This window comes from Pseudomonas sp. NY15181, assembly GCF_048068055.1.
Lineage (GTDB): Bacteria > Pseudomonadota > Gammaproteobacteria > Pseudomonadales > Pseudomonadaceae > Pseudomonas.
In genome coordinates this window covers 1,123,400-1,179,631 of the sequence record NZ_JBLUPT010000001.1, presented here as the reverse complement: position 1 = coordinate 1,179,631, position 56,232 = coordinate 1,123,400, and the positions used below count along the sequence as shown (strand labels likewise).

Sequence of the window (56,232 nt, the reverse complement as noted above, 5' to 3'; positions counted from 1 at the left end):
CGTGGGCGATATCGACTGCCGCGCCTATCCGCTGGCCGGCAGCCTGGTGCGCCTGCCCTGGCGGCAGATTCCCACGGCGGCGGTGCAAGTCAGCATGCACCCCGTGGAAGGCAAGCCGGCGGACATCGCCGACCCGCGCCATGTGCTGATCCGCGTGATCGACGGTCTCAAGGCCGCCGGCTACCACCCGGTGATGGCCTGCGAGCTGGAGTTCTACCTGCTGGACGCCAAGCGCGACGCCAATGGCCGTCCACAACCGGCCCTGGACGCCGACGGTGGCCGCCCGCGTGCCACGCAGGTCTATGGCCTGCGCGAGCTGGAGCAGATCGAGCCGTTCCTCGCCGACCTCTATGCCGCCTGCAAGGCCCAGGGCATTCCGGCGCGCACGGCGATTTCCGAGTACGCGCCGGGCCAGGTGGAGATCACCCTGGAACACGGCGACGCGCTCACCGCGATGGACCAGGCGGTGCGCTACAAGCGCCTGGTGAAAGGCGTGGCGCACAAGCACGGCATGCAGGCCTGCTTCATGGCCAAGCCGTTCGACGACCTGGCCGGCACCGGCATGCACATGCACGTGTCCCTGGCCGACGCCGAAGGCAACAACCTGTTCGCCAGTGAAGATCCGGCGGGCACGCCGCTGCTGCGCCAGTCCGTGGGCGGCATGCTGAAAAGCCTGCTCGACTCGCTGCTGCTGTTCTGCCCCAACGCCAACTCCTACCGCCGCTTCCAGGCCAACAGCTACGCGCCGCTGGCGCCGACCTGGGGCTGCGACAACCGTACCGTGAGCCTGCGCGTACCGGGCGGCCCGGCACATACCCGGCATGTGGAGCACCGCATCTGCGGCGCCGACGCCAACCCTTATCTGGCTGCCGCCGCCATCCTCGCCGGCATCCATCGCGGCATCCGCGAGCAGATCGACCCGGGGGCGCCGGTGGAAGGCAACGGCTACGCCCAGGCCAAGGAACTGCTGCCCACCGACTGGCTCACCTCGCTGCGCGCGCTGGAGCGCTCCAGCTGGGCGCGGGATGCGCTGGGGCATGAATTCCTCGGCGTGTACCTCAAGGTGAAACAGGCCGAGTACCGCCAGTTCATGGGCGAGGTCGGCGAGCAGGATTGGCGGTGGTATCTGACGCAGGCTTGAGGAATTGGGCGCGCTGAAGAGCCCCTCACCCCAGTCCTCTCCCAGGGGGAGAGGGAGCCGAGTGTGCCGAGATGAGCACTGCGCTCACTGAAGCATCCGGCGAAAACCGAATTTACAGCCCGCTCCGATCAGTCCCCTCTCCCTCTGGGAGAGGGCTAGGGTGAGGGAGAAGGGCCAAACGAACGAACAAGAAAGGAACACCGCAATGAACGCCGCAGTTACCCCCGCCCCGGAGCGCGCGAAGTCCTACTACTCCGCGAGCCTCAATGAGGAAACCCACTACCCCACCCTGCAGGGCGAGGTGAACGTCGACATCGCCATCATCGGCGGCGGCTTCACCGGCGTCGCCACCGCCGTGGAGCTGGCCGAGCGCGGCTACAAGGTGGCCATCGTCGAGACCAACAAGGTCGGCTGGGGCGCCAGCGGGCGCAACGGCGGGCAGGTTACCGGCAGCCTCTCGGGCGACGCCGCCATGAGCAAGCAGATGCGCCAGTGGCTGGGCGACGACGTCGACGACTTCATCTGGCACCTGCGCTGGCGCGGCCATGAGATCATCAAGAGCCGCGTGGAGAAGTACGGCATCCAGTGCGACCTGAAATTCGGCCACCTGCACGCGGCGATGAAGCAGTCGCACATGGACGAACTGAAGGCCACCTTTGATGACGCCAAGCGCCGCGGCATGGGTGACGAGATCAGCCTGCTGGACGGCGCCGGAGTACGCGCGCACCTGGAAAGCGACCTCTACTGCGGCGCCATCAAGAACACCCGCAACATGCACCTGCACCCGCTCAACCTGTGCATCGGCGAAGCCAAGGCCGCCGCCAGCCTGGGCGCTCTGATCTTCGAGCACTCCGAGGTGCTGGACATCATTCACGGCCCGCGCCCGGCGGTGGTCACTTCCGGCGGTCGGATCAACGCCGCGCAGGTGATGCTGGCCGGCGACGTCTACCACAAGCTGGAGCGCAAGCAGCTCAAGGGCATGATCTTCCCGGCCATGGGCGGCATCGTCACCACCAAGCCACTGGGCGAGCTGGCCAAGCGCATCAACCCGCAGGACCTGGCCGTCTACGACTGCCGCTTCGTGCTCGACTACTACCGCATGACCGGTGACGGCCGCCTGCTGTTCGGCGGCGGCGCCAACTACTCCGGCCGCGACTCGCGCGACATCGCCGGCGAACTGCGTCCGTGCATCGAGCGCACCTTCCCGGCGCTCAAGGGCGTGGACATCGAGTTCCAGTGGAGCTGTGCCATGGGCATCGTGATGAACCGCATCCCGCAGCTGGGCAAGCTGTCAGAGAACGTCTGGTATTGCCAGGGCTACTCCGGCCACGGTGTGGCGACCACCCACATCATGGGCGAGATCATGGCCACCGCGATGACCGGCGACCTGGAGAAGTTCGACACCTTCGCCCAGTGCAAGCACATCCGCGTGCCCATGGGCGACGTGTTCGGCAACCCGATGCTGGCGGCGGGCATGTGGTACTACCAGATGATGGAGAAGTTGCGCTAATCAGCACCGGAATACCCCTGTAGGAGCGGGCCATGCCCGCGATCGCGCCCATGGGGCGCTCCTACAAAGGATCGCCGGCGCTCTTGGCTTTCCGCTCTGTGAGACTTCCAGAGAAGCATCCGCACACTCCGAACTGCCCCGTTCAGGAGGCCTCGTTGAATCGGAGTTTCAGGGGTTGAGTGACATGGATGTCGCGAGAGCCGCGATGGGCCAGGGATGGCCCTTCGCGGCGTGCCCCTGAAACTTAGGTTCAACGAGGGTATTTTTCGCCCCAAGCGAAAAACCGGATGATTGGGGCAAGACCTTTGCCTCCTTTGGGGCGTTTGCCAAAGGAGGTCGCCCGAGGGGGCGAAACAAAAAGTCCGCGCGCGCGCCGAAGCGACGCGGGAAACCCTGGCGCGAGGCAGATACATCGCGGACGGAGTCCGCCCCTACGCTGGTTAGCAGCGCCGGTGATTCGGTGCCGCACCGAGGTTTCCATCCCCGCTCTGACAAAAGGGCGCGCCCATAACGAAACGCTCCGAAACAACCACCCTCTCCCCTCCCACTCGACACCACCGCCCCGCTCAGGGATAAAGGCTCCACTTCGCCGTTAGGAGTGAGCCATGCGTTTCCCCTCGATGACCGCCCTGCGCGTGCTCGACGCCGTCGCCCGCCTGGGCAGCCTGTCCGGTGCGGCCAGCGAGCTGAGCCTGACCCGCAGCGCCGTCAGCCACCAGTTGCACAGCCTGGAAGACTGCCTGGGCATTGCCCTCACCGAGCGGGTCGGCCGTGGCATCGCCCTCACCTACCACGGCGAATGCTTCGCCCGGGAAACCCAGCGCGCCCTGGCGATCCTCAACGAGGCGCGACGCTTCGCCAATGCCGAGGAAATCTCCGGCCGGCTGTGCGTGAGTTGCACGCCGGGCTTCGCCACCTACTGGCTATGCCACCAGATCGGCAAGTTCCAGCGCGCCCACCCACAGGTGGAGCTGAACCTGGTCTCGCCACGGATTCCCGATGACGTCAGCAACCGCGACGTCGACCTGTTCGTCGCCTACGGCGTAGGCGACTGGACAGACCTGCACGTCGACCTGATCGCCACCCTCGACACCTTCCCGGTGTGCAGCCCCTCGCTACTCAACTCCATCGGCGGCCTGGATTCGCCGGAAGACCTCGCCAGCCTGCCCTTCCTGCACATGGTCGACCACTCCGACTGGCTGCTCTGGACGGCGGCGGCCGGAGTGAAGAACCTCAACGTGCGCAACGGCATCGTCTTCTCCGACGCGCACCTGGTGCAATCGGCGGCCATCGCCGGGCAAGGCGTGGCCATGGGCGATGCGCTGGTCAGCGGCGACGCCATGGCCAAGGGACAGTTGGTGCGTCTGTTCAACGTCGCCATCGAGCCGCCTAACCGCTACTACTTCGTCACCGACCCGGCCAAGTCCGAACGCCCCGACGTGCGGGCCTTCAAGACCTGGATGAAGGCCGAACTGCGCATGTCCGAGCAGTTCCGCCGGGGCGGCCGCAATGCGCTGATTGGTGAATGATTTCGAACAATGAGGGCAAAAAAACGCGATTGAAGCGGAGAGAGATTTAACAATACTGCATTAAAAAAAGGCCGCTGATTTTTACCCCTCACCCGGCGGCCACTCGAACAAGAACAAGAAACTCGAGGTAAGTGCAGTGGAGCGACAGCCCCAACTTCGTGCCATCGGCATTGGCAAGAGCTACGGCAGTTTCAACGCGCTGGACGCAGTGTCCATCGATATCCAGCAAGGTGAGTTCCTCACCCTCCTCGGCCCGTCCGGCTCGGGCAAGACCACCTTCCTGATGATCCTCGCCGGCTTCCAGGACCCGTCCCGCGGCAAGCTGGAAGAAGGCGGCATCGACATCACCCGGCGCCCCGCCGAAAAGCGCAACTTCGGCATGGTGTTCCAGGGCTACGCCCTGTTCCCGCACATGACCATCGAGGACAACGTCGCCTTCCCGCTGAAGATTCGCGGCGTGAAGCCCGAGGAGCGCAACCGCCGCGTGCGCCGCATGCTCGAAGTGGTCGGCCTGGGCGAGCACCTGGGCAAGCGCCCCGGCGAGCTCTCCGGTGGCCAGCAGCAGCGCGTGGCCATCGCCCGCGCCCTGGTCTTCGAACCGGACATGCTGCTCCTCGACGAACCCCTCTCGGCGCTGGACAAGAACCTGCGCGAGCAGCTGCAGGCGGAACTGCAGCGCATCCACCGCCAGGTCGGCACCACCTTCGTCTTCGTCACCCACGACCAGAACGAAGCCCTCGCCCTGTCCACCCGCATCGCCATCTTCAACCGTGGCCAACTGGCCCAGGTCGACGCGCCGGAAACCATCTACAACCAGCCGAACAACCGCTTCGTCGCCGAGTTCCTCGGCAAGATGAACCTGTTCCCGCTGACCCAGGTGGGCCGTGCCGGCGAACTGGCCTGCGGGCGCTTCGGCGAAGCCGAACTGCGCGCCGGGTACTCGTCCGCCATGCAGGCCGCCGCCCCACTGCTGGCGGTACGTCCGGAACACATGCAACTGCATAGCGCGCCGCCAACCACCGCCGGCCACAACGTGGTGCAGGCCGTACTCACCGCCAAGACCTACCAGGGCGCCAGCACCGAGCTGGGCCTGGCCACCGCCGCAGAGGGCGCACTGCCCATGAGCCTGGCGGTGCATGCCGACCACCAGGCCTCACGCCTGGAACACGGCTCGAAGGTCTGGCTGAGCTGGCCCATCGAAAAAAGTTTGCTGCTGGCCTGAGCCACCGTTCGCGTTCGTCTCCATTCGCCATCCCTTCTGACCGGGAGCTGCACTCATGTTCAATCCGCACCAGCAAGACTGCATCGAAGTCCTCATCGAAAAAGCCCGTCGCGGGCAAATCGACCGCCGCACCTTCCTCAAGGGCATGGGCCTGATGGCCGCCCTGCCGCTGGCCCTGCGCAGCGGCGTCAGCTTCGCCGCCGGCGACAAGCCGCTGGTGGTAGTGAACTGGGGCGGCGACGCGATCAAGGCGTTCGGCAAGGCCTGGACCGAGGGCTTCTCCAAGGCCACCGGCATCCCGACCAAGATCGACGGCAGCGGCCCCACCGAAGGCGCCATCCGCACCCAGCTGTCCAGCGGCCGGGTGAGCTGGGACGTGGTCGACGCGGAAAGCTCGGTCCTGCAGATCCTCGGCAAGGAAGGCCTGGTGCAGCCCATCGACTACAACGTGGTCTCCAAGGACAAGGTGCTGCCGGGCTTCGCCTACGAGTACGGCATCGCCGACTACATGCTCAGCTACGTGATCGCCTACGACAGCGAGCGCTTCGGCGACAAGGCGCCCAAGACCTGGGCGGACTTCTGGGACGTGAAGACCTTCCCCGGCAAGCGAACCCTCTACAAGTGGATGAACGGCATGCTGGAGGCCGCGCTGCTGGCCGACGGCGTCGCACCGGACAAGCTCTACCCGCTGGATGTGCCGCGCGCGCTGAAGAAGATCGAGGAGCTCAAGCCCCACGTGCTGTCCTTCTGGGGCTCGGGTGCGGAAACCCAGCAATTGCTGATGGAAGGTGAAGTATCCATGGGCGCCATCTGGAACACCCGTGCCCAGGTGATCAGCGAGGACAGCGAAAACCGCATCAAGTGGACCTTCGACAACGCCCTGCTCGGCTGCAGCAACTGGGGCGTGCTCAAGGGCAACCCGGCGGGCACCGAGGCGGCCATGAAGTTCATCGCCTACGCCCAGGACCCGCAGTCCCAGGTCGAGCTGTTCAAGATGTTCGGCAACGGCCCGGCCAACCCCGCCGCCGCCTCGCTGATCCCCGAAGACCGCCGGCACCTGAACTGCACCGATCCGTCGAACCTGCCCAAGCAGATCATGCTCAGCCACGAGTGGTACACCGACCACTACGGGGCGACCCTGGAGCAGTACCTGACGCATATCTCCAAGTAACCCGGAGTGCAGGACCATGGCCGATAACGCCCCCTCGCGGCTGAAGCTGGGCGCGCTGCTGCTACCACTGCCGGTCGTACTGATCGTGTTCTACGTACTGCCCTTCCTCGGCGTGCTCGGCTGGAGCGTCACCCTGCCGGAGCCGGGGATCGAGCAGTACCAGCGGATCTTGACCGACCCGGCGATCCACGATGTGCTCTGGCGGACCTTCCGCCTGTGCGCCACGGTCAGCGTGGTCTCGCTGGTGATCGCCTACCTGATGGCCTACTGCTGGGTCTACAGCCCGCCGTTCTGGCAGCGCGTGGTGGAAATCTGCGTGTTCATCCCGTTCTGGCTGTCGGTGCTGGTACGCGCCTTCGGCTGGCTGATCGCCCTGCGCAGCAACGGTCTGCTCAACGGTTGGCTGCAGAACCTGGGAATCATCAGCGAGCCCTTGCAGCTCACGCGCAACGAGCTGGGGGTGGTGATCGGCATGGTCCACTTCATGGTGCCCTTCGCCCTGTTCCCGCTGGTGTCCACCATGCGCCGCCTCGACCCGCGCGTGCTGCTGGCCGCCCGCGGCCTGGGCGCGGGGCAGCTGCGAACCTTCTGGAGCATCTTCGTGCCGCAGACCATCCCCGGCATCCTCGGCGCCTTCATCATCGTCTTCGTGTTCTGCCTGGGCTTCTTCATCACCCCGGCGATCCTCGGCGGCGGGCAGACGGTGATGGTGGCCGAGTACGTCTACCTGCAGATGTTCCAGACCAGCAACTGGGGCCTGGGCGCGGCGCTCTCGGTGGTGTTGCTGATGCTGGTGAGCGGGATGATCTGGGCGCTGCTGCGCATGACCCGCGTCGACAAGCTGGTGGGATAAGGAGCCGCTGAAATGAACTCGCACGAAACCAAGGCTCCCAGTCGCCTGCTGGCGACCATGGCGATGATCTTCATGGTCTTCCCGCTGCTGGCGGTGATCCCGGTGTCCTTCACCAGCAAGCGCTTCCTGTCGATGCCCAACGGCAACTGGTCGCTGCGGCATTACCAGGCGCTGCTGGACAGCCCCGAATGGCTCTCGGCGATCAGCCAGAGCCTGATAGTCGCCACCGCCACCTGCGTCATTGCGACCGCGCTGGCGGTGAGCTTCAGCCTCGGCATCTGGTACCTGCGCTCGCGCCTGGCGACCCTGCTGATCGGCCTGGTGCTGCTGCCCATGGCGATCCCGCCGATGATCTCGGCGATGGTCCTGTACTTCATGGAAACCAAGGTCAGCCAGTTCGCTCCGGGCCTGGGCTACGACACCCTGTTCGGCCTGACCATCGCGCACATCGTGATGGTGGTGCCCTACGGCGTGGTGACCATGCTGGTGGCGCTCAGCCAGCTGGACCGGCGCATCGAACTGGCCGCGCGCAACCTCGGCGCGAGCCTGGGCCAGACCACCTTCATGGTGGTGCTGCCGAACCTCAAGCTGGGCGTGGCCAGTACCGCGCTGCTGTGCTTCGCGCTCTCCTGGGAGGAGATCGCGGTGACCCTGTTCGTCACCAGCACCGAGGTCAACACCCTTCCCCGGCAGATCTGGTCCGGCCTGCGCGACAACATCGACCCGGCGGTGGCGGCCATCTCGGTGGTGCTGATTGCCCTGACCTTCGTCGCGCTGATCGGGCGGATGGTGGCCCAGAGGCTTGCGGCGCGCCCGGCAGGAAGCTGAGGTACATCCCTGTAGGAGCGAGCTTGCTCGCGAACCAGCTTCCCGGCAGCGCTTACGCTGGGCGGTTCGCGAGCAAGCTCGCTCCTACGAAAAGCCTCTCGTCAGGCGGAATCACTCCGCCTTCTTGCGAATCCAGTACAGGTAGGTCCCCGCCTCTTCCTGCTGCTCCACCAGCTCGTGCCCGAGGAACACGCAGAACTTGGGAATGTCGCGGCGAGTGGAAGGATCGGTGGCGATCACCTTGAGCAGGCCGCCAGCCGGCAGGTCGCGCACCTTGTTATGCAGCATCATGACCGGCTCGGGGCAGTTCAGGCCGGTGGCGTCGAGAATCGCGTCGACAGGTTGAGACATCGGGTAACTCCAGAAAAGCCAATGGCGCATTGTCACCCAAAGGACACCGCGCGGTCACCCCGCGTCCGTCCGGGTCACCGAACCTTGGTTGGGGGTGGGCGGTGCGGGCGCCGGGCATGCTGGCGCATCCGTCCGCCCCGCCCCGCCCTTCACAAGGAGCCCCGATGCGCGCCCTCCTCTGCCTGTGCCTCGTGCTGCTCGCCGGCTGCGCCGCCCGCGACCAGGTTCCCGACTTCAGCGCCAGTGCAGGCAAGGACCTGCCAGCCACCTGGTTCGAAGCCGTCATCACCGCCCGCGACGGCACGAAGCTCTCCGCCACGGTCTTCCAGCCGGCGCTGAAGACCGGCGAAACCGCACCGCTCATCGTCCACACCCACGGCTGGGGCGGCTGGCGGGTGACCGGACCGGATGGGTTCTACGGCAAGACCATGATGTCCGGGCGCGCCGCGCTCAAGGCGTGGAAGGCCGGCTACTGGGTGGTCAGCTACGACCAGCGCGGCTGGGGCGGCAGCGACGGGCGCATCGAGATGATGAACCCGCAGTTCGAGGTACAGGACGCCAGCGCGGTGATCGACTGGGCTGCCGCACACCTGCCGCGCTTGCTGATGGACGGGCCGAACGACCCGCGCGTCGGCATGCTCGGCGAAAGCTATGGCGGCGCCGTGCAGCTTCTGGCCTCGGCCGAGGACCGGCGGATCGACGCCATCGTGCCCATCGCCACCTGGTATGACCTCGCCGACGCCCTGGCGCCGGACGGCCAGCTGAAGATCGGCTGGGGCGGCGTGCTGGTCAGCCTGGGGCTGGCCACCGGCTACGACCTGGGCAAGTTCGTCCAGGCCGACTACCTGCACACCGCCGGCGGGCGCATGGCCGAACCGGTGCAGGCCGAACTGCATGACCATAGCCTGGCGCGCTACTGCGCCGAGGGTCGCCGCCCCCATGCAGACGCACTGCTGATCCAGGGCATGCGCGACACCCTCTTCCCCCTCGACCAGGGGTTGCAGATCCGCCAGTGCCTCAAGCAGGGCCCGGCCGACGTGCGTCTGCTCGGCATGCAGGGCGGGCATATCCTGCCGCCTCCGCTGCAGGCCTGGAGCGGGCTGCCGCCGTTCAACAACGAACCGGTGATCCATTGCGGCCCGCGCGCCATCAACCTCTACCAGGGCATCGTCGCCTGGTACGAAGAGAAGCTGCGCGGCCGCGCCGGTGCCGCCGCCAGCGTGCCGGACCTGTGCATCAGCCTGAATCTGGACCAGGGCGTGGCATTGAACGAACTGCCGCCACCCGGGCCGACCGTGGCACTGCCCGCCACGGCGATCCGCCCCGCCAGCAGCGGGTTGCTGCAACCTTCGCGTTTCATTGCGTTGCAGCGCGTAAGCGAGAACAGCGCCCTGCTCGGCAGCGCGGAAATCCGTCTGGCGCAGCCGCTGGCCGAGCGGCCCGATACACAGGTGTTCGTCTCGATGGCGATTCGCGGCGCCGACGGCGACACCCGGCGGCTGGATGAGCAGATCAAGCCCCTGGCCAACCACGGCAGCACACGATTGAACGCCGTCAGCGCCAGCCTGAAGCCAGGAGATGAGATTGGTCTGCTGGTGAGCGGCTTCAGCGGCCAGTACCTGTTCAACAGTTCCTGGCGCCTGTCGCCGGTGGAGTTGCAGGGCGAGGTGCAGTTGCCGGGCCTGCTGCCATTACAGCCGCGGGTGGCCGAACGTCGCTGACTTGCCGCCGGCGGCTCCTCTGCCATGCGCTTCGCGAGCAAGCTCGCTCCTACGAAGAGCCTGCGCTGCCAACCTGTAGGACCGAGGGGGACGCCCAGTCCTTGCTCGCGAACAGAGCCCGCCCCATACGCTGCGATCAGCGCAACGGCCCGTCCGGCGCCTCATCCAACTGGGCCAGCAGCATCGGCTCGCCATCCCCCTCGGCTGGCAGCAGCGCCCACTGCTCCTTGGCGCCCATCCGGCGATAGCTCTGCTTCACCTGGCTGCCTAGCGGCAATGGCGCCTTGAAATGGGCGTCCAGGCGCACATTCTCGGCCAGGCGGCGGCCGGTCAGACTGCGCGCCAGGCCCCACATGCCGTGGGCGAAGGGTTTGCCGAAACCGTAGTGAGAGGCCATCAGGCGCGACAGGTGCAGGGGGTTGAAGTCGCCGCTCAGGCCGGCATAGCGCCAGCCGACGACCTTCGGCACGCGCCATTGCACGCCGGCGTGCACCGGGGCTTCCAGGGTGTGCCACTGGGCCCGCTCCGGCAGCGGGTCGGGCTCGGCCCCGGGTTCGAGGAAATCGCCGCGGCGCAGGTAGGTGGTGATCGACTGCCAATAGAGCATGTCGTGGTGCCAGGCCTCGGTGAGCACGTCCACCTCCAGGCCCAGCGTGCTGCGCCGGCTGGTGAGGATGCGGCAGTCGAACTGCAGCGGCGCATGCTCGTCGAGCATACGGTAACGCTGGATGTGGCTGCGCAGGTGGATGAGCCCGAGCACCGAGAGCGGCATGCGCGAGCGGCTGAGCAGGCGCAGGTGCAGCGGCAGGCTGATCACCTGCGGATAGAGCAGCGGCACACCCAGCGCCGGGTCGAGGCCGAAGTGCTGGCGGTAGGCGCGCAGGTGGCGCAGGTCGAATTGCAGGGTGCGGCTGTCCATCGCCAGGTAAGGAACGCGCTCGCCCTGGCCCAGGCCACGGCGCGGCAGCAACATGCGGCTGTAACTGCCCAGCAGGGAGGGCAACTTTCGCTTCACGAAGGTCTCCGGAGGATCTCGCGCCGCACAGCATGGGCCAATGCGGCGCGCCGCGACAAGTCACCAAAGGTCGGGTGGCGCGGGTGGGCAGCTTCGGGTCGTCAGCGCTCGCCCTTCTCCAGGCGGCGCAGGGGGCAGGTCACTTCCTCGCGGTCGTGACGGTTTCATTCAGACCCGCAGGAACTCTCCGACAACGGTCTTCATTTAACAGGAACCCTGGGCCAGATGACCGGTCCAGAACAGATGGCAAGACCCCGCACAGCGGTCTAGCTTGAGTGTTCTGGTGCAGCGCCCGCCGATTGGCGAGGCGATCACCCTGCATGGCGGAGATCGATGCCAATCGCGTTATTTCTGCGTTGGATCAGGGTACGTTGCCCGACCTTCGCCAAGTATCGGCAGCACGCTGCCGATCCAAGCCTGAGGAGAATGTCATGCCCGCAGTGGATAGCCTGAACAGCCTGCGCACCCTGGAGGTCGCCGGCAAGACCTATCACTACTACAGCCTGCCCGAAGCGGCGAAGAGCCTGGGGGACCTGGGCAAGCTGCCCATGTCCCTGAAAGTCCTGCTGGAAAACCTGCTGCGCTGGGAGGACGACAACACCGTCACCGGCGACGACCTGAAGGCGCTGGCCGGCTGGCTGAAGACCCGCAGCTCCGACCGCGAGATCCAGTACCGCCCCGCCCGCGTATTGATGCAGGACTTCACCGGCGTGCCGGCGGTGGTCGACCTGGCCGCGATGCGCGACGCCATGGCCAGGGCCGGGGGCGATCCGCAGAAGATCAATCCGCTATCCCCCGTCGACCTGGTCATCGACCACTCGGTGATGGTCGACAAGTTCGCAAGCCAGGCCGCCTTCGCCCAGAACGTCGAGATCGAGATGGAGCGCAACGGCGAGCGCTACGCCTTCCTGCGCTGGGGCCAGAACGCCTTCGACAACTTCCGCGTGGTACCGCCAGGCACCGGCATCTGCCACCAGGTCAACCTGGAATACCTGGGGCGCACCGTATGGACCAAGGATGAAGGCGGCAGAACCTACGCCTTCCCCGATACCCTGGTGGGCACCGACTCGCACACCACCATGATCAACGGCCTCGGCGTGCTCGGCTGGGGCGTCGGCGGCATCGAGGCGGAAGCGGCCATGCTCGGCCAGCCGGTATCGATGCTGATCCCCGAAGTGATTGGCTTCAAGCTCACCGGCAAGCTGAAGGAAGGGATTACCGCCACCGACCTAGTGCTGACGGTCACCCAGATGCTGCGCAAGAAGGGCGTGGTCGGAAAATTCGTCGAATTCTACGGCGACGGCCTGGCCGACCTGCCCCTGGCAGACCGCGCCACCATCGCCAACATGGCCCCGGAATACGGCGCCACCTGCGGCTTCTTCCCGGTGGACGAAATCACCCTGGGTTACCTGCGCCTGTCCGGACGCCCGGACGAAGTCGTCAAGCTGGTGGAGACTTACTGCAAGGCCCAGGGCCTGTGGCGCGAAAAAGGCCACGAGCCGGTATTCACCGATTCCCTGCAACTGGACATGGGTGAAGTCGAAGCCAGCCTGGCCGGACCCAAGCGCCCGCAGGACCGCGTCGCCCTCGGCCATGTCAGCCAGGCCTTCGACGACTTCCTCGGCCTGCAGATCAAACCCTCCTCCACCGAGGAAGGCCGGCTGCTCAGCGAAGGCGGCGGAGGTGCCGCGGTGGGCGCCTCGACGCCGCCCGGGGAAATCGACTACCAGCAGGACGGCCACACCTACCGGCTGAAGAACGGCGCCGTGGCCATCGCCGCCATCACCTCCTGCACCAACACTTCCAACCCCAGCGTGATGATGGCCGCCGGCCTGCTGGCGAAGAAGGCGCTGGAGAAGGGCCTGCAGCGCAAACCCTGGGTGAAGAGCTCGCTGGCCCCCGGCTCCAAGGTGGTGACCGACTACTTCCGCGCCGCCGGGCTGACCCGCTACCTGGACGAACTGGGCTTCGACCTGGTGGGCTACGGCTGCACCACCTGCATCGGCAACTCCGGCCCGCTGCTGGAGCCCATCGAAAAAGCCATCCAGCAGGCCGACCTGACGGTGGCCTCGGTGCTTTCCGGCAACCGCAACTTCGAGGGCCGCGTGCACCCGTTGGTGAAAACCAACTGGCTGGCCTCGCCACCACTGGTGGTGGCCTACGCCCTGGCTGGCACCGTGCGCACCGACCTGACCAGAGACCCGCTGGGCACCGGCAAGGACGGCAAGCCGGTCTATCTGAAGGACATCTGGCCGACCCAGCAGGAAATTGCCGAGGCCATTCAGAAAGTGGATACGGCGATGTTCCACAAGGAGTACGCCGAAGTCTTCCAGGGCGACGAGAAATGGCGTGCGATCCAGGTGCCGGATGCCAAGACCTACACCTGGCAGGACGACTCCACCTACATCCAGCACCCTCCCTTCTTCGAGCACATCGCCGAGGCGCCGCCGAAGGTCGAGGACATCCGGCAGGCCCGCATCCTCGCAGTGCTGGGCGACTCGGTGACCACCGACCACATCTCCCCCGCCGGCAACATCAAGAAGGACAGCCCCGCCGGCCGCTACCTCAGCGAACACGGTGTGGCCTACGCCGACTTCAACTCCTACGGCTCACGTCGTGGGAACCATGAGGTGATGATGCGCGGCACCTTCGCCAACATCCGCATCAAGAACGAGATGCTCGGCGGCGAGGAAGGCGGCAACACGCTTTACGTTCCCAGCGGCGAAAAGCTGGCGATCTACGACGCCGCCATGCGCTACCAGCAGGACGGCACGGCTCTGGTGATCGTCGCCGGCAAGGAATACGGCACCGGCTCGTCCCGCGACTGGGCGGCCAAGGGCACCAACCTGCTGGGCGTGAAAGCGGTGATCGCCGAGAGCTTCGAACGCATCCACCGCTCCAACCTGGTGGGCATGGGCGTGCTGCCGCTGCAATTCAAGGACGGCCAGGACCGCAAGACACTGAAGCTGACCGGCCGGGAGGTGCTGAGCATCAGCGGGCTTTCCGGTGAACTGAAGCCACACATGAACCTCAGGATCGGGGTGACCCGCGAGGACGGCAGCCAGGACGGCTTCGAGGTGCTCTGCCGAATCGACACCCAGAACGAGGTCGAGTACTTCAAGGCCGGCGGCATCCTGCACTACGTGCTGCGCAGCTTGATCTGAACCGCCACCGTGGCGGCCCGCAACGGGCCGCCACACGACTTTCGAAGGATTCCGTGACTGATAGCACCCGGCTATCGTCCAGTGCTGCGCTGACATTTTTCCGAAACAACCATCAACTTGCTGATCCGGCGGCCGATACCCTGACCAAGCGATTCGCTTCAGCTGTGGAACACTCCTCACATGCGTAACAACCAGCCGATCACCCAGCGTGAACGCACCTTCCCCGCCGACCAGCGACTGATCTCCACCACCGACGCGCGCGGCGTGATCACCTACACCAACGATGCCTTCATCAACATCAGTGGCTTCTCGCGTGAAGAACTGGTCGGCGCACCGCATAACCTGGTGCGCCATCCGGACGTACCGCCGGCGGTGTTCGAGCACATGTGGAGCACCCTGAAGAAGGGCCGCCCGTGGATGGGCATCGTCAAGAACCGCTGCAAGAGCGGCGATCACTATTGGGTCAGTGCCTACGTCACGCCGATCTTCGAACGCAACGAGATCGTCGGCTACGAGTCGGTACGGGTGAAACCTACCGCCGAACAGGTTCGCCGCGCCGAGGCGCTGTACGCGCGGATCAACGCCGGCAAGCCGGCCATCCCGGCCCACGACCGCTGGCTGCCGGTGCTGCTGGACTGGCTGCCGTTCATCCTGATCGGCCAGATAGCCTTCCTCATCGGTGTCTGGCTGGATTCCCACTGGGGCTTCCTGCTTGCCGCTCTACTCTCGATTCCGCTGGGCCTCACCGGCCTGAGCTGGCAACAGCGCGGCCTGAAGCGCCTGCTGCAACTGGCCGAGCAGACCACCTCCGACCCGCTGATCGCCCAGATGTACACCGACAGCCGTGGGGCCCAGGCGCGTCTGGAAATGTCCATCCTCAGCCAGGAAGCGCGCCTGAAGACCTGCCTGACTCGTCTGCAGGACACCGCCGAATCCCTGACTGAACAGGCACGCGAGGCCGACACCCTGGCCCACCACAGCTCCGCCGGACTGGATCGCCAGCGCCAGGAGACCGAGCAGGTCGCCACCGCGGTCAACGAGATGGCCGCCACCACCCAGGAAGTGGCCGACAACGTGCAGCGCACCGCCGACGCCACCCGCCAGGCCAACGACCTGACCAGCCAGGGCCGCCTGATCGCCGCCGAGACCCGCGAGGCCATGCAGCGCCTGTCCAGCTCGGTGGGCGAAACCGGCGAAGCGGTCAGCCAGCTCGCCCGTGACAGCGACGAGATTGGTGGCGTGGTAGACGTGATCAAGGGCATCGCCGACCAGACCAACCTGCTGGCGCTCAACGCCGCCATCGAGGCCGCCCGTGCAGGTGAAATGGGCCGGGGCTTCGCCGTGGTGGCCGACGAGGTCCGTTCGCTGGCCCAGCGCACCGCCGAGTCCACCGAGCAGATCCATCAGTTGATCGCCAACCTGCAGAACACCGCTACCGAGGCAGTACGCGCCATGGAAGCGGGCCGCCGCCAGGCCGACGAAGGTGTGGAGCGCGTGCTGCGCGCCGACAACGCCCTGGTGGGCATCAGCGATGCGGTGGCCAACATCACCGAGATGACCACCCAGATCGCCGCCGCGGCGGAAGAACAGAGCGCGGTGGCCGAAGAGATCAACCGCAACATCAGCACCATCGCCGACCTGGCCGACCAGACGTCCGGCGAAGCGCAGCGCACCGCAATGCTCAGCGAGGAGCTGACCCAGACCGCGCATCGCCAGTATTCGCTGGTGGAGCGGTTCAACCGCTGAGGCGCAATGGCCTGAATGAAAAAGCCCGTCCTTGCGACGGGCTTTTTCATTCAGGCGGGCAGATTCCGCAGGAATTCGGCAACGGACTCCGCCGTCGTTTCCAGGTGCTGCGCGTGAGTCAGCCCGGAGGCCTTGAGCGGCTTGAGGTCGTGGTCGGCAGCCGCCTGCCAGCGCAGCTGGATGGCCGGTGACAAGGCGTAGCCCTCGACCGTGGGGCGGTCACCCAGCGCATCGCGCTCGCCCTGGACGATCAGGGTCGGCGTCTTCAATTCGGCCAGGTGTGCAACGCGCGGCTTCTCCGGCTTGCCAGCGGCGTAGAAGGGATAGCCAAGGCAGACCAGCGCATCAGCGCCCAGTTCGTCCGCCAGCAGGCTGGCCATGCGCCCACCCATGGACTTGCCGCCGATGGCGAGCTTGCCGGGCACTTCGGCGCGCACCTGCGCGTACACCGCGCGCCAGCACTCCAGCAACTGCTTCTGCGGATTCGGCGGCCGCCGGCGACCGTCTTCGCGGCGCAGCGCCATGTAGGGAAACTCAAAGCGCAGCACGGCGATGCCACGCTGTGCCAGGCGCTGGGCAATGTCATCCATGAACGGACTGTCCATCGGCGCACCGGCGCCATGGGCGAGGACCAGCGTAGCCGACAGTGCGCCGCATGCCGGGTTCCGCAGCAGCGACAAAGCACCGCAGGCGCCCGTGACAAGGGTCTCTGGCGGCAATTGACCGGAATCAATATTCCGGGAGGGGCCTTTATCCATCCTTCACTCCGCTAATTCCTAATTAGTACCTATCCCAAGGGGGAGGGGCGGCATCTGCCGTAAAAAACCTGCCGGGATGGGCATAGCCCATAACCGTGGATGGAAGCCCATAAATGAGCACAACCAATCAGACCGCTTATAACTATAAGGTGGTCCGCCAGTTCGCCATTATGACAGTGGTCTGGGGGATCGTCGGCATGGCCGTCGGTGTCCTGATCGCCGCGCAACTGGTGTGGCCCGAACTCAACCTCGGCCTACCCTGGACCAGCTTCGGACGCCTGCGCCCGCTGCACACCAACGCCGTGATCTTCGCCTTCGGCGGCTGCGCACTATTTGCCACCAGCTATTACGCCGTGCAGCGTACCTGCCAGACCCGCCTGTTCTCGGACACCCTCGCGTCCTTCACCTTCTGGGGTTGGCAGCTGGTGATCCTGCTGGCCGCCATCACCCTGCCGCTGGGCCTGACCTCCTCCAAGGAGTACGCCGAGCTGGAATGGCCGATCGACATCCTGATCACCATCGTCTGGGTCAGCTACGCGATCGTCTTCTTTGGCACCCTGATCAAGCGCAAGACCAAGCACATCTATGTGGGCAACTGGTTCTTCGGCGGCTTCATCCTGACCGTGGCCCTGCTGCACGTGGTCAACAACCTGGAGATCCCGGTCAGCCTGACCAAGTCCTACTCGCTGTACTCGGGCGCCACCGACGCCATGATCCAGTGGTGGTACGGCCACAACGCCGTGGGCTTCTTCCTCACCGCCGGCTTCCTGGGGATGATGTACTACTTCGTTCCGAAGCAGGCCGAGCGCCCGGTCTACTCCTACCGCCTGTCCATCGTGCACTTCTGGGCGCTGATCGCCGTCTACATCTGGGCCGGTCCGCACCACCTGCACTACACCGCGCTGCCGGACTGGGCGCAGTCACTGGGCATGGTGATGTCCCTGATCCTGCTGGCTCCGAGCTGGGGCGGCATGATCAACGGCATGATGACCCTCTCGGGCGCCTGGCATAAGCTGCGCACCGACCCGATCCTGCGCTTCCTGGTGGTTTCCCTGGCCTTCTACGGCATGTCCACCTTCGAAGGCCCGATGATGGCCATCAAGACCGTCAACGCCCTCTCCCACTACACCGACTGGACCATCGGCCACGTACACGCCGGCGCCCTGGGCTGGGTCGCCATGGTGTCCATCGGCTCCCTGTACCACATGATCCCGAAGGTCTTCGGCCGCGAGCAGATGCACAGCGTGGGCCTGATCAACACCCACTTCTGGCTGGCCACCATCGGTACCGTTCTGTACATCGCCTCCATGTGGGTCAACGGCATCACACAGGGCCTGATGTGGCGCGCAGTGAACGCCGACGGCACCCTCACCTACTCCTTCGTCGAAGCCCTGGCCGCCGGCCACCCGGGCTACATCGTGCGGATGATCGGCGGCGCAGTGTTCCTGATGGGCATGCTGGTCATGGCCTACAACACCTGGCGCACCGTAGCAGCCGCCAAGCCGGCTGAAATGCACGCCGCGGCGCAGATGGCCTGAGGAGACCGACATGAAACACGAAGTACTCGAGAAAAACGTCGGCCTGCTGGCGCTGTGCATGGCGATTGCCGTGAGCATCGGCGGCCTGACCCAGATCGTTCCGCTGTTCTTCCAGGACGTGACCAACACCCCGGTGGAGGGCATGAAGCCCTACACCGCCCTGCAACTGGAAGGCCGTGACGTGTACATCCGCGAAGGCTGCGTAGGCTGCCACTCGCAGATGATCCGTCCGTTCCGCGCCGAAACCGAGCGCTACGGCCACTACTCCGTCGCCGGCGAAAGCGTCTGGGACCACCCGTTCCTGTGGGGCTCCAAGCGTACCGGTCCGGACCTGGCCCGCGTCGGCGGCCGCTACTCCGACGACTGGCACCGCGCACACCTGTACAACCCGCGCAACGTGGTGCCGGAGTCGAAGATGCCCGCCTACCCCTGGCTGGTCGAGAACAAGCTCGATGGCAAGGACACGGCGAAGAAGCTCGAAGTGATGCGCGTCATGGGCGTGCCCTACACGGACGACGACATCGCCGGCGCCAGCGACGCCGTCAAAGGGAAGACCGAAATGGACGCGGTGGTCGCGTACCTGCAGGTCCTCGGCACCTCCATCAAGAACAAGCGGTGACAGCATGGATATCGGGACCATTCGCGGCCTCGGCACCGTCATCGTGATGGTTGCCTTCGTCGGCGTACTGCTCTGGGCTTACGGCGGCAAACGCAAGGAGCGCTTCGACGAAGACGCGCTGCTGCCCTTCGCGGATGACCCGGTGGCCAAGCGGCACGCTGAGCAAGAGCAAGCTTCTAGGAGCAACAACGCATGACTACCTTCTGGAGTCTGTACATCACCGTACTAACAGTCGGCTCGCTGATCGCCCTGCTGTGGCTGGTCTTTGCCACTCGCAGCGGACAGAACGCGAACACCACCGACCAGACCATGGGCCACGCCTTCGACGGCATCGAGGAGTACGATAACCCGCTGCCGAAATGGTGGTTCCTGCTGTTCGTCGGCACCATCGTGTTCGCCGCCGGCTACCTGGTGCTCTACCCGGGCCTGGGCAACTGGAAAGGCATCCTGCCGGGCTACGACGGCGGCTGGACTCAGGACAAGCAATGGGAGCGCGAAGAAGCCCTGGCCAAGGAAAAATATGGCCCGATCTTCGCCAAATACGCTGCGATGCCCGTGGAAGCAGTCGCCAAGGACCCGCAAGCACTGAAGATGGGCGAGCGCCTGTTCGCCACCTACTGCTCCATCTGCCACGGCTCCGATGCCAAGGGCGCGGTCGGTTTCCCGAACCTGACCGACAACGACTGGCGCTGGGGCGGCACTGCCCAGGACATCGAGACCACCATCCTCGGCGGCCGTCACGCGGCCATGCCGGCCTGGGGTGACGTACTGGGCGACAAGGGCGTGCAGGACGTGGCCGCCTTCGTCACCGCCAAACTGGACGGCCGCAAGCTGCCCGACGGCGTGACCGAAGAACAGGTCGACAACGGCGGCAAGGTATTCGCCACCAACTGCGTCGCCTGCCACGGCCCGGATGGCACGGGCAACCCGCTGATGGGCGCGCCGAACCTGACCCACCCGGGCGCCTTCATCTACGGTTCCAGCTACGCGCAACTGCAGCAGACCATCCGTCACGGCCGCCAGGGCCAGATGCCGGCACAGGAGCAGTACCTGGGCAAGGACAAGGTGCACATCCTCGCCGCCTACATCTACAACATCTCCGGCCAGACCAAGTAAAACCGCTCCACCACTCGCGCCCTTCACCGGGCGCGAGTTCCTCCCGCCTCTCGCGACGAAGTGTCGCACCCTCCCCGCCCCTATTCTTCACACCCTCAAAGTTCGCGTCTAAGCTGGTTTCCATTCGCAAACCTGCAATATGACTAACCTGACCTGATTCAGGTTCGACCCGAGCGGCTCGGAATAACTGGCGAACAGCGGCCGAAAGCGCTCTGAAGCAAGCATCGAACCGGCCTTGGGCCTAGGCCCGGCGCGTTGCATTGCCTATCTGCTTTCTCCATACTTGCCGCCGTTTTTTTGTCCATAAATACTCAAAAACCGTGGAACCTTAGAATGAGCACAGCAATCAGTCCGACTGCTTATAACTATAAGGTCATCCGCCAGTTCGCCATCATGACGGTGGTCTGGGGGATACTTGGAATGGGGCTCGGTGTTTACATCGCCTCACAGTTGGTTTGGCCCCAACTGAACCTGGACCTCCCCTGGACCAGTTTCGGGCGCCTGCGTCCGCTGCACACCAACCTGGTGATCTTCGCCTTCGGCGGCTGTGCTCTGTTCGCCACCTCCTACTACGTCGTACAGCGCACCTGTCAGACTCGTCTGGTTTCTGACAGCCTCGCGGCCTTCACCTTCTGGGGTTGGCAAGCCGTGATCGTGCTGGCCGGCATCACCCTGCCGCTGGGCTACACCTCCTCCAAGGAGTACGCCGAGCTGGAATGGCCGATCGACATCCTGCTGGCCATCGTCTGGGTCACTTACGCTGCGGTGTTCTTCGGCACCGTGATGAAGCGCAAGACCAAGCACATCTACGTGGGCAACTGGTTCTACGGTGCCTTCATCGTGGTCACCGCCATGCTGCACATCGTCAACAGCATGGAAATCCCGGTAACCGCCTTCAAGTCGTACTCGATCTACGCCGGCGCGACCGACGCAATGATCCAGTGGTGGTACGGCCACAACGCCGTGGGCTTCTTCCTGACCACCGGTTTCCTCGGCATGATGTATTACTTCGTTCCGAAGCAGGCCGAGCGTCCGATCTACTCCTACCGCCTGTCCATCGTGCACTTCTGGGCACTGATCACCCTGTACATCTGGGCCGGCCCGCACCACCTGCACTACACCGCTCTGCCGGACTGGGCTCAGTCGCTGGGCATGGCAATGTCCCTGATCCTCCTGGCTCCGAGCTGGGGCGGCATGATCAACGGCATGATGACCCTGTCGGGCGCCTGGCATAAGCTGCGCACCGACCCGATCCTGCGCTTCCTGGTGGTTTCCCTGGCCTTCTACGGCATGTCCACCTTCGAAGGCCCGATGATGGCCATCAAGACCGTCAACTCCCTGTCGCACTACACCGACTGGACCATCGGCCACGTACACGCCGGCGCTCTGGGCTGGGTAGCGATGATCTCCATCGGCTCCCTGTACCACCTGATTCCGAAGGTCTTCGGTCGTCAGCAGATGCACAGCGTTGGCCTGATCAACGCCCACTTCTGGCTGGCTACCATCGGTACCGTGCTGTACATCGCCTCCATGTGGGTCAACGGCATCACCCAGGGTCTGATGTGGCGCGCAGTCAACGCCGACGGCACCCTCACCTACTCCTTCGTGGAAGCCCTGCAGGCCAGCCACCCGGGCTTCATGGTCCGTGCACTGGGCGGCGCCTTCTTCGCCTCCGGCATGCTGCTGATGGCCTACAACACCTTCCGTACCGTACGCGGTTTCAAGCAGGCTGACGCCGACGCCGCCGCTCAGATTCCTGCTGTAGGAGCTCACTGATGAAGCACGAAGCAGTCGAGAAGAATATCGGCCTGCTGGCCTTCTTCATGGTCATTGCCGTGAGCATCGGCGGTCTGACCCAGATCGTTCCGCTGTTCTTCCAGGACGTGACCAACAAGCCGGTGGAAGGCATGAAGCCGCGCACCGCGCTCCAGCTCGAAGGCCGTGACATCTACATCCGCGAAGGCTGCGTAGGCTGCCACTCGCAGATGGTCCGTCCGTTCCGCGCCGAGACCGAGCGCTACGGCCACTACTCCGTCGCCGGCGAAAGCGTCTGGGACCACCCGTTCCTGTGGGGCTCCAAGCGTACCGGTCCGGACCTGGCCCGTGTTGGCGGCCGCTACTCCGACGACTGGCACCGCGCGCACCTGTACAACCCGCGCAACGTGGTGCCTGAGTCGAAGATGCCGTCCTACCCGTGGCTGGTCGAGAACAAGCTCGATGGCAAGGACACGGCGAAGAAGATGGAAGCCCTGCGTACCCTGGGCGTGCCCTACACCGACGAAGACATCGCCGGTGCTCGTGATGCCGTCAAAGGCAAGACCGAGATGGACGCTGTCGTCGCCTACCTGCAAGGCCTCGGCACCATCATCAAGAGCAAACGGTGACGGTGATGGATATCGGGACAATTCGCGGTGTCGGTACCGTAGTAGTGATGGTCGCCTTCATTGGCGTACTGCTCTGGGCCTACAACGGCAAGCGCAAGGACCGTTTCGACGAAGACGCCCTGCTGCCCTTCGCGGACGATCCGGTCGCCAAAAAGCACGTCGAGCAAGAGCAAGCTTCTAGGAGCAACAAAGAATGACAACCTTCTGGAGTCTGTACGTCACCGTACTTACCCTGGGCACCATCTTCGCCCTGGCGTGGCTGCTGTTCGCTACCCGCCGCGGCCAGCGCAGTGAAGCCACCGACGAGACCGTCGGCCACTCCTTCGATGGTATCGAGGAGTACGACAACCCACTGCCGAAGTGGTGGTTCATGCTGTTCGTGGCCACCTTCGTGTTCGCCCTCGCCTACCTCGCCCTCTACCCGGGCCTGGGCAACTGGAAAGGCCTGCTGCCGGGCTACCAGGACAAGAACGAGTTTGCCAACGGTCAAGCCGGCTGGACCGGTGTGCACCAGTGGGAAAAGGAAATGGCCAAGGCCGACGAGAAGTACGGCCCGCTGTACGCCAAGTTCGGCGCCATGCCGATCGAGGACGTGGCCAAGGACGAGCAGGCCCTGAAAATGGGTAACCGCCTGTTCGCCTCCAACTGCTCGGTCTGCCACGGCTCCGATGCCAAGGGCGCCCACGGCTTCCCGAACCTGACCGACGCCGACTGGCGCTGGGGCGGCGAGCCGAAGGACATCGTCGCTACCATCGAAGGCGGTCGCCACGCGGCCATGCCGGCCTGGGGCGAAGTCATCGGCGATGCCGGCGTTCACGACGTAGCCGCATTCGTCACCACCAAGCTGGACGGCCGCAAGGCACCCGAAGGCGTGACTGACGAGCAAGTCGCCAACGGTCAGAAGATCTTCCAGACCAACTGCGTGGCTTGCCACGGTCCGGAAGGCAAAGGCACCGCCGCCATGGGCGCGCCGAACCTGACCCACCCGGCCGCGTTTATCTACGGCTCGAGCTTCGCCCAGCTGCAGCAGACCATCCGCTACGGCCGCCAGGGCCAGATGCCGGCCCAGCTGGAACGTCTGGGCAAAGACCAGGTCCACCTGCTGGCCGCCTACGTCTACAGCCTGTCCCATGGCGCAGGTGAGAAGAGCGCCGAATAAGCCTCCTCTGCCCTACTCCAAAGCAACACCCCAGCGGCGCCGGTTCTTACACCGGCGCCGCTCTATTTCTGGGTCCATAATTCATTGCGCGACCAACTGTCGCACCGATGCAACACCTACCACGCCGTATCATTGCCAGGCGTGCAAGCCTATTTCTGACCCTGCTCGGCATGTATCGACAGGGCGCCCTCCCGCTGCCGTGGAATGCACTGATGAGCGAACAGATTCCCGTCCATGACGTCACACCGCCCGCCAAGGGCAAGGGTGAGAGCGTCGACCTCTATGCCTCTCGGGAAAAAATCTACACCCGAGCCTTCACCGGATTCTTCCGAAATCTCCGAATGGCTGGAGGCGCCTTCCTCTTCCTCCTCTACTTCGGCACCGTCTGGTTGACCTGGAACGGTCGCCAGGCAGTCCTCTGGGACCTGCCCGAGCGCAAGTTCTACATCTTCGGGGCGACCTTCTGGCCCCAGGACTTCATCCTCCTCTCCGGCCTGCTGATCATTGCCGCCTTCGGCCTGTTCTTCATCACGGTGTTCGCCGGCCGCGTCTGGTGCGGCTACACCTGCCCGCAGAGCGTGTGGACCTGGATCTTCATGTGGTGCGAGAAAGTCACCGAAGGTGACCGCAACCAGCGCATGAAGCTCGACAAGGCCGCCATGAGCGGCAACAAGGTGCTGCGCAAGGTCGCCAAGCACAGCCTGTGGCTGCTGATCGGCCTGGTCACCGGCCTGACCTTCGTCGGCTATTTCGCCTCCATCCGCGAGCTGCTGGTGGACCTGGTGACCGGCGAGGCCGACGGCTGGGCCTACTTCTGGGTCGGCTTCTTCACCCTTGCCACCTACGGCAACGCCGGCTGGCTGCGCGAGCAGGTGTGCATCTACATGTGCCCCTACGCGCGCTTCCAGAGCGTGATGTTCGACAAGGACACCCTGATCGTCTCCTACGACCCGCGCCGCGGCGAAACCCGTGGCCCGCGCAAGAAGACCGTGGACTACAAGGCCCAGGGCCTGGGCGACTGCATCGACTGCACCATGTGCGTGCAGGTCTGCCCCACCGGCATCGACATTCGTGACGGTCTGCAGATCGAGTGCATCGGCTGCGCCGCCTGCATCGACGCCTGCGACAGCATCATGGACAAGATGAACTACCCGCGCGGGCTGATCAGCTACACCACAGAACACAACCTGTCCGGGCAGAAGACCCACCTGGTGCGCCCGCGCCTGATCGGCTACGCCATCGCCCTGTGCGTGATGATCGGCCTGTTGGTCACCGCCGTGGTGATCCGCCCGCTAGTGGGCTTCGACGTCAGCAAGGACCGCGTGCTCTACCGCGAGAACGCCGAAGGCCGAATCGAAAACGTGTACAGCCTGAAGATCATGAACAAGGATCAGCAGGACCACACCTACGTACTCGGCGCCAAGGGCATGGACGGCCTGATCCTGGAAGGCAAGAAGGAAATCTCGGTGGCTGCCGGCGATATCGTCAGCATGCCGGTGGAACTCTCCATCGATCCGGAGAAGCTGCCCTCCACCACCAACGAGATCAGCTTCACCATCCAGTCGGTGGACACCCCGTCCATCAGCAAGGAATCCTCCAGCCGCTTCATCGGTCCGCGCGTTCGTTGAACCGCGGCTGAACGAATTGGCACCCCATGTTACGCATGGGGTGCCAGTGTCGAGCGAAGCACGTAGAATCCGCCCGCCCCTGCAACGGGCAGACCGCGCCAGCGCGGGCCATTCCAGCGAGAGACAAGAGAATGCAATCGGCCATGAAAACGCCCGTGGAACCCTGGTACAAGCACCTCTGGCCGTGGATCATCATCGGCATGCTGGCCATCTCGGTGTTCCTCAGCCTGATGATGGTCAACATCGCGGTGAACAACCAGGACTCCCTGGTCAGCGACAACTACTACGAGGCCGGCAAGGGCATCAACCGCTCCCTCGACCGCGAGCACCTGGCGCAACAGCTCAAGCTCCAGGCGAAAATCAGCTTCGACGAACTGACCGGTGAAATCGACCTGCGCCTCTCCGGCGGCAGCCACCCGGACAAGCTCACCCTCAACCTGCTCTCCCCCACCTTGGAAGCCCAGGACAAGCACATCGACCTGCTGCCCAGCCCGGTCGAGCCCGGCCGCTACACCGGCAGCCTCGACGCCGCCGTCAAGGGCCGTCGCTTCGTCGAGCTGCTCGGTCAGGAAAACGGCCAGGCCTGGCGTCTGTTCGAAGAAGAGAAAGTCGCCCCCGGCGGTTCGTTCGTCCTTGGCGACGAGCCCCTCAAGGGAGACGAAGCCGAGCGCCCATGAGCGCCCCGCTGCCCTGTTACCACTGCGCCCTGCCGGTTCCAGCCGGCAGCCGCTTCACGGCGCAGGTCCTTGGTGAAACCCGCGAATTCTGCTGCCCGGGCTGCCAGGCCGTGGCCGAGGCCATAGTCGCCGGCGGCCTGGAAGGTTATTACCGCCACCGCACCGAGGCGGCGCCCAACCCCGACGTGCTGCCCGAACAGCTCAGCGACGAGCTGAAGCTGTTCGACCGCCCCGACGTACAGCAGCCCTTCGTCCGGCACGAGGGCGAGCTCGCGGAAACCACTCTGATCCTGGAAGGCATCAGCTGCGCCGCCTGTGGCTGGCTGATCGAGAAGCACCTCAAGGGCCTGCCGGCCATTGCCGAGGCCGGCCTCAACCTGTCCAACCACCGCCTCCATGTGCGCTGGTCCGACAGCCAGATGCCCCTGAGTGCGCTGCTGGCCGAACTGCGCAAGATCGGCTACGCCGCCCACCCTTACCAGCCCGACCGCGCCGCCGAGCAGTTGCACGAAGAAAACCGCCGCTCCCTGCGCCAACTGGGCGTCGCCGGTCTGCTGTGGTTCCAGGCGATGATGGCAACCATGGCCACCTGGCCGGAGTTCAACATCGACCTCAGCCCCGAGTTGCACGAAATCCTGCGCTGGGTGGCGATGTTCCTCACCACACCGATCGTCTTCTATTCCTGCCAGCCGTTCTTCCGCGGCGCCTTGCGCGACCTGCGCACCCGCCACCTGACCATGGACGTCTCGGTGTCCCTGGCCATCGGCGGCGCCTACCTCGCAGGTATCTGGACCGCCGTCACCGGCAGTGGCGACCTGTACTTCGACGCCGTCGGCATGTTCGCCCTGTTCCTGCTCTCCGGCCGCTACCTGGAGCGCCGCGCTCGCGAACGGACCGCCGCAGCCACCGCACAACTGGTCAACCTGCTGCCCGCCTCCTGCCTGCGCCTGGACGACAGCGGCCAGAGCACCCGCGTCCTGCTCAGCGAGCTGAAAGTCGGCGACCTTGTACTGGTGCAGCCCGGCGCAGTGATTCCCGCCGACGGCCGGATCCTCGACGGCCAGTCCAGCGTCGACGAATCCCTGCTCACCGGCGAGTACCTGCCGCAACCGCGCCAGACCGGCGACGGCGTCACCGGCGGCACACTGAACGTGGAAGGCCCGCTGACCGTGCAGGTCAGCGCCCTGGGCAGCGACAGCCGGCTCTCCGCCATCGTCCGCCTGCTGGAGCGCGCCCAATCGGACAAGCCGCGCCTCGCCGAGCTCGCCGACAAGGCCGCGCAATGGTTCCTTGTCGCCCTGCTGGTGATGGCCGCCGTGGTCGGCCTGTTCTGGTGGCAGCACGACGCCTCTCGTGCCTTCTGGGTGGTGCTGGCAATGCTGGTGGCGACCTGCCCCTGCGCCCTCTCCCTGGCCACGCCCACCGCGCTCACCGCCGCCACCGGCAGCCTGCACAAGCTCGGCCTGCTGCTGACCCGTGGCCATGTGCTGGAAGGCCTGAACCACATCGACACGGTGATCTTCGACAAGACCGGCACCCTCACCGAAGGCCGCCTGACCTTGCGCGCCGTGCGCCCGCTGGGCGACCTCGACAGCGACACCTGCCTGGCCCTGGCGGCGGCGCTGGAAAACCGCTCCGAACACCCCATCGCCCGTGCCTTCGGCCGTGCGCCGCAACCCGCCGAGGGCGTCGAGAGCCATCCGGGCCTGGGCCTGGAAGGCCAGGTGGGCGAGCGCCGTCTGCGCATCGGCGAACCTGCCTTCGTCTGCGCCCTGAGCCACAGCGTGGCGCCCGCGCACCCGCATGAGCCCGGCCAATGGCTGCTGCTCGGGGATGAGCGCGGCGCACTGGCCTGGCTGGTGCTGGACGACCGCATCCGCGACGACGCCGCCGCCCTCCTCGAGGCCTGCCGCGCCCGTGGCTGGCGCACCCTGCTGCTCTCCGGCGACAGCTCGCCGATGGTCGGCCGCGTCGCCGCCGAACTGGGCATCGACGACTGCCGGGGCGGCCTGCGCCCCGACGACAAGCTGGAAGTCCTGCGCCAATTGCACCAGGAAGGCCGCCGCGTGCTGATGCTCGGCGATGGCGTGAACGACGTCCCGGTGCTGGCCGCCGCCGACATCAGCGTCGCCATGGGCTCGGCCACCGACCTGGCCAAGACCAGCGCCGACGCCGTGCTGCTGTCCAACCGCCTGGACAGCCTGGTGCAGGCCTTCAGCCTGGCGCGCCGCACCCGCCGGGTAATCATCGAGAACCTGATCTGGGCAGGGTTGTACAATGGGCTCATGTTGCCCTTCGCCGCCCTCGGCTGGATCACGCCCGTGTGGGCCGCGGTGGGCATGTCGATCAGCTCGCTTACCGTGGTGCTCAACGCCCTGCGCCTGACCCGGCTGCCGAAGGGCGGCGAGGCCCCATTAGCGACCACCGCCCAGTCGACCATCCCGCCAGCGGTCCCGGCGCTGCCACGGAGTTGAAATGCCCGCACTCTACGTCATGATCCCGATCGCCATGCTGATCGTCGGTATCTGCATCTGTATTTTCTTCTGGGCAGTGAACAGCGGCCAGTACGACGACATGGACAGCCCGGCCCACAGCATCCTGTTCGACGACGAAGACCCCAAGCACCAGGCCGGCATCGACGAAGCCGAAGGTGCTGCAGCCGCAGGTGAGCAGCCGCAGGACAAGCGCGATGCCTGAGCTGGCGCCCCTGCTGGCGTCTGCGCTGATCCTCGGCCTGCTCGGTGGAGGTCACTGCCTGGGCATGTGCGGCGGCCTGATGGGCGCGCTGACCATGGCGATCCCGCCGGAACAACGCGCGCGACGCCTGCGCCTGCTGCTGGCCTACAACCTCGGACGCATCCTCAGCTACGCCTGCGCGGGGCTGCTGCTCGGCCTCGCCGGCTGGGCCATCGCCCGCACGCCGTTCGCCTCGGCGCTGCGCATCATCGCCGGCCTGCTGCTGATCGCCATGGGTCTGTACCTGGCCGGCTGGTGGAGCGGCCTGACCCGCATCGAAGCGCTCGGTCGCGGCCTGTGGAAGCACATCCAGCCCTTCGCCAGCCGCCTGCTGCCGGTGGCCACGGTTCCGCGTGCGCTGCTGCTGGGCGCCCTGTGGGGCTGGCTGCCCTGCGGTCTGGTCTACAGCACCCTGCTGTGGGCCACCAGCCAGGGCTCGGCGGTGGACAGCGCGCTGCTGATGCTCGCCTTCGGCCTGGGCACCTGGCCGGTGCTGCTGGCCACCGGCCTTGCGGCGGAGCGCATCACCGCCCTGCTGCGCAAACGCAGCGTGCGCATGGCCGGCGGCATCCTGGTCATCCTCTTCGGCCTCTGGACCCTGCCCGGTCCGCACCAGGCATGGATCATGGGCCACGAGATGCACGCCAGCACCGGCCATACCCACCACAAAGCCGCTTGATACAGGTCAACAGGCCTCTGTCGGACTCTCCCTAGACTGCGCAGGAAAAGCTCGCCAACCGGGGACCTCGGCATGCTCGACAATATTCGCTGGGACGCAGATCTGATCCGCCGCTACGATCTGTCCGGCCCGCGCTACACCTCCTATCCCACAGCCGTGCAGTTCCACGAAGGCGTCGGCCCCTTCGACCTGCTGCACGCGCTGCGCGATAGCCAGAAGGCACAGCGCCCGCTCTCGCTCTACGTGCACATCCCGTTCTGCGCGAACATCTGCTACTACTGCGCCTGCAACAAGGTCATCACCAAGGACCGCGGCCGCAGCGTGCCCTACCTCGCCCGGCTGATCCGCGAGATCGAGATCGTCAGCCGTCACCTGGGGCGAGCGCAGCAGGTCGAGCAACTGCACTTCGGCGGCGGCACCCCGACCTTCCTCAGCTCCGGCCAGTTGCGCGAGCTGATGGGCCAGTTGCGCACGCATTTCCACCTTCTGGACGACGACTCCGGCGACTACGGCATCGAGATCGACCCGCGCGAGGCCGACTGGTCGACCATGGGCCTGCTCCGCGAGCTGGGCTTCAATCGCATCAGCCTCGGCGTACAGGACTTCAACCTGGAAGTGCAGCAGGCCGTGAACCGCCTGCAGAGCCTCGACGAAACCCGCGCCATCATCGACGCGGCACGTACGCTGCAGTACCGCTCGATCAACATCGACCTGATCTACGGCCTGCCCAAGCAGAACCCCGACAGCTTCGCCCACACCGTCGAACAGGTCATCGCCCTGCAGCCCAACCGGCTCTCGGTGTTCAACTACGCGCACCTGCCGGAACGCTTCATGCCGCAACGCCGGATCAACGCCGACGACCTGCCCTCCCCCGGGCAGAAACTGGAAATGCTCCAGCGCACCACCGAACAGCTGGAAGCCGCCGGCTACCGCTACATCGGCATGGATCACTTCGCCCTGCCGGACGACGAGCTGTCCATGGCCCAGGAAGACGGCACCCTGCAACGCAACTTCCAGGGCTACACCACCCATGGCCATTGCGACCTGGTCGGGCTCGGCGTCTCGGCGATCAGCCAGATCGGCGACCTCTACAGCCAGAACAGCAGCGACATCGCCGACTACCAGAGCTCGCTGGACCAGAGCCAACTCGCCACCCGTCGCGGCCTGCACTGCAACAAGGACGACATCATCCGCCGCGCGGTGATCCAGCAACTGATCTGCCACTTCCAGCTGGCCTTCGAGGAGATCGAAGAGCTCTACAACATCGACTTCCGTGGCTACTTCAACGAAATCTGGCCGGAGCTGGAACGCTTCGCCGCCGACGGCCTGATCAGCCTCAGCCCGCGCGGCATCGATGTCAGCGCCTCGGGCCGGTTGCTGGTACGCAGCCTCTGCATGCTGTTCGACCGCTACCTGCCGACACAGAACCTGCAACGCTTCTCGCGGGTCATCTGACCCGCCCGGCAACGCGACAGACGGCCGAGGCCGACTGTCGCACCCGTTGCAACAGGATATGTCCGACACCTGAGCATGTAGGAACAGCCCTGAATCGGCCCTCTTCGGACAGCCTCGAGCTGTTTCGAAGCCTTCCCGCGCCACCCCCTCCTTCGCTCAAACGGCCGATTCAGACAGGTCGGCAACTGGCGCCGAGTCCTCCGACTGGGGTACCCTTCGTTTTTGTGTGCCTACCCACTCAAGGAACTCCCTATGGCCGAAACCATCAAAGTGCGCGCCCTACCCCAAGCACACTGCAAGGATTGCAGCCTGGCGCCCCTTTGCCTGCCCCTGTCGCTGAACACCAACGACATGGATGCCCTGGATGAAATCGTCAAGCGCGGCCGACCGCTGAAGAAAGGCGAATTCCTGTTCCGCCAGGGCGACGCTTTCGGCTCCGTCTTCGCGGTGCGCTCCGGTGCGCTGAAGACCTTCAGCATCACCGACGGCGGCGAGGAACAGATCACCGGCTTCCACCTGCCCAGCGAACTGGTCGGCCTCTCCGGCATGGACACCGAGAGCTACCCGGTGTCGGCCCAGGCACTGGAAACCACCTCGGTGTGCGAGATTCCCTTTGAGCGCCTGGACGAGCTGTCCGAGCAACTGCCGCAACTGCGCCGCCAGCTGCTGCGGGTGATGAGCCGCGAAATCCGCGACGACCAGCAAATGATGATGCTGCTGTCGAAGAAGACCGCCGACGAGCGCATCGCCACCTTCCTGGTGAACCTCTCCGCACGCTTCCGCGCCCGCGGCTTCTCGGCCCAGCAGTTCCGCCTGGCCATGTCGCGCAACGAGATCGGCAACTACCTGGGCCTGGCGGTGGAAACCGTCTCCCGCGTGTTCACCCGCTTCCAGCAGAACGGCCTGATCGCCGCCGAAGGCAAGGAAGTGCACATCCTCGACTCCATCGAGCTGTGCGCCCTGGCTGGGGGCCAGCTGGAAAGCTGATCGATCGGTTGACTTTCCGGTCATCGAAAACGGGCTCGCCAACTGGCGGGCCCGTTATACTTCCGCCCTTGAAAACTCCGCGTCCATCAGGTGCACAACCAGCATGATCCTCAACCAACTCGACCTGAAGTCCGTGATCCGTGCCGTTCCCGACTTTCCCAAGCCCGGCGTCATGTTCCGTGACATCACCCCGCTGTTCCAGTCGCCGCGAGCCCTGCGCTTCGTCGCCGACAGCTTCATCCAGCGCTACGTCGAGGCCGACTTCACCCACATCGGCGCCATGGATGCGCGCGGCTTCCTGATCGGCTCGATCATCGCCTACGAGCTGAACAAGCCCCTGGTGTTGTTCCGCAAGCGCGGCAAGCTGCCGGCCGACGTGCTCTCCCAGGCCTACGAGACCGAGTACGGCGAGGCCCTGCTGGAAGTCCACGCCGACAGCCTGTGCGAAGGCGACAACGTGCTGATCTTCGATGACCTGATCGCCACCGGCGGCACCCTGCTGGCCGCAGCGCAACTGGTACGCCGCATGGGCGCCAGCGTGTTCGAGGCCGCCGCGATCATCGACCTGCCGGAGCTGGGTGGTTCGACCAAGCTCAACGACGCGCAGATCCCCACCTACAGCCTGACTGCCTTCGCCCTCGACGAGCAGTGACAGACCGCTATCGGTAGGAAACGGGCGCCCAGGCGCCCGTTTTCGTTTCCGCCCCACTGCAAGCAGAGGCCCCATCCAATGGCTGGTCGTGGCCCGTTTGGCCTGATCAGACCCGCCCATGACCGGATATGACCTGGCGATTGTCCGACAAGACTCCGAACATGACATCAGCTAATGACACATTCCGAGGTGGCATAGCGAACTAACGACAGGGCCTGCCCGGGTCGCCGCCCCTGCCGCGCGCCACCCTCCCGCACAACAACAAGGAGTTAGTCATGAACGCCAGCACCACGCCGATCCGCGCCAACTTCCCAGTCCGCCGCATGGATTTCAGCTTCAGCGAAACGCCGAAATACTGGTGGGATGGGCAACCCTTCATGACCCACTTCATGAACAACCTGTCCTCGCTGTTCCCCTATGGCGAGAAGTTCTTCGTCGACAGCGTGCGCGCCGTGCGCGAGCGCATTCAGGACCCGCAACTGCAGAAGGACGTCAGCGCCTTCATCGGCCAGGAAGCCATGCACTCCAAGGAGCACGCGGCCTACAACGAGTACGCCGACGAGCACGGCATCGACCTGGAGACCCTGGAACTGCGCATCAAGGTCCTGCTGGAAAGCATCAGCAAGGTCACCACCAAGAAGCACCAGCTGGCGATCACCTGCGCCCTTGAGCATTTCACCGCGACCATGGCCGAGCAGCTACTCAAGCGCGAAGACCTCAGCAGCCAGATGAAGTCGGACAAGATGTACAAGCTGTGGATGTGGCACGCTGTCGAGGAAAACGAGCACAAGGCGGTAGCCTATGACGTCTACCAGCAGGTCTACGGCGGCTACTTCACCCGTACCGCGGTGATGCTGCTGACCACCGTGATCTTCCTCGGCGTCATCGCCGGCTTCCAGATCAACCTGCTGCGCCGTGACGGCCAGCTGTTCAACTGGCGCAGCTGGAAGCACGGCCTGGGCGTGCTGCTGCACCCGCGTCGGGGCTACTTCGTCAACCTGATCCGTCCGTGGCTGGATTATTTCCGCCCCGGCTTCCATCCCTTCGATCATGACACCAAGGCGCTGGAAACCCGCTGGAAGGACCAACTGGATTTCGCGGGCTGATCTTCACGCTGGAACGAAAACGCCAGGCATTACCTGGCGTTTTCGTGGCGCGGCACAGTCTTCATGCCAAGGCATTTCGCAGGAACGGACCTTCTCCGCGATGCCTTTCAGCGGTAGCGAGCCCTTCGCGGACAAGGTCCGCTCCTACGAGATCAAGAGCCCCTCACCCCTGCCCTCTCCCAAAGGGAGAGGGGGTAGTCCGAGCCGGCTGACGCCAAGGTTTCGTCCTGCACCGAACGGTCCCCTCTCCCTCCGGGAGAGGGCTAGGGTGAGGGAAAGCCCAGGCGCAGACCGTCCGGAAGAAGACGGTTGCTCCTTCGAAAGCAATAGCCGTCACCGCGGGTGGCGTCAGCCCTCCTGCCGGCGCGGCAGATCGTCAACTGTGTCGAACCACGACAACTGCGACGAACACCAGATATGGCATTGCGGCTTCACCAGCTCCGGCTCGTCCAGGGTCACGCTGTTGAGCCCCACCGTCTCGCCATCACGCACGCGAAACTCCAGCGGCATGCCGCACTTCACGCAGAAGCGCCGCTCGCCCTCCTCACTGGAGCGCCACATGCCCAGTTCACCGGGCAGATACTGGAACCCCGTCAGCGGAATCACCGCCCAGGGCACCGCCGGCGCGGCATTGGATTTCTGGCAGATGCGGCAGTGGCAGTAGCCGGTTTCCGCAGGCTCGACATCCACCCGGTAGCGCACCGCGCCGCAGGCGCAGCCGCCGAACAGGGGCAAGGGCAACATGGCACTCTCCTGCACAGGGCAACCCGGTAACGCGAAAGAAGACTCAGAGCCTAGCCAGCATGCCGAAGGTCTGCAGCACCGCAACGCCGGTGAAGAGCAACAGGATTTGTCGCCCGGCCAGGGCGCAGAGCTCCGTGCGCTGCTCCGGCGGGCGTTCCAGATAATCCAGCGATTGCTGGAACAGCTGCCGGCTGATCAAGCGCGACAACTGGTTCAACTCGCCCTCGTCGATCTCCGGAAGCAGGTGGAACTGGCGGATGTCCTCGGCCATGTCCTCGCCAAACTCGTCCATCACCCGTGCCAGCGCCGCGCGCAGGACCGGCGACGGGCCATGCAGCTCGCGCATGCCGATGATGAAGGCCTCCGGGTGGCGCTCGACGAAGTCGAAGAACAGCCGCACGGTTTCTCGCGTCACCCGCAGGCCTCGCTCCAGGTCCAGACCGAAGGGCACGCTGGCGGCGCCCTGCCCCGGTTGCGCGCGCTCGGCGGCTTCGCGGCGCAGGTCGCGCAGCGGCTGGCGCAACTGGGTAGCGATGTCGCGGATGATCGCCAGGCCCAGGTCGTCCACATCGTCGAAGTGCCGGTAGAAGGTGTTGGGATTCAACCCCGCTTCCCGCGCCAGCTCGCGCAGCCCCAGACTGCTCAGGCTGCGCCGGCCCGACGCCAGGCGCAACGCCGCATCCATCAACGCCCGCTTGCCCGCGGCTTCCGCCGGTCGTTCGTCCTGTCCGATTTCCATGAGATTCGTGCCCGACCCCATCTTAGGTTGGCTGTTGCAGAGGTATACAGATGTCTACATTCGTAGCACGTAGACAGTTGTATACGCCAGCAACAATCATAACAGGAGCTTGGCTATGGGTACCCAACCTAAGACTGCCCCGAGCAGACACTGCAAAGTCGCCATTATCGGCACCGGGTTTTCCGGGCTGGGCATGGCGATCCGCCTGAAGCAGGAAGGCGAGAACGACTTCCTGCTGTTCGAGAAGGACGCCGGCGTCGGCGGTACCTGGCGGGTCAACAACTACCCGGGCTGCGCCTGCGACGTGCAATCCCATGTCTACTCCTTCTCCTTCGAGCCGAATCCGGACTGGACGCGCATGTTCGCCCGCCAGCCGGAAATCCGCGCGTACCTTGAGAACTGCTGGAAGAAGTACCGCCTGGAAGACAAGACCCTGCTCAATACCGAGATGCTGCGCTTCGAATGGAACGACGAGCAGCAGCTCTGGCACCTGTTCGACGCCGCTGGCAACCACTACACCGCCAAGGCCGTGGTCTCGGGCATGGGCGCCCTGTCGATCCCCTCGATCCCGGCGCTCAAGGGCCTGGAGAACTTCCAGGGCAAGGCCTTCCACTCCCAGCAGTGGGACCATGATTACGACCTCAAGGGCAAGCGCGTCGCCGTGATCGGCACCGGCGCCTCCGCAATCCAGTTCGTCCCGGAAATCCAGCCGCTGGTGGCCAAGCTCGACCTCTACCAGCGCACCGCACCGTGGATCCTGCCCAAGCCCGATCGCGCCATCAGCGAGAAGGAACGCGCACGCTTCCGCCACTTCCCGGCCGTGCAGAAACTCTGGCGCGGCGCGCTCTACAGCATGCTCGAAGGCCGCGTGCTGGGCTTCACCTTCGCGCCCTGGGCAATGAAGCTGGTGGGCAGGCTGGCCGAGCGCTTCATCCGCCAGCAGATCAAGGACCCGGACCTGCGCCGCAAGCTGACCCCCGACTACACCATCGGCTGCAAGCGCGTGCTTATGTCGCACAACTACTACCCGGCGCTGGCCGCCTCCAACGCCTCGGTGATCGTCGACGGCATCCGCGAGATCAAGTCGAACAGCATCATCACCAGCGACGGCCGCGAGCGGCAGGTGGACGCCATCATCTTCGGCACCGGCTTCACCGCCAACGACCCGATCCCGCGCGGCGTGGTGTTCGGCAAGAACAGCATGGACCTGCTCGACACCTGGCAGAACGGCCCCGAAGCCTACAAGGGCACCATGACCCGTGGCTTCCCCAACCTGTTCTTCCTGATGGGCCCGAACACCGGCCTGGGCCACAACTCCATGGTCTACATGATCGAATCGCAGATCGCCTACGTGCTGGGCGCCATCAAGCTGATGGACCGCCGCGAGCTGCATAGCGTCGAAGTGAAGCAAGAGGTGCAGGAGCGCTGGAACGAGAAGCTGCAGCGCGGCCTCAACCACAGCGTGTGGAATACCGGCGGCTGCATGAGCTGGTACCTGCACCCGGTGAGCGGGCGCAACTGCACCCTGTGGCCGGGCTTCACCTGGCGCTTCCGCGCGCTGACCAGCCAGTTCGACCCGTCCGCCTATCATCTGAAGGCCAAACCCCTGAGCAGCCCCGTCGTCCAACCGCAACGCCACGCCGAGGAGGTGCCGGCATGAAGAACTTCGAGAACAAAGTCGCCGCCATCACCGGCGCGGGCTCCGGCATCGGCCGCGCCCTGGCCATCGAACTGGCCTCCCGTGGCTGCCACCTGGCGCTGGCGGACGTGAACGCCTCCGGCCTGGAGGAAACCCGCCAGTTGCTCACGTCCAGCGGCGTACGCGTCTCCATCGACACAGTGAACGTCGCCGACCGCGAGCAGGTACACGCCTGGGCGGACAAGGCTGCCCGCGAGCACGGCAAGGTCAACCTGGTGTTCAACAACGCTGGCGTCGCCCACGCCGGCACCGTGGAAGCCAGCGACTACGAAGAGTACGAGTGGATCACCAACATCAACTTCTGGGGCGTGGTCTACGGCACCAAGGCCTTCCTGCCGCACCTGAAGGCCTCCGGCGACGGCCACGTGGTCAACGTCTCCAGCGTGTTCGGCCTGTTCTCCCAGCCAGGCATGAGCGCCTACAACGCCACCAAGTTCGCCGTGCGCGGTTTCACCGAGTCGTTGCGCCAGGAACTGGACATGGAGCGCAGCGGCGTCTCCGCGAGCTGCGTGCATCCCGGCGGGATCAAGACCAACATCGCCAAGACTGCGCGGATGAACGACAGCATGGTCAAGGTCACCGGCCAGAACGCGGAAGCCGCGCGCACCCAGTTCAACGACCAATTACTGCGCACCACCCCGCAGAAAGCCGCGCAGGTGATCATCCGTGGCGTGGAGCGCGACTCGCGGCGCATCCTGATCGGCCCGGACGCCCACGCCATCGACGTGATGCTGCGCCTGCTGCCGGTCTGGTACCAGAAAGTGGTCACCGTCAGCATGGGCCTGGCCAAGCGCTTCGCCCCCAAGCCCAAGCGCAAGCAGGGTGCTGAAGGCGTCGAGGCCAAGTAAGCCCCCCTTTTCTCTCTCGGACCGGCGCCCACCCGCTACCCCTGGGTGGGCGCCGTTTTTTTGCGTCGATTCAGCGGCGGGTCAGCACCACCTCCAGATACTCGCTGGGCACCACCAGTGACGACGGGCCGGCACGATTGCTCGCCTCCAGCAGATGCGTCAGGTCGCGTTCCAGCCCTTTCGCCTCAGCCTCGGGCAGGCTGGCAAAGGCCTTGTGCAGCGGGCCGTACCAGTCGCGGAAGACCTCGATGAAATGCGCCGCCGAGCGATAGCGGAAGTTGAAGATCTGCCGCGAGGCACGCAATTCGCTGATCGAATCGCCGAACAGCTCGCGCAGATTCTCCTCCCGCCCCCAGGCCGACGGCGGACGTACGCCGGCAGCCGGCGGCACGTAGCCCGAGAGCACCTTGAACAGTTGCCCGATGAAGCCTTCCGGCGTCCAGTTGGCCAGGCCGATGCGCCCACCGGAACGGCAGACCCGCGCCAGCTCCGCAGCCGCCTTCGGCTGGTCGGGGGTGAACATCACGCCGAAGGTCGAGACGACAGCGTCGAAGCTGCCCGCCTCGAAGGGCAAGGCTTCGGCATCGGCCTCGCGGAACTCCACGTCCAGATGCTCGGCTCGGGCGCGCTCGGCGCCCAGTTCCAGCAGGCGCGGCACATAGTCGGTGGACACGACCCGGCAACCGCGCCGGGCCGCCGCCAGGGTGGCATTGCCGTTGCCGGCGGCGACATCCAGCACCCGCTCGTCGCAAAGCAGGTCACAGGCTTCGGCAAGGCGTTCGCCGACGATCTGCAGGGTGGTGCCGATCACGGCGTAGTCGCCGCTGGCCCAGGTGGCCATCTGGCGTTGTTTCAGGGCATTGAGATCTACGGCGGTGCTCATCTGTGCATCTCCAGGCCGTGCAGGCGCGCTCATTCGGCGGTGGTCGGGTCGATGATGTTGACGACCTGCGATATCCGGTTCGCCGGGAATCCACCGAGGCTCGCGTGCTCACGCACGGTGGCCTCGTCGGGGGCGATGTACACGCAGTAGATGCGGTCGGCGACCACGTAGCTGTGCAGCCATTGGATCTGTGGGCCGAGCTGATTCAGGACTTTGCAGGACTTCTGCGCGATGGCTTTGAAATCGCGCTCGGACAGGGTGCCGGCGCCAGGGATTTCGCGCTCGATAACGAACTTGGGCATGACATTCTCCGGTGGGTGGGAACGGACGGGGACCGCAACCTCCCGCACCTTCATACTGCGCCGAGCGCCGGATGCAGTCCTGCTCCAGCGTCGGCCTTCCCTGCCCGATCGTCCGGCGGCCCGCCGCAGCTTCGCTTTCACGCCCAGACTTTGGAGAAAGCCCTGCTCGGAGGGACACTCCATGAGCTCGGAAACCAACCTCGCCGCCCAGCAAAGCCTCGAACGCCCGGTGCGCCTGGATATCGACAGTGGAGCCGATTGATGGATGCCCTGTCGGAAACCCTGCGCGTGGTGCGGCTGGTGGGCGCGATCTTCATCAATGCGCGCTTCACCGCCCCCTGGTGCTACCAGTCGCCCCGCGCCGACTCGGTGGTGGAGCTGCTGGAGCCCGGTGCCGAACAATTGGTGATCTTCCACCTGATCACCGAGGGCGAATGCTTCGTCGAGATGGGCAAGGCCGTACCGGAAAAGCTGGTGGCCGGCGACGCGGTACTGTTTCCCCAGGGCCACGCCCACCGCATGACGTCGCAGCCCGGCGTGCCGCCAGCCAGCGGTGCGCAGCTGGGAGCGGTGCTCGCTCGCCGCCCCCGTCAATTGAGCTACGGCGGTGGCGGCGCGACGACCCGGCTGGTGTGCGGCTACCTGGCCTGCGACGCCCGACTGGCCCGGCTGCTGCTGGCGGGCCTGCCGGCCCTGGTGAAGGTCAATGTGCGCGGGTCCGCCGCGGGCGCCTGGCTGGAGTCCTCGGTGCGCTACGCCCTGGCCGAGGCGCGCTCGCCCCGTCCCGGCGGCGCCGGTGTATTGGCCAAGCTGGCGGAAGTGCTGTTCATCGAAGTGCTGCGCCTGTACATGGCGCAGCAAGGTGAAGATCACATCGGCTGGCTGGCCGGACTGCACGACCGCATCGTCGGCTGCGCCCTCGGCGAGTTGCACAAGTCGCCCGCCCACGCCTGGAGCCTGGAAGAGCTGGCTCGCCGCGCCGGCACCTCGCGCTCGGTGCTGGCCGAGCGCTTCCAGTGTCTGGTCGGCTGCCCGCCCATGCAGTACCTGACCCAGTGGCGGATGCTTCTGGCCGCCAACCTGCTGCGCGGCAGCAACGCCCCGCTGGCGCGCATCGCCGAAGATGTCGGCTACCAGACGGACACGGCCTTCAGCCGTGCCTTTCGCCGCGAATACGGCTGCCCGCCAGCGGCCTGGCGACGGAGCCAGGCCGCTGGCGCACGCGTCTAGCTTTTCGTAGGAGCGAGCTTGCTCGCGAACGAATCTCGCAGCGGGGCAGGTTCGCGAGCAAGCTCGCTCCTACAGAACAACCCCACTGGCACGCTCTCCTACAGCCCCATCTGCTTGGCAATGATCTCATTCATGATCTCCCGCGTACCGCCGCCGATGGAGAGGATGCGGTTGTCGCGGTACAGCCGCTCCACCAGGCTCTCGCGCATGTAGCCCATGCCGCCCAGGGCCTGTACCGCGTCGTAGGTCACCCGGTCGGCGACGTCGGTAGCAAAGTTCTTGGCCATGGAGATTTCCTTGATCACGCTCTTGCCGGCGGCCATCTTCGCCGCCTGGCGGTAGGTGAACTCGCGGGAAACTTCGACCTGGGTGGCCATCTCCGCCAGCCGATGCTTGAGCACCTGGAATTTGCCGATCGGCTTGCCGAAGGCCTCACGCTCGCGGCACCAGGCCAGGGCTTCGTCCAGCGCCAGCTGCGCGGTCATGTTGGCCATGATCGCCAGCGCCAGGCGCTCGCTCTGGAAGTTCGCCATGATGCAGGCGAAGCCCATGTTCTCGGCGCCGATCAGGTTCTGCGCGGGCACCTTGCAATCATCGAAGAACAGCTCGGCGGTGTCGGAGGCCCACCAGCCCATCTTCTTCAGCTTGCGGCTGACGCTGAAGCCCGGCGTGCCCTTCTCCACCAGCAACAGGCTGACGCCGCCGAAGCCGTCGCCGCCGGTGCGCACGGCCACGGTGTAGTAGTCGGCGCGCACGCCGCTGGTGATGAAGGTCTTGCTGCCGCTTACACGGTAGTGGTCACCATCGCGCACGGCGCGGGTCTTCAGGCTGGCAACGTCGGAGCCGCCGGACGGCTCGGTGACCGCCAACGCCATGATCTTCTCGCCGGACAGGACCTGCGGCGCGATGCGCTCGCGCAGCTCCGGGCGGCCCCACTTGATCAGCGGCGGCAGGCCGATGTCCAGCGAGCCCAGGCCCGCCACCAACCCTCCGGAGCCACAACGCATCAACTCCTCGCTGGCCGCCACCTTGGCGAACAGGTCGCCCTCGTGGCTGCCGCCCAGCGCTTCGGGGTAGCCGATGCCGAGGATGCCGGCCTCGCCCGCCTTGCGGTACAGCTCGCGGGGAAATTCTTCGGCTTCCTCCCACTCGGCGACGTGGGGCAGGATTTCCCGCTCGACGAAGCGCCGCACGCTGTCGCGGACCAGGCGGTGGCTGTCATCGAAGTATTCGGTGAACACGGACATGGCAAGGCTCCAGGCGATTTGCCTGAAAACTTACCGAGCGCTTGCTTGGTTTACAAGGCGAGACACCCGCCATCGGCTAGGACAGATGCGCCGTCCCGAACCGCTCGCGGTACGCCGAAGGTGCTACCCCCGCCGCGCTACGGAACGCGTTGCGGAAGCTTTCCACGGTGCCGAAGCCGCATTGCTCGGCGATCCGCTCGACGCTGTCAGCGCTGCTCTCCAGCAGCTCGCGGGCGCGAAGCATGCGCTCGTGCTGCAGCCAGGCCTTGGGCGTCATGCCGGTCGCTTCGCTGAAACGGCGCAGGAAGGTGCGCTCGCTCATTGCCATGCGGCCCGCCAGCTCGCCCACGGAAATCGACCGGTCCAGCCGCTGCCGGGCCCAATCCAGCAGCCCAGCGAGGTCATGCCGGGACGCCTTCGCCACCGGCGCGGGAATGAACTGCGCCTGTCCGCCTCCGCGCTGCGGCGACATCACCAGCCGGCGCGCGACGGTGTTGGCGACCTGCGCGCCGAAATCCCGCGCCACCAGATGCAGGCAGGCGTCGATACCGGCCGCGCTGCCGGCGGAAGTGATCACTTGACCGGCATCCACATAGAGCACCTGGGCATCGACCTCGATGGCGGGGAATCGCTCGGCCAACTCCCGGGAATAGCGCCAGTGCGTGGTCGCCCGCTGGCCATCGAGCAGCCCGGAAGCGGCCAGGACAAAGACGCCGGAGCAGATCGAGAGCAACCGAGCGCCTTCGGCATATGCCCTTTGCAGTGCCGCGACCAGCGCGGCCGGTGGCGCCTCGGCGCGATTGCGCCAGCCGGGAACGATGATGGTGCCGGCCGTCGCCATCGCCTCCTGGCCGGCGTCGGCCAGCACCCGCACGCCACCCAGCGCGCGCATCGGTCCCTCGTCCACAGCAACGATGCGCTGGCGATACCAGGGAAAATCGAACTCCGGGCGCGGCAGGCCGAAGATTTCCACGGCGATGCCGAATTCGAAGGTGCACAGGCCGTCGTAGGCGAGAACGGCGACCTCCAGGGGATCACGCTGCATTTGGCGGAAAACTTCCGATCACTGTCCAGAGCGCCACTGTAGCGGTCTTTTAGCCAGTCTTACAGTGGCTCCCTCTTCCACAGGAGCCTCACCATGCCCAGCCTTGTCAGCCAGATCCCCGCCGCCCTGCCCACCGATGCCCTCGCCCACTTCAGCCGCCGGCTGGCCTTCGAGACCGACTGCTCGGACGTCAACCACGCCCTGCGGAACGGCGAACAGGATTTCGTCCTGCTGGATGTGCGCAACGCCGCCGCCTTCGCCCGCGGCCATGTGCCCGGCGCGCTGAACCTGCCCACACGGGAGATCGATGCGCGGCGCATGGCGCAGTTTCCGTCTGGCACCCTGTTCGTCGTCTATTGCGCCGGCCCGCACTGCAACGGCGTGCACCGCGCAGCCGCGAAGCTCGCCGCACTGGGCCTGCCGGTGAAAGAGATGATCGGTGGCGTGACTGGTTGGCTAGATGAAGGCCTGGCCCTGGTCGGCGTAACAGGCGACCCACTGCGCCAGGGTGGCGAAGGCATCGCCTGCGCATGCTGAAGGTCCGCACGGCAAGGCCGGAGGATGTTCCGGCCCTGCTCGAACTGATGCGCGCGCTGGCGGCGTTCGAGGGGTATCTCGACGAGTTCGCGGTGGACGCCGAAGCATTGCACCTCCGCGCTTTCGGGCCGGCAGCGCAATGCCAGGTGTTCGTCGCCGAATCGGACACGCTGCAGGGCTATGCCGTCGCGCTGAGCATTCCTTTCACCTACGACCTGCGCCCGACTGTGCGGCTGAAGGAACTGTATGTCGCGGAGAATGGACGCAACCGCGGAATCGGTGAGCGGCTCATGCAGTGTGTGGCGAGCTGGGCACGGGACCGGGGCGCTGGACGGCTGCTCTGGGACGTCCTGGCCGGCAACGACGCGGCCGAGCGCTTCTACGGACGCCTTGGCGGCCGGCGCGAACGGAAATGGTTGGCCTACGAAATGGACGCACCGGCGCTGGAGCGCCTGGCGCGAACTTAATGACTGATGGGGCGGCGGCCCGCCAGGGCGTGTGCCAGGGTGCCGCCGTCCACCAGCTCCAGTTCGCCGCCCAGCGGTACGCCATGGGCGATGCGCGACAGGACCAGGCCGCCGCCACCGAGCAGCTGGGCGATGTAATGGGCGGTCGCCTCGCCTTCCACCGTCGGGTTGGTGGCGAGGATGACCTCGCTGAAACTGCCGGCCTTGATCCGCGCTTCCAGCTCGGGAATGCCGATGGCTTCCGGGCCGAGGCCGTCCAGCGGCGAGAGATGGCCCTTGAGCACGAAATAGCGCCCGCGATAACCGGTCTGCTCGACGGCGAACACGTCCAGCGGGCCCTCCACCACGCACAGCAGGCTGTCGTCGCGGCGCGGGTCGGAGCACTGGGGGCAGAACTCGTCTTCGGACAGGGTACGGCATTGCTTGCAGTGGCCAACGCCCTCCATCGCCTGGGTCAGCGCCTGGGCCAGGCGCAGGCCGCCGCTGCGGTCACGCTCCAGCAGCTGCAGCGCCATGCGCTGGGCACTCTTCTGCCCCACTCCGGGCAGGATGCGCAGGGCGTCGATCAGTTGGCGGATCAGCGGGCTGAAGCTCATGCGGCAATCTCAGGTTTCTGGAAGGTTAGAACGACTGTAGGAGCGAGCTTGCTCGCGAACCCTTGCCGAGCCACGAGGGCTGGAAGAGCGTTCGCGAGCAAGCTCGCTCCTACAGATCAGGATAACGCGTGGATCAGAATGGCATCTTGAAGCCGGGCGGGAGCTGCATGCCAGCAGTCATGCCGGACATCTTCTCCTGGTTGTTCTGCTCGATCTTGCGCACGGCATCGTTCACCGCGGCGGCGATCAGGTCTTCGAGGATTTCCTTGTCCTCCTGCATCAGGCTGTCGTCGAGGCTGACGCGCTTGACGTCGTGGCGACCGGTCATCACCACACTCACCAGGCCGGCGCCGGACTGGCCGGTCACTTCGGCGTTGGCCAGCTCTTCCTGCATCTTCTGCATCTTTTCCTGCATCTGCTGGGCCTGCTTCATCAGGCCGGCCATGCCACCTTTCATCATGTCGAGTTCCTCGATTCGTTCAGTCGTCGGCGCAGGCGGTCAAGCCTTCGCCTCCAGGGGTTCGATGGTACCGTCGCGGACGACCGCGGCGAACTGTTGTTTCATCTGCAGCACGTAGGGGTCGGCGGCGATGGATGCCTCGGCCTGGCGCTGACGCTCGGCGCGCTTGCGCGCGGCGGCCTGGGCCGGGGTTTCCTGCTCGGGCTTCTGCAGGGTCACCTGCAGGGTCAGGGTACGGCCGTGGAACTGGTTCAGCGCATCGTTCAGGCGACGCTGCTGGTTGGGGTTGAACAGCGCGCTCTGCCCCGGGTCCAGGTGCAGGTGCCAGTTGTCGCCGTCCACCGCCACCAGGGTGCAGTTGGCGCCGATGCTGGCGGTCATGCCGGCCAGGCCCAGGCGCGGGAACAGCTCCAGCCACTCGGCGGCGAGACCGGTCGCAGGCATGGCAGCGGGCTCGGGTTCCGGCTCGACGGCCTCCTGCTGCGCTTCGCTCTCCAGGTAGCCGTAGGACTCCATGTCGACTTCGTAGTAGTCCTCGGCGGGCGGCGGCTCGTCGTCGCGATCGTCATCTTCGGCCGTGGCCTCGGCCACGACTGGAGCGGGCGCTTCAACCGGCGCCGGAGCAGGCGCAGCCGCAGCAGGTGCAGGTGCAGGTGCAGGTGCAGGTGCAGCAGGCTCGACTGGCGCGGGAGCGACGGCAACCGGCGCGGCGGGCTCGTCCCACGGCAGGTCGACCGGCGCCTCGGCAACGGGCGGTTCCGGCTCGACGGCGGGCGCAACAGGCTCGGCCACGACGGCCACTTCCGGCAGGGGTTCGACCGGAACAGGAGCCGATTCGACCACCGGCGCAGGAGCAGCAACAGGCTCAGCCTCCACGACCGGAGCCGGAGCCGCTTGTGGCTGAAGCACGGCGGCAGCCGGCGCGACCTCGGCTACCGGAGCAGCAGGCGCGGCAACGGGCGGCGGAGCAATGGATGCAACCGGCGCCGCAACGGCGGCGCCGGCCACTGGGTTCGGGTTGGAATCAGCCGTGGCCTTGCTGATCCCCAGGTCCTTTAGTGGGGACCTCGGTGCGCCCTCGGCATCGGCCGGGCGGAAGGCCAGCATACGCAGCAGCACCATCTCGAAGCCGCCACGGGGGTCGGGCGCCAGCGGCAGGTCGCGTCGGCCGATCAGGCCCATCTGGTAGTAGAACTGCACGTCCTCGGCGGGCAATGCCTGGGCCAGCGCCAACACGCGGTCGCGGTCGCCCTGGCCATTGTCCACCGCCTCGGGCAGCGCCTGGGCGATGGCCACGCGGTGCAGCACGTTGAGCATTTCAGCCAGCACGCCGCCCCAGTCCGGGCCTTGCTCGGCCAGGTGGCGCACCGCTTCGAGCAGCGCGCGGGCATCGCCTTCAAGCAAGGCATGGAGCACGCCGTAGACCTGGCCATGATCCAGGGTACCGAGCATGGCGCGCACGTCGGCGGCCAGCACCTTGCCCTCGCCGAAGGCGATGGCCTGGTCGGTGAGGCTCATGGCATCGCGCATGGAGCCGTCGGCGGCGCGGCCGAGCAGCCACAGGGCATCTTCCTCGAAGGGAACGTTCTCGGCGCCCAGCACGTGGGTCAGGTGCTCCACCACCCGCTCCGGCGGCATGTTCTTCAGGGAGAACTGCAGGCAGCGCGAGAGAATGGTGACCGGCAGCTTCTGCGGGTCGGTGGTGGCGAGCAGGAACTTCACGTGGGGCGGCGGCTCCTCCAGGGTCTTCAACAGGGCGTTGAAGCTGTGGCTGGAGAGCATGTGCACTTCGTCGATCAGGTAGACCTTGTAGCGCCCACGGGTCGGCGAGTACTGCACGTTATCGAGCAGCTCGCGGGTGTCCTCGACCTTGGTGCGGCTCGCGGCGTCGACTTCGATCAAGTCGACGAAGCGACCTTCATCGATCTCGCGGCAGACCGAGCACTGCCCGCACGGAGTCGAGCTGACGCCGGTCTCGCAATTCAGGCACTTGGCCAGAATGCGCGCGATGGTGGTCTTGCCCACGCCACGGGTACCGGTGAACAGGTAGGCGTGGTGCAGGCGCTGGTTGTCCAGCGCGTTGATCAAGGCCTTGAGCACATGGGTCTGGCCGACCATTTCGCGGAACGAACGCGGACGCCATTTGCGGGCAAGAACCTGATAACTCATTGATATCCATCGCGACAGGTAAGCAGAAGTGGGCTAATCCTAGCGAAGCGGACCGTAAATTGCACCCGATGTCCGTTCTGGCCGTTGGTACATCTTGGCAACTCCCGATCCGTACAGGCATTGTGTCGCCACCACGCCGCCATCGGAGTCTAGATGCGCCTGCTCGCCATTGCCCTGCTGTTCAGCTCTGCCGCCGCCCTTGCCGAGGAACGCCCCCTGCGCTTCTCGGTGGTCGACAGCTGGGCGATGCCCCTGGCACGAATCGAAGACGGCAAGCTGACCGGCGGCATTCTCCTCGAACTGTTCACCGAGATCGCCCACCAGGTACACCGGGAGCCGGTCTTTCATATCCTGCCCCGCGCCCGCGTGGAACAGGCATTGCTCAGTCATACGGTGGACGTGCGCTGCTACGTAGCGCCGGCCTGGACCGAGCACGACTTTCACGATTACCGCTGGAGCGTACCGCTGATGACCCAGCGCGACCTGCTGGTCAGCCGTGCCGGCCTCAAGGGCGACCTGCAGAGCCTGTCCGGCCAGGCCATCGGTACCGTGCTCGGCTACCACTACCCGCGTTTGCAGCCGGTGCTGGACAGTGGCCGGGCGACCCGCGACGAAGCGCGCAACCAGGAGCTGGTCCTGAAAAAGCTGCAAATTGGCCGTTACCCGTACGCAATCAGCAGCGAAATCGCCCTGGACTGGTTCAACCGTTCCTTACCCCAGGATCAGCGCCTGACACCCGCCAGCATCATCGAGGAAACCCCTCTGTCATGCCTGGTGCTGGACAGCCCGGAAGAACCCGCCGACGAAGTCCTTTCGGCGCTGGCGGCATTGAAGGCTTCCGGGGAGATCGAACGGATCCTCAGTCACTATCGGTGAGATGACCAAGCCGTTGAGGTGACGAGACGCTGAAAGGATGCGGCGCTGCACAATGGCCAGTGCTCGACGCCCGGGACGACGGAGCGATTTTCCTGACCCTGAAATGGAGGCGGCCCCGCCAGCCACACCCCGGCACACAATGTCCCCGCCTTGGCTGCTTCCTTCCGGACCTGACCAGGTAAGCGAGTAATCGTTGCGGGGGGACCGACAGGGCCACCATCGCGAATCTCGCCAGATCAGCGAGCCGCGCCATTGTAGCGGCTTGTTCGCAAGTTACAAGCACTTCAAGCACTTAGGTGCATCCGTCAGGCAATTCCTGATGCGATTCACGAATCGACGCAATAAATCGAAGAATTGCCCTACAAAAATCTCCACCAGCGCCGAAGCTTCGGAAACGGCGCGCCCTTCCGTGGCGGCCATTACCGAGCGAGGAATGCCGACATGCCGATTGCCCTGCGATGCACCACCCTACTGGCCGCGCTATTCAGCAGTCAGCTCATGGCCGCCGGCGGCGTGGTCCAGTTCACTGGCGCCGTTGTCGAAGACGGCTGCCAATTCCAGCTGACGGACGCGACCGCCAGCAGCGCCCAGGTCCAGGTGCGCCACTGCAACCAGGCAATGTTCCTGCAACTGAACGAGCCGAGGGGCGCACTGCCCAGCAAGCACTACCAGCTGACGGACACCAAAGGGCATGCGCTGGGTCCGGGAGTCACGGCCACCGGCGGTACCGACAGCGTCATCCGCGCCATGACGGCAAACGCCGCTGTCAGCGCCGAACGAAACGTGGTGCTGGTAGCCGAGTACCTGTAGCAGGCGTTACTGCGCCTGAATCAGCCCTTCGGGCCGAGGCTGGGTGGAGACTTCCAGGTTCGGCCCGATGAACAGGTCCATCTTGCTGTAGCCCGGGCGGGTACTGAAGGTAGAGTAGCGCTCCGCGCCCTCGTGAAACTGGAAAGCCACGCGGTATTCGCCCGTGCGCCACAGCCGCAGCGGGAATACACGCGCTTCGCCAGGCTTGATCTCACCAGCGAGCGTTTCCTCACCGTTTTCCTTGAAGCTGTAGCTCATCGACGCCCCGCCCTGCCCTTCGTAATGCAGGACGATCTGCGGGCGCTCGGTCCAGGCCACGTAGCCCCCGAACATCAGCACCAGCGCCGCCACGCCGAGCAGGCGCTGCTTTCTTGCCTTGTCCATCTTGCACTCCGTAAACGGACGGCCCGCCCCGTTTTGCGTGGGGCGGGCCTGCCGATCAGTTCAGGCTGTCGACCAGGGCCTTGGCCGGCACCAGGCGCACAGCCTTCTTCGCGGCGATCTCGATGGTCTTGCCGGTCTGCGGGTTACGGCCGGTGCGGGCGGCGCGCTCGCTGACCTTGAGCTTGCCGATCCCCGGCAGGGTCAGTTCGCCGTCGTTCTCCAGGGCGTCCTGGGCGATCTGCGCCAGCTGCTCGAACACGCCACGCACGGCGGCCTGGGTCAGGTCGAGGGATTCGGCGATGTCGCGAACCAGTTGGTCCTTGGTCATGGGCATGGAATAACTCCTTGATGCATTGATCTTGATTCTTTGATCGGAAGAAAGGCGTGTCAGGCGCCGAGGCCGTGGTCGGCCAGCAGCTTGACCAGCTGCTCTTCGTCCATCACGGCGACGCCAAGTTCCTGGGCCTTAGCCAACTTTGAACCCGCTCCCGGTCCGGCGACCACGCAATGGGTCTTGGCCGAGACCGAGCCGGCCACCTTGGCGCCCAGGCTTTCGAGCTTTTCCTTGGCGACGTCGCGGCTCATCGCCTCCAGGGTGCCGGTAAGCACCCAGGTCTGGCCGGCCAGCGGCAGGCCTTCGACCACCTTGCGCTCGCTGTGCCAGTGCATGCCGAATTCCAGCAGCTGCGCTTCGACGGCCCTGGCGCGCTCCACGCGAGCGACGTCGGCGAAGTATTCGCGCACGGACTGCTTGGCCTTCTCGTTCACCCCCTTGAGGGTGCTGAGGTCCAACCAGTCCTGGCTGAGGCTGATCAGCGCATCGAGGCTGCCGGTCTTGTCGGCCAGCTTCTCGGCGCCAGTGGCGGCGATGAAGGGGATGTTCAGCTTGTCGATGAACCCGGCCAGGGTCGCGCAGGCGGCGAACTCGGCGGAAACCTCGCCCTCCTCCTGCAACTGGATGCCGTGGTCCGGATCGAGCAGCTCGGCGATGACGGTACGGTTGTGCTCGTCATCGAAGAAATTGTGGATCTCGTAGGCCACTTCCGCACCCACGTCCGGCAGGTAGGTCAGCACCTCCGGCAGCGCCTTCTGGATGCGCGCCAGGGAGCCCAGGGAGCGGGCCAGCAGCTTGGCGGTCTCCTCACCCACGTCCGGGATACCCAGGGCGAAGACGAAGCGCGCCAAGCTCGGCTTGCGGCTCTCGGCAATGGAGCCCAGCAGGTTGCGCGTGGAGACTTCGGCGAAGCCTTCCAGCTCGATGACCTGCTCATAGGTGAGCGTGTAGAGGTCGGCCGGCGACTTCACCAGTCCCTTGTCCACCAGTTGCTCGACGATCTTGTCGCCGAGGCCATCGATGTCCATGGCGCGACGCGACACGAAGTGGATGATCGCCTGCTTGAGCTGCGCCTGGCAGAACAGCCGGCCGACGCAACGGTAGATGGCGCCTTCGCTGACCGACTCCTTGCCCTTGCTGCGCTTGACCAGCTGGGTCCGCTCGACCTGCGAGCCGCACACCGGGCAATGGGTGGGAATCTCCACCGGGCGCGCATCCGCCGGGCGGCGCTCGGTGACCACTTGCATGACTTGCGGGATCACGTCGCCGGCGCGGCGGATGATTACGGTGTCGCCGATCATCAGCCCCAGGCGGGCCACTTCATCCATGTTGTGCAGGGTGGCGTTGGACACGGTCACGCCAGCCACCTGCACCGGCTTCAGGCGTGCCACGGGTGTCACGGCACCGGTACGGCCGACCTGGAATTCCACGTCCAGCAGTTCGGTCAGCTCTTCGCGCGCCGGGAACTTGTGGGCAATGGCCCAGCGCGGCTCGCGGGCACGGAAGCCCAGTTCGCGCTGGAAGTCGATGCGGTTGACCTTGAACACCACGCCGTCGATCTCGTAGGCGAGGCTGTCGCGGCGGTTGCCGATGTCTTCGTAATAGGCGCGGCAGCCCTCGACGCCCCTGGCCAGCTTCAGCTCGCGGCTGATCGGGATGCCCCAGCCCTTCAGGGCCTCAAGGATATCGACCTGGGTACCGGGCAGCGCGCCACCCTCGACGCGGCCAAAGCCGTAGCAGCAGAACTCCAGCGGACGGCTGGCGGTGATTTTCGAGTCCAGCTGGCGCAGGCTGCCGGCCGCGGCGTTGCGGGGGTTGGCGAAGGTCTTGCCGCCGGCTTCCATCTGCCGCTCGTTGAGCGCGTCGAAACCGGCCTTGGACATGAAGACCTCGCCGCGCACTTCCAGCACCGCAGGCCAACCTTCGCCCTGCAGGCGCAGCGGCACGTTGCGGATGGTACGCACGTTGACACTGATGTCTTCGCCGGTGGTGCCGTCGCCACGGGTGGCACCACGGGTGAGCAAGCCGTTTTCGTACAACAGGCTGACTGCCAGGCCATCGAGCTTGGGCTCGCAGCTGTACTCCACCTCGGCGCCGCCGCCGAACAGGTCGGAGGACGGCAGCTGGTCGGCCAGGCCTTCGCGAACGCGGCGGTCGAAGTCGTTCAGATCCTGTTCTTCGAAGGCGTTGCCCAGGCTTAGCATCGGCACCTCGTGGCGTACCTCGCCGAAGGCCGAAGCCGCCGCCCCGCCGACACGCTGGGTCGGCGACTCGGGGGTGATCAGCTCGGGATGCTCGACTTCCAGCGCCTTCAGCTCGCGGAACAGGCGGTCGTACTCGGCGTCCGGCACGCAGGGCTCGTCGAGCACGTAGTAGCGGTAGTTGTGGTCGTCGAGCTCGCTGCGCAGCTGGGCGATGCGTTCGGCAGCGGTCTGGGAATCGGTCATGCGGGAATCTCGGGCGGCTTTTTCTGCTTGAGGGTTGCGGCTAGAAACGCAAAGCCCCAAGGGTCGCTTGGGGCTTCTGTGCAGCGTGCGGAAAGCTTAGCGCTTCTGGGTCAGGGCGCGTCGCTCGAAATCGATGATGCGCTGACGGTAGTGCTCGATGGTCTGAGCGGTCATCACGCTGCGCTGCTCGTCCTTCAACTCGCCGTTGAGCTCCTGGGCCAGCTTGCGGGCGGCGGCGATCATCACGTCGAACGCCTGCTTGGGATGGCGCGGGCCCGGCAGGCCGAGGAAGAAGCTCACGGCGCGGGTGCTGAACTGGTCGATGTTGTCCAGATCGAAGGTGCCCGGCTTGACCGCGTTGGCCATGGAGAACAGCACTTCGCCGTTACCGGCCATGCTCTCGTGGCGGTGGAAGATGTCCATCTCGCCGTAGCGCAGGCCGCTTTCCAGGATGTTCTGCAGCAGCGCCGGGCCCTTGAAGCCGTTCTCGTCGCGGCTGATGACGTTGATGATCAGCACTTCCTCGACCGGAGCGAGAGGCGCGGAGGAAGCGGCGGCGGCCGGAGCGGCGGCGCGCTCCTTGTCCTTCTTGCGCTCCTTCCTGGGCTTTTCCTTCTCCTGCGGGGCTTCGTCCAGCGGATTGGGGAAGTCTTCCTCATCCAGCGGGCCGAGCAGGTTCGGCGCGGGGTCGTCCAGGTTCAGGTCGCCCTGGCGCGGTTCGCCACGACGCTTGCCACGGGAGTCCTTGGCGCTGACCTTGGGCAGGTCTTCCTCGTCCAGTGCAGGCTCGCGGTGCTCGACCACGCGGGATGGCCCGAGCAGTTCGGGGTTGCTTTCATCCCCATCGTCGGGCTGGTTGGCGAAGTGGCGATCCAGTTTGAAGCGCAACTTGCCCTTGCCACCCCGCATACGACGCCAGCCGTCGAACAGAATGCCGGCGATCACGATAAGCCCAATGACGATCAGCCATTCGCGCAGACCGATATCCATCTAATCCCGTAGCCCCTGAACAAAAAATGATGATGAAAAAAAGGACATCCTATCCCTTGAAAACGTGGAGCCAACTTCATGTTCTGAATGATGTTTTCCACGCGATACAAAAGTGGGCGTTAAGCTAACACGCTCGCACGCAACTTTACACTGCTTGTGGCGACACTCCGCCTGGTCTTTGCAACTTTTCGCAGCCTATCGCGAGTTCGTCCGTGTCGCGATGGCTACCTCAATATAATCAATGCCTTACAAGCGTAGCGTAGTATCCGGAAAGCGCCTTGCAAGTTGTATCCAAATCAGGCTTCGGCCAGCGCCACCGCCTCCTCGACATCCACCGCCACCAGTCGCGAACATCCCGGCTCGTGCATCGTCACACCCATGAGTTGATCGGCCATCTCCATGGCGATCTTGTTGTGGGTGATATAGATGAACTGCACTTTCTCCGACATCTCCTTCACCAGCCGCGCATAACGGCCGACGTTGGCATCGTCCAGCGGCGCGTCGACTTCGTCGAGCATGCAGAACGGTGCCGGGTTCAGCTGGAAGATCGCAAATACCAGCGCCAGAGCGGTCAGGGCCTTCTCGCCACCGGACAGCAGGTGGATGGTACTGTTCTTCTTGCCCGGTGGGCGCGCCATGATTGCCACCCCGGTATCGAGTAGATCCTCGCCGGTAAGTTCCAGATAGGCGTGACCACCGCCGAAAACCTTGGGGAACAATGCCTGAAGGCCAGCATTGATCTGGTCGAAGGTTTCCTTGAAGCGGTTGCGGGTTTCCTTGTCGATCTTGCGGATCACGTTTTCCAGGGTATCCAGCGCCTCCACCAGGTCGTCGTTCTGGTCGTCCAGGTAGCGTTTGCGCTCGGATTGCTGCTGGTATTCCTCGATCGCCGCGAGGTTGATCGGCCCCAGGCGGCCAATGCGCGCGGCCAGTTCTTCCAGGCGGGTTTCCCAGACCTTCTCGGCGGCATCGTGGGGCAAGGTCGCCAGCACACCATGCAGGTCGTAGCCGTCTTCATGAAGCTGCTCCTGCAGCGACTTGCGCCGCACGCTGAGGGCCTGCCACTCCATGCGCTGCTGCTCCAGCTGGCCACGCAGCAGCTGCGACTGCTGCTCGGCCTGGGTGCGGCGCTTTTCGGCGTCGCGTAGCTGGCGGTCGGCGTCTTCCAGCGCCAGGCGCGCGTGCTTGAGCTCGTCCTCCACCGCCATGCGCCGGTCGAGCAGTTCTTCCAGGCGCATGCGCAGCTCTTCCAGGGGCGCGGCGCCCTCCTCCAGGTTGAGGTTGAGCTGCTCGCAACGCTCGACCAGACGCACCGCCTGGCTGTCCAGGCGCTCCAGCGCCTGGCGGGTGGATTCGTGCTGGGCGCGCAGGGAGCCGACGCGCACGGCCAGCTGATGGGCGTGATCCTTGTGCTGGCGGGATTCCTGGCGAATGCGGTCGAGCTTCTCGCGCATGCCGTCGCGCTCCGCCAGCAGCGACTCACGGCGCTCGGTGTCCACCGCCATCGCATCCAGCGCCTCCTGCAGGCTCAGGCGTGCCTCGCCCAGCTGCTCCTGCTCGATGGCGTGCTGCTCGGCCAGTTCGGCCAGTTCTTCGTCGAGGCGGCGACGGCGCAGGGTCAACTGTTCGACCTTGGCCTGCTGCGCCGACAGCTGCGCCTTCAGTTCGCCCTGGCGGCGGCCCTCGTCCTGCAGACGGCGGCGCACCTGGTCGCGACCTTCCTCGGCCTGACGCTGTTCGTCGCGCAGGCGTACCAGCTGTTCTTCGATTTCTGCCAGACGCTGCTCCAGCGTCTCGCGCTCGACGTACAGGCGCTCCAGCTCCTGGCAACGCGCCAGCACGCCGCCATCGGCGGATTCGCCACGGCGCACGCGGAGGAAATTCCGCCCGACCCAGTAGCCGTCGCGGCTGATCAGGCTTTCGCCGTCGCCCAGCGAGGTGCGCCGGGCTAGCGCCTGGTCGAGGTTCTCGACCGGGCGGACGCGGCCCAGCCAGTAGCTCAGGTCGACGTTGGTCTCGACCTTGTCCAGCAGGCTGCCGGGACGGGACACGGCGCCAGCGGCCAGATCGAGCAGGCGCAGCTCGCCCTTTTCCAACGCGTCGAACGGCAGCCCTTTCACATCGTCCAACAGCACGCCGTGCAGGTCGGCGCCGAGCACGGTTTCCACCGCCAGCTCCCAGCCCGGCTGCACACGCAGGCCTTCGGCGAGACGCGGGCGTTGCTCCAACCCTTGGTTTCGCAGCCATTGCGCAGTGCCGTCGCCCGGATCGAGTGCGGCCTGCTGCAGGGCTTCCAGCGAGGCGATGCGACCGTTCAGGCGCTGCAATTCGCCCTGCGCCTGGTGCTGCGCGGCGGTGCTTTCCTGCAGGGACTGGCGCACGCGCTCCAGGCGCTCGGCCAGCTCCTGTTCTTCGATCTGCGACTCTTCCAGCAGCAGCTCGATGGCGGCGACCTGCTCGCCGAGCTCGAGAATCGCGGCATCTTCAGGATCGGCGGCCAGTTGCGCACGCTCGTCGTTCAGGCGGCGCTGGCGTTCGCCCTGGCGCTCCAGGCTCTGCTCCAAGTGCTGGATGCGCGACTGCTGCACTTCCGCTTCGCGGCGCGGCTCGGCGCTCTGCTGGTTGAAGGCATCCCAGCGCTGCTGCCAGTCCTGCATACGCTGCTCGGCGTCTTCCAGGCCGACAGTCGCCTCTTCGGCGGCGGCGGCGCTGATTTCCTGTTCCGGAGCCAGGCGCTCCAGCTCCTCGACCAGCGTGGACAGCAGGGTGCGGTCGTGGCCCAGGTGGGATTCGGTTTCCTGGCGGGATTTCTCCGCCTCGCGCAGGTCGTCCTGCAACTGGCGCAGGCGCTGCTGGCCGTGCTGGATGCTCTGCTCGACGCGGGCGATGTCGCCGCCCACGGAGTAGAAGCGGCCCTGCACCTGGTTGAAACTTTCCGACAGCTCGTGGTGGCCGTCGCGCAGGCGCTCGATGCTGGCGTCGGCACTGCGCTGCTCGGCCACCAAGGCCTCGAAGGCCACTTCCTGGTCGCCGATCACCCGCTCCTTCTGCCCGACCTGCTCGTTCAGGTCGCGCCAGCGCAGCGCGCCGAGCTGGGCCTTGAGCGTGCGTTCCTCGGACTTGAATTCCTGGTACTTCTCCGCCGACTGGGCCTGGCGGTGCAGGCGTTCGAGCTGGCGTTCCAGCTCTTCGCGCAGGTCGGTGAGGCGCGCGAGGTTTTCCTGAGTGCGGCGGATGCGGTTCTCGGTCTCGCGGCGGCGCTCCTTGTACTTGGAGATGCCGGCGGCTTCCTCGATGAAGTTGCGCAGGTCCTCGGGTTTCGCCTCGATCAGCTTGGAGATCATCCCCTGCTCGATGATCGAGTAGCTGCGCGGCCCCAGGCCGGTGCCGAGGAAGATGTCGGTGATGTCGCGGCGCCGGCACTTGGTGCCGTTGAGGAAGTAGGTGTTCTGGCCGTCGCGGGTGACGCGGCGGCGAATGGAAATCTCGGTGTAGCTGGCGTATTCGCCCAGCAGGGTCTGGTCGGAGTTGTCGAACACCAGTTCGATGGACGCCTGGGTCACCGGCTTGCGGGTGTTGGAACCGTTGAAGATGACGTCGGTCATCGACTCGCCACGGAGGTTCTTCGCCGAACTCTCACCCATTACCCAGCGAACGGCGTCGATGATGTTGGACTTGCC

General features: G+C 65.6%; 50 protein-coding genes, 1 other RNA gene and 1 pseudogene (2 of these 52 only partly in view). 34 read left to right on the top strand and 18 right to left on the bottom strand.

Annotated features, from left to right (window positions below; translation table 11 throughout):
- The 7 genes from ACNFBT_RS05410 to ACNFBT_RS05380 all read left to right on the top strand — a co-directional run.
- Positions 1–1,141: the 3' portion of a glutamine synthetase family protein gene (locus ACNFBT_RS05410; protein ID WP_416747124.1), read on the top strand. It extends 224 nt beyond the left edge of the window; 1,141 of the gene's 1,365 nt are visible here — the last part of the coding sequence; the start codon falls outside the window, past its left edge; its stop codon occupies positions 1,139–1,141.
- Between the two features lie 205 nt (positions 1,142–1,346).
- The gene (locus ACNFBT_RS05405) at positions 1,347–2,651 is read left to right on the top strand and encodes an NAD(P)/FAD-dependent oxidoreductase (protein WP_416747122.1); all 1,305 of its coding nucleotides are present in this window, start codon (positions 1,347–1,349) and stop codon (positions 2,649–2,651) included.
- Between the two features lie 605 nt (positions 2,652–3,256).
- Positions 3,257–4,180 carry a LysR substrate-binding domain-containing protein gene (locus ACNFBT_RS05400; RefSeq protein WP_416747120.1) on the top strand — a complete coding sequence of 308 codons (924 nt, stop codon included), beginning with the start codon at positions 3,257–3,259 and terminating at the stop codon, positions 4,178–4,180.
- Positions 4,181–4,316: 136 nt separating this feature from the next.
- Complete coding sequence (locus tag ACNFBT_RS05395) at positions 4,317–5,402, top strand: ABC transporter ATP-binding protein (protein WP_416747118.1); 1,086 nt, start codon at positions 4,317–4,319, stop codon at positions 5,400–5,402.
- Positions 5,403–5,457: 55 nt separating this feature from the next.
- Positions 5,458–6,573 (top strand): ABC transporter substrate-binding protein, encoded by a 1,116-nt coding sequence (locus ACNFBT_RS05390; RefSeq protein ID WP_416747116.1) that lies wholly within the window; start codon positions 5,458–5,460, stop codon positions 6,571–6,573.
- 16 nt (positions 6,574–6,589) lie between these two features.
- Complete coding sequence (locus ACNFBT_RS05385) at positions 6,590–7,426, top strand: ABC transporter permease (protein WP_416747114.1); 837 nt, start codon at positions 6,590–6,592, stop codon at positions 7,424–7,426.
- Between the two features lie 12 nt (positions 7,427–7,438).
- On the top strand, positions 7,439–8,254 hold the full coding sequence (locus ACNFBT_RS05380) for an ABC transporter permease (RefSeq protein ID WP_416747112.1): 816 nt from the start codon (positions 7,439–7,441) through the stop codon (positions 8,252–8,254).
- A gap of 111 nt (positions 8,255–8,365) precedes the next feature.
- Here ACNFBT_RS05380 and tusA read toward each other — a convergent pair whose 3' ends face one another.
- On the bottom strand, positions 8,366–8,605 hold the full coding sequence (tusA, locus tag ACNFBT_RS05375; protein ID WP_015477744.1) for a sulfurtransferase TusA: 240 nt from the start codon (positions 8,603–8,605) through the stop codon (positions 8,366–8,368).
- A 164-nt stretch (positions 8,606–8,769) separates the two neighbouring features.
- On the opposite strand from tusA, the gene ACNFBT_RS05370 reads away from it, so the two are divergent.
- The gene (locus ACNFBT_RS05370) at positions 8,770–10,326 is read left to right on the top strand and encodes an alpha/beta hydrolase (protein WP_416747109.1); all 1,557 of its coding nucleotides are present in this window, start codon (positions 8,770–8,772) and stop codon (positions 10,324–10,326) included.
- 136 nt (positions 10,327–10,462) lie between these two features.
- On the opposite strand, the gene ACNFBT_RS05365 is transcribed toward ACNFBT_RS05370, so the two are convergent.
- Entirely contained in the window at positions 10,463–11,341 is an 879-nt protein-coding gene (locus ACNFBT_RS05365) for a MaoC family dehydratase (protein ID WP_416747107.1), read from the bottom strand.
- Between the two features lie 431 nt (positions 11,342–11,772).
- Here ACNFBT_RS05365 and acnA point away from each other — a divergent pair, with 431 nt between their 5' ends.
- Positions 11,773–14,505 (top strand): aconitate hydratase AcnA, encoded by a 2,733-nt coding sequence (acnA, locus tag ACNFBT_RS05360; protein WP_416747105.1) that lies wholly within the window; start codon positions 11,773–11,775, stop codon positions 14,503–14,505.
- Positions 14,506–14,685: 180 nt separating this feature from the next.
- Positions 14,686–16,251: a methyl-accepting chemotaxis protein gene (locus tag ACNFBT_RS05355; RefSeq protein WP_416747103.1), complete on the top strand. Its 1,566-nt coding sequence runs from the start codon at positions 14,686–14,688 to the stop codon at positions 16,249–16,251.
- Between the two features lie 50 nt (positions 16,252–16,301).
- Here the strand turns inward: ACNFBT_RS05355 and ACNFBT_RS05350 are convergent, their stop codons facing one another.
- A complete protein-coding gene (locus ACNFBT_RS05350; RefSeq protein ID WP_416747101.1) occupies positions 16,302–17,009 on the bottom strand; it encodes an alpha/beta fold hydrolase in 708 nt (235 codons plus the stop codon).
- 113 nt (positions 17,010–17,122) lie between these two features.
- On the opposite strand from ACNFBT_RS05350, the gene ccoN (ACNFBT_RS05345) reads away from it, so the two are divergent.
- The 17 genes from ccoN (ACNFBT_RS05345) to ACNFBT_RS05265 all read left to right on the top strand — a co-directional run bounded on the left by ccoN (ACNFBT_RS05345) (position 17,123) and on the right by ACNFBT_RS05265 (position 33,745).
- Positions 17,123–18,547 (top strand): cytochrome-c oxidase, cbb3-type subunit I, encoded by a 1,425-nt coding sequence (gene ccoN / locus ACNFBT_RS05345; protein WP_416747100.1) that lies wholly within the window; start codon positions 17,123–17,125, stop codon positions 18,545–18,547.
- Between the two features lie 10 nt (positions 18,548–18,557).
- Positions 18,558–19,166: a cytochrome-c oxidase, cbb3-type subunit II gene (ccoO, locus tag ACNFBT_RS05340; protein ID WP_416747098.1), complete on the top strand. Its 609-nt coding sequence runs from the start codon at positions 18,558–18,560 to the stop codon at positions 19,164–19,166.
- A gap of 4 nt (positions 19,167–19,170) precedes the next feature.
- Positions 19,171–19,362, top strand: a complete 192-nt coding sequence (locus tag ACNFBT_RS05335) for a cbb3-type cytochrome oxidase subunit 3 (RefSeq protein ID WP_205336386.1) — start codon at positions 19,171–19,173, stop codon at positions 19,360–19,362.
- On the top strand, positions 19,359–20,282 hold the full coding sequence (gene ccoP / locus ACNFBT_RS05330) for a cytochrome-c oxidase, cbb3-type subunit III (RefSeq protein ID WP_416747095.1): 924 nt from the start codon (positions 19,359–19,361) through the stop codon (positions 20,280–20,282). The genes ACNFBT_RS05335 and ccoP (ACNFBT_RS05330) overlap by 4 nt, the downstream gene beginning before the upstream one ends.
- 333 nt (positions 20,283–20,615) lie before the next feature.
- The gene (gene ccoN, locus ACNFBT_RS05325; RefSeq protein ID WP_416747093.1) at positions 20,616–22,058 is read left to right on the top strand and encodes a cytochrome-c oxidase, cbb3-type subunit I; all 1,443 of its coding nucleotides are present in this window, start codon (positions 20,616–20,618) and stop codon (positions 22,056–22,058) included.
- Positions 22,058–22,666, top strand: a complete 609-nt coding sequence (gene ccoO / locus ACNFBT_RS05320; protein WP_416747091.1) for a cytochrome-c oxidase, cbb3-type subunit II — start codon at positions 22,058–22,060, stop codon at positions 22,664–22,666. Before ccoN (ACNFBT_RS05325) ends, ccoO (ACNFBT_RS05320) begins: the two co-directional genes overlap by 1 nt.
- 5 nt (positions 22,667–22,671) lie before the next feature.
- On the top strand, positions 22,672–22,863 hold the full coding sequence (locus ACNFBT_RS05315; protein WP_416747089.1) for a cbb3-type cytochrome oxidase subunit 3: 192 nt from the start codon (positions 22,672–22,674) through the stop codon (positions 22,861–22,863).
- Complete coding sequence (gene ccoP, locus ACNFBT_RS05310) at positions 22,860–23,825, top strand: cytochrome-c oxidase, cbb3-type subunit III (protein WP_416747087.1); 966 nt, start codon at positions 22,860–22,862, stop codon at positions 23,823–23,825. The genes ACNFBT_RS05315 and ccoP (ACNFBT_RS05310) overlap by 4 nt, the downstream gene beginning before the upstream one ends.
- A gap of 212 nt (positions 23,826–24,037) precedes the next feature.
- Positions 24,038–25,453 carry a cytochrome c oxidase accessory protein CcoG gene (ccoG, locus tag ACNFBT_RS05305; RefSeq protein WP_416747085.1) on the top strand — a complete coding sequence of 472 codons (1,416 nt, stop codon included), beginning with the start codon at positions 24,038–24,040 and terminating at the stop codon, positions 25,451–25,453.
- 131 nt (positions 25,454–25,584) lie between these two features.
- Positions 25,585–26,130: a FixH family protein gene (locus tag ACNFBT_RS05300; RefSeq protein WP_416747083.1), complete on the top strand. Its 546-nt coding sequence runs from the start codon at positions 25,585–25,587 to the stop codon at positions 26,128–26,130.
- Positions 26,127–28,604: a heavy metal translocating P-type ATPase gene (locus ACNFBT_RS05295; RefSeq protein ID WP_416747081.1), complete on the top strand. Its 2,478-nt coding sequence runs from the start codon at positions 26,127–26,129 to the stop codon at positions 28,602–28,604. Before ACNFBT_RS05300 ends, ACNFBT_RS05295 begins: the two co-directional genes overlap by 4 nt.
- Before the next feature lies 1 nt (position 28,605).
- Complete coding sequence (gene ccoS / locus ACNFBT_RS05290; RefSeq protein ID WP_416747079.1) at positions 28,606–28,827, top strand: cbb3-type cytochrome oxidase assembly protein CcoS; 222 nt, start codon at positions 28,606–28,608, stop codon at positions 28,825–28,827.
- On the top strand, positions 28,820–29,545 hold the full coding sequence (locus ACNFBT_RS05285; protein WP_416747077.1) for a sulfite exporter TauE/SafE family protein: 726 nt from the start codon (positions 28,820–28,822) through the stop codon (positions 29,543–29,545). The genes ccoS and ACNFBT_RS05285 overlap by 8 nt, the downstream gene beginning before the upstream one ends.
- Positions 29,546–29,617: 72 nt before the next feature.
- On the top strand, positions 29,618–31,000 hold the full coding sequence (hemN, locus tag ACNFBT_RS05280) for an oxygen-independent coproporphyrinogen III oxidase (protein ID WP_416747075.1): 1,383 nt from the start codon (positions 29,618–29,620) through the stop codon (positions 30,998–31,000).
- A 252-nt stretch (positions 31,001–31,252) separates the two neighbouring features.
- Positions 31,253–31,987, top strand: a complete 735-nt coding sequence (gene anr, locus ACNFBT_RS05275; RefSeq protein WP_015477764.1) for a transcriptional regulator Anr — start codon at positions 31,253–31,255, stop codon at positions 31,985–31,987.
- Positions 31,988–32,090: 103 nt separating this feature from the next.
- Positions 32,091–32,639 carry an adenine phosphoribosyltransferase gene (locus ACNFBT_RS05270; RefSeq protein WP_416747072.1) on the top strand — a complete coding sequence of 183 codons (549 nt, stop codon included), beginning with the start codon at positions 32,091–32,093 and terminating at the stop codon, positions 32,637–32,639.
- A 275-nt stretch (positions 32,640–32,914) separates the two neighbouring features.
- A complete protein-coding gene (locus ACNFBT_RS05265; RefSeq protein ID WP_416747070.1) occupies positions 32,915–33,745 on the top strand; it encodes a metal-dependent hydrolase in 831 nt (276 codons plus the stop codon).
- Between the two features lie 348 nt (positions 33,746–34,093).
- Here ACNFBT_RS05265 and ACNFBT_RS05260 read toward each other — a convergent pair whose 3' ends face one another.
- Positions 34,094–34,489: a GFA family protein gene (locus ACNFBT_RS05260; RefSeq protein ID WP_416747068.1), complete on the bottom strand. Its 396-nt coding sequence runs from the start codon at positions 34,487–34,489 to the stop codon at positions 34,094–34,096.
- A 43-nt stretch (positions 34,490–34,532) separates the two neighbouring features.
- Positions 34,533–35,228, bottom strand: coding sequence for a TetR family transcriptional regulator (locus tag ACNFBT_RS05255; protein ID WP_416747066.1), 696 nt, complete (start codon positions 35,226–35,228; stop codon positions 34,533–34,535).
- 77 nt (positions 35,229–35,305) lie between these two features.
- Between ACNFBT_RS05255 and ACNFBT_RS05250 the strand changes: the two are divergent.
- Positions 35,306–36,888, top strand: a pseudogene (locus ACNFBT_RS05250) (flavin-containing monooxygenase).
- Positions 36,885–37,775 (top strand): SDR family NAD(P)-dependent oxidoreductase, encoded by an 891-nt coding sequence (locus ACNFBT_RS05245; RefSeq protein WP_416747064.1) that lies wholly within the window; start codon positions 36,885–36,887, stop codon positions 37,773–37,775. The pseudogene ACNFBT_RS05250 and the gene ACNFBT_RS05245 overlap by 4 nt, the downstream one beginning before the upstream one ends.
- Positions 37,776–37,845: 70 nt before the next feature.
- Here ACNFBT_RS05245 and ACNFBT_RS05240 read toward each other — a convergent pair whose 3' ends face one another.
- Together ACNFBT_RS05240 and ACNFBT_RS05235 are read right to left on the bottom strand one after the other, a co-directional pair.
- Complete coding sequence (locus ACNFBT_RS05240) at positions 37,846–38,658, bottom strand: class I SAM-dependent methyltransferase (protein WP_416747062.1); 813 nt, start codon at positions 38,656–38,658, stop codon at positions 37,846–37,848.
- Between the two features lie 29 nt (positions 38,659–38,687).
- Entirely contained in the window at positions 38,688–38,960 is a 273-nt protein-coding gene (locus ACNFBT_RS05235; RefSeq protein WP_416747060.1) for a DUF4242 domain-containing protein, read from the bottom strand.
- Positions 38,961–39,221: 261 nt separating this feature from the next.
- Here ACNFBT_RS05235 and ACNFBT_RS05230 point away from each other — a divergent pair, with 261 nt between their 5' ends.
- Positions 39,222–40,190 carry an AraC family transcriptional regulator gene (locus ACNFBT_RS05230; RefSeq protein ID WP_416747058.1) on the top strand — a complete coding sequence of 323 codons (969 nt, stop codon included), beginning with the start codon at positions 39,222–39,224 and terminating at the stop codon, positions 40,188–40,190.
- 98 nt (positions 40,191–40,288) lie between these two features.
- Here the strand turns inward: ACNFBT_RS05230 and ACNFBT_RS05225 are convergent, their stop codons facing one another.
- Both ACNFBT_RS05225 and ftrA read right to left on the bottom strand, forming a co-directional pair.
- Positions 40,289–41,437: an acyl-CoA dehydrogenase family protein gene (locus ACNFBT_RS05225; protein ID WP_416747056.1), complete on the bottom strand. Its 1,149-nt coding sequence runs from the start codon at positions 41,435–41,437 to the stop codon at positions 40,289–40,291.
- Positions 41,438–41,513: 76 nt separating this feature from the next.
- Positions 41,514–42,482, bottom strand: a complete 969-nt coding sequence (ftrA, locus tag ACNFBT_RS05220; protein WP_416747054.1) for a transcriptional regulator FtrA — start codon at positions 42,480–42,482, stop codon at positions 41,514–41,516.
- A 93-nt stretch (positions 42,483–42,575) separates the two neighbouring features.
- Between ftrA and ACNFBT_RS05215 the strand changes: the two genes are divergently transcribed.
- Both ACNFBT_RS05215 and ACNFBT_RS05210 read left to right on the top strand, forming a co-directional pair.
- The gene (locus ACNFBT_RS05215; RefSeq protein ID WP_416747052.1) at positions 42,576–43,019 is read left to right on the top strand and encodes a rhodanese-like domain-containing protein; all 444 of its coding nucleotides are present in this window, start codon (positions 42,576–42,578) and stop codon (positions 43,017–43,019) included.
- Complete coding sequence (locus ACNFBT_RS05210; protein ID WP_416747050.1) at positions 43,013–43,486, top strand: GNAT family N-acetyltransferase; 474 nt, start codon at positions 43,013–43,015, stop codon at positions 43,484–43,486. The genes ACNFBT_RS05215 and ACNFBT_RS05210 overlap by 7 nt, the downstream gene beginning before the upstream one ends.
- Here ACNFBT_RS05210 and recR read toward each other — a convergent pair.
- The 3 genes from recR to dnaX all read right to left on the bottom strand — a co-directional run bounded on the left by recR (position 43,483) and on the right by dnaX (position 46,711).
- On the bottom strand, positions 43,483–44,082 hold the full coding sequence (gene recR, locus ACNFBT_RS05205) for a recombination mediator RecR (RefSeq protein WP_416747048.1): 600 nt from the start codon (positions 44,080–44,082) through the stop codon (positions 43,483–43,485). The two genes, ACNFBT_RS05210 and recR, sit on opposite strands and share 4 nt — an antisense overlap.
- Before the next feature lie 133 nt (positions 44,083–44,215).
- Positions 44,216–44,542 carry a YbaB/EbfC family nucleoid-associated protein gene (locus ACNFBT_RS05200; RefSeq protein WP_017516839.1) on the bottom strand — a complete coding sequence of 109 codons (327 nt, stop codon included), beginning with the start codon at positions 44,540–44,542 and terminating at the stop codon, positions 44,216–44,218.
- A 39-nt stretch (positions 44,543–44,581) separates the two neighbouring features.
- A complete protein-coding gene (dnaX, locus tag ACNFBT_RS05195; RefSeq protein ID WP_416747045.1) occupies positions 44,582–46,711 on the bottom strand; it encodes a DNA polymerase III subunit gamma/tau in 2,130 nt (709 codons plus the stop codon).
- 153 nt (positions 46,712–46,864) lie between these two features.
- Between dnaX and ACNFBT_RS05190 the strand changes: the two genes are divergently transcribed.
- Complete coding sequence (locus ACNFBT_RS05190; RefSeq protein WP_416747043.1) at positions 46,865–47,587, top strand: substrate-binding periplasmic protein; 723 nt, start codon at positions 46,865–46,867, stop codon at positions 47,585–47,587.
- A gap of 113 nt (positions 47,588–47,700) precedes the next feature.
- On the opposite strand, the gene ffs is transcribed toward ACNFBT_RS05190, so the two are convergent.
- Positions 47,701–47,797: signal recognition particle sRNA small type (gene ffs / locus ACNFBT_RS05185), an RNA gene on the bottom strand.
- A 231-nt stretch (positions 47,798–48,028) separates the two neighbouring features.
- On the opposite strand from ffs, the gene ACNFBT_RS05180 reads away from it, so the two are divergent.
- Positions 48,029–48,397, top strand: coding sequence for a hypothetical protein (locus ACNFBT_RS05180; protein ID WP_416747041.1), 369 nt, complete (start codon positions 48,029–48,031; stop codon positions 48,395–48,397).
- Between the two features lie 6 nt (positions 48,398–48,403).
- On the opposite strand, the gene ACNFBT_RS05175 is transcribed toward ACNFBT_RS05180, so the two are convergent.
- The 5 genes from ACNFBT_RS05175 to smc form a co-directional block, all read right to left on the bottom strand.
- Positions 48,404–48,781 carry a hypothetical protein gene (locus ACNFBT_RS05175; protein WP_416747039.1) on the bottom strand — a complete coding sequence of 126 codons (378 nt, stop codon included), beginning with the start codon at positions 48,779–48,781 and terminating at the stop codon, positions 48,404–48,406.
- Between the two features lie 55 nt (positions 48,782–48,836).
- Positions 48,837–49,139 (bottom strand): HU family DNA-binding protein, encoded by a 303-nt coding sequence (locus tag ACNFBT_RS05170; protein ID WP_416747211.1) that lies wholly within the window; start codon positions 49,137–49,139, stop codon positions 48,837–48,839.
- Positions 49,140–49,168: 29 nt separating this feature from the next.
- Entirely contained in the window at positions 49,169–51,562 is a 2,394-nt protein-coding gene (gene ligA, locus ACNFBT_RS05165) for an NAD-dependent DNA ligase LigA (protein WP_416747037.1), read from the bottom strand.
- Between the two features lie 96 nt (positions 51,563–51,658).
- Positions 51,659–52,552, bottom strand: coding sequence for a cell division protein ZipA (gene zipA / locus ACNFBT_RS05160; RefSeq protein ID WP_416747035.1), 894 nt, complete (start codon positions 52,550–52,552; stop codon positions 51,659–51,661).
- Positions 52,553–52,848: 296 nt separating this feature from the next.
- On the bottom strand, positions 52,849–56,232 hold the 3' portion of the coding sequence (gene smc, locus ACNFBT_RS05155; protein ID WP_416747033.1) for a chromosome segregation protein SMC. Its footprint extends 105 nt past the window's final position; the window shows 3,384 of its 3,489 coding nt (coding positions 106–3,489); the start codon falls outside the window, past its right edge; the stop codon is at positions 52,849–52,851.

What these genes read in the sequence shown, in the direction of transcription:
- anr (WP_015477764.1), top strand. Translation starts at nt 31,253, where the DNA reads ATGGCCGAAACCATCAAAGTGCGCGCCCTACCCCAAGCACACTGCAAG.
- ACNFBT_RS05400 (WP_416747120.1), top strand. Translation starts at nt 3,257, where the DNA reads ATGCGTTTCCCCTCGATGACCGCCCTGCGCGTGCTCGACGCCGTCGCC.
- ACNFBT_RS05180 (WP_416747041.1), top strand. Translation starts at nt 48,029, where the DNA reads ATGCCGATTGCCCTGCGATGCACCACCCTACTGGCCGCGCTATTCAGC.
- ACNFBT_RS05355 (WP_416747103.1), top strand. Translation starts at nt 14,686, where the DNA reads ATGCGTAACAACCAGCCGATCACCCAGCGTGAACGCACCTTCCCCGCC.
- ACNFBT_RS05240 (WP_416747062.1), bottom strand. Translation starts at nt 38,658, where the DNA reads ATGAGCACCGCCGTAGATCTCAATGCCCTGAAACAACGCCAGATGGCC.
- ccoN (WP_416747100.1), top strand. Translation starts at nt 17,123, where the DNA reads ATGAGCACAACCAATCAGACCGCTTATAACTATAAGGTGGTCCGCCAG.
- ccoN (WP_416747093.1), top strand. Translation starts at nt 20,616, where the DNA reads ATGAGCACAGCAATCAGTCCGACTGCTTATAACTATAAGGTCATCCGC.
- ftrA (WP_416747054.1), bottom strand. Translation starts at nt 42,482, where the DNA reads ATGCAGCGTGATCCCCTGGAGGTCGCCGTTCTCGCCTACGACGGCCTG.
- ACNFBT_RS05175 (WP_416747039.1), bottom strand. Translation starts at nt 48,781, where the DNA reads ATGGACAAGGCAAGAAAGCAGCGCCTGCTCGGCGTGGCGGCGCTGGTG.
- ACNFBT_RS05405 (WP_416747122.1), top strand. Translation starts at nt 1,347, where the DNA reads ATGAACGCCGCAGTTACCCCCGCCCCGGAGCGCGCGAAGTCCTACTAC.
- ccoP (WP_416747087.1), top strand. Translation starts at nt 22,860, where the DNA reads ATGACAACCTTCTGGAGTCTGTACGTCACCGTACTTACCCTGGGCACC.
- ACNFBT_RS05315 (WP_416747089.1), top strand. Translation starts at nt 22,672, where the DNA reads ATGGATATCGGGACAATTCGCGGTGTCGGTACCGTAGTAGTGATGGTC.
- ACNFBT_RS05230 (WP_416747058.1), top strand. Translation starts at nt 39,222, where the DNA reads ATGGATGCCCTGTCGGAAACCCTGCGCGTGGTGCGGCTGGTGGGCGCG.
- ACNFBT_RS05215 (WP_416747052.1), top strand. Translation starts at nt 42,576, where the DNA reads ATGCCCAGCCTTGTCAGCCAGATCCCCGCCGCCCTGCCCACCGATGCC.
- ACNFBT_RS05390 (WP_416747116.1), top strand. Translation starts at nt 5,458, where the DNA reads ATGTTCAATCCGCACCAGCAAGACTGCATCGAAGTCCTCATCGAAAAA.
- ACNFBT_RS05260 (WP_416747068.1), bottom strand. Translation starts at nt 34,489, where the DNA reads ATGTTGCCCTTGCCCCTGTTCGGCGGCTGCGCCTGCGGCGCGGTGCGC.
- ACNFBT_RS05385 (WP_416747114.1), top strand. Translation starts at nt 6,590, where the DNA reads ATGGCCGATAACGCCCCCTCGCGGCTGAAGCTGGGCGCGCTGCTGCTA.
- ACNFBT_RS05190 (WP_416747043.1), top strand. Translation starts at nt 46,865, where the DNA reads ATGCGCCTGCTCGCCATTGCCCTGCTGTTCAGCTCTGCCGCCGCCCTT.
- ACNFBT_RS05225 (WP_416747056.1), bottom strand. Translation starts at nt 41,437, where the DNA reads ATGTCCGTGTTCACCGAATACTTCGATGACAGCCACCGCCTGGTCCGC.
- hemN (WP_416747075.1), top strand. Translation starts at nt 29,618, where the DNA reads ATGCTCGACAATATTCGCTGGGACGCAGATCTGATCCGCCGCTACGAT.
- ligA (WP_416747037.1), bottom strand. Translation starts at nt 51,562, where the DNA reads ATGACCGATTCCCAGACCGCTGCCGAACGCATCGCCCAGCTGCGCAGC.
- acnA (WP_416747105.1), top strand. Translation starts at nt 11,773, where the DNA reads ATGCCCGCAGTGGATAGCCTGAACAGCCTGCGCACCCTGGAGGTCGCC.
- ACNFBT_RS05235 (WP_416747060.1), bottom strand. Translation starts at nt 38,960, where the DNA reads ATGCCCAAGTTCGTTATCGAGCGCGAAATCCCTGGCGCCGGCACCCTG.
- tusA (WP_015477744.1), bottom strand. Translation starts at nt 8,605, where the DNA reads ATGTCTCAACCTGTCGACGCGATTCTCGACGCCACCGGCCTGAACTGC.
- ACNFBT_RS05350 (WP_416747101.1), bottom strand. Translation starts at nt 17,009, where the DNA reads ATGGATAAAGGCCCCTCCCGGAATATTGATTCCGGTCAATTGCCGCCA.
- ccoS (WP_416747079.1), top strand. Translation starts at nt 28,606, where the DNA reads ATGCCCGCACTCTACGTCATGATCCCGATCGCCATGCTGATCGTCGGT.
- ACNFBT_RS05370 (WP_416747109.1), top strand. Translation starts at nt 8,770, where the DNA reads ATGCGCGCCCTCCTCTGCCTGTGCCTCGTGCTGCTCGCCGGCTGCGCC.
- ACNFBT_RS05295 (WP_416747081.1), top strand. Translation starts at nt 26,127, where the DNA reads ATGAGCGCCCCGCTGCCCTGTTACCACTGCGCCCTGCCGGTTCCAGCC.
- ACNFBT_RS05285 (WP_416747077.1), top strand. Translation starts at nt 28,820, where the DNA reads ATGCCTGAGCTGGCGCCCCTGCTGGCGTCTGCGCTGATCCTCGGCCTG.
- ccoO (WP_416747091.1), top strand. Translation starts at nt 22,058, where the DNA reads ATGAAGCACGAAGCAGTCGAGAAGAATATCGGCCTGCTGGCCTTCTTC.
- recR (WP_416747048.1), bottom strand. Translation starts at nt 44,082, where the DNA reads ATGAGCTTCAGCCCGCTGATCCGCCAACTGATCGACGCCCTGCGCATC.
- ACNFBT_RS05200 (WP_017516839.1), bottom strand. Translation starts at nt 44,542, where the DNA reads ATGATGAAAGGTGGCATGGCCGGCCTGATGAAGCAGGCCCAGCAGATG.
- ACNFBT_RS05255 (WP_416747066.1), bottom strand. Translation starts at nt 35,228, where the DNA reads ATGGAAATCGGACAGGACGAACGACCGGCGGAAGCCGCGGGCAAGCGG.
- ACNFBT_RS05265 (WP_416747070.1), top strand. Translation starts at nt 32,915, where the DNA reads ATGAACGCCAGCACCACGCCGATCCGCGCCAACTTCCCAGTCCGCCGC.
- dnaX (WP_416747045.1), bottom strand. Translation starts at nt 46,711, where the DNA reads ATGAGTTATCAGGTTCTTGCCCGCAAATGGCGTCCGCGTTCGTTCCGC.
- zipA (WP_416747035.1), bottom strand. Translation starts at nt 52,552, where the DNA reads ATGGATATCGGTCTGCGCGAATGGCTGATCGTCATTGGGCTTATCGTG.
- ACNFBT_RS05245 (WP_416747064.1), top strand. Translation starts at nt 36,885, where the DNA reads ATGAAGAACTTCGAGAACAAAGTCGCCGCCATCACCGGCGCGGGCTCC.
- ACNFBT_RS05270 (WP_416747072.1), top strand. Translation starts at nt 32,091, where the DNA reads ATGATCCTCAACCAACTCGACCTGAAGTCCGTGATCCGTGCCGTTCCC.
- ccoO (WP_416747098.1), top strand. Translation starts at nt 18,558, where the DNA reads ATGAAACACGAAGTACTCGAGAAAAACGTCGGCCTGCTGGCGCTGTGC.
- ACNFBT_RS05300 (WP_416747083.1), top strand. Translation starts at nt 25,585, where the DNA reads ATGCAATCGGCCATGAAAACGCCCGTGGAACCCTGGTACAAGCACCTC.
- ACNFBT_RS05210 (WP_416747050.1), top strand. Translation starts at nt 43,013, where the DNA reads ATGCTGAAGGTCCGCACGGCAAGGCCGGAGGATGTTCCGGCCCTGCTC.
- ccoP (WP_416747095.1), top strand. Translation starts at nt 19,359, where the DNA reads ATGACTACCTTCTGGAGTCTGTACATCACCGTACTAACAGTCGGCTCG.
- ACNFBT_RS05380 (WP_416747112.1), top strand. Translation starts at nt 7,439, where the DNA reads ATGAACTCGCACGAAACCAAGGCTCCCAGTCGCCTGCTGGCGACCATG.
- ccoG (WP_416747085.1), top strand. Translation starts at nt 24,038, where the DNA reads ATGAGCGAACAGATTCCCGTCCATGACGTCACACCGCCCGCCAAGGGC.
- ACNFBT_RS05335 (WP_205336386.1), top strand. Translation starts at nt 19,171, where the DNA reads ATGGATATCGGGACCATTCGCGGCCTCGGCACCGTCATCGTGATGGTT.